Origin of the sequence: Inhella sp. (genome assembly GCF_041912635.1) — a bacterium.
In the GTDB taxonomy this organism is placed as follows: Bacteria; Pseudomonadota; Gammaproteobacteria; order Burkholderiales; family Burkholderiaceae_C; genus Inhella.
In genome coordinates this window covers 1-54,264 of sequence record NZ_JAYRMO010000033.1, presented here as the reverse complement: position 1 = coordinate 54,264, position 54,264 = coordinate 1, and the positions used below count along the sequence as shown (strand labels likewise).

The following is a 54,264-nucleotide window of genomic DNA, read 5'->3' as shown; positions in this document are numbered from 1 at the left end:
CTCGCCAGCATGCTGGAAGAGCAGGGCATCCAGTGCGCGCGCCGCACCGTGGCCAAGTACCGCGAGGGGATGAAGATCCCCACGGCTCCACTAAGAAAGCAGTAACCCCCGATGAGTGCCTACGCCCTGTTCCTGCCCTGTCCGAGCGGGGTCGAGCCGCTCTTGCTCGACGAAGTGCGCGCGCTCGGGCTCAAGGCCGACGCGGCGCGCGGTGGCGTGCGGCTGGCGCGCGCCAGCCTGGTGGACGCGATGAAGCTCAATCTGCACAGCCGCCTGGCCACGCGCGTGCTGGTGGAGCTGGCCCATGGGCCGTATCGCGACGAGGCCGATCTCTACCACCTGGCCTGGACGGTGGACTGGAGCGAGTGGCTGACCCCCGCGCACCGCTTCCGCGTGGACTGCACGGCGCGCCAGAGTCCGCTCAAGAGCCTGCACTTCGCCGCGCTGAAGGTGAAGGACGCGCTGTGCGACCAGATCCGTGACCAGCACGGCGAGCGCCCCAGCGTCGACACGCGCGACCCCGACCTGCCGGTGCTGTTGCACCTCGAAGCCGACCGCGCCACGCTCTATGCCGACAGCAGCGGCGAGCCCCTGTTCAAGCGCGGCTGGCGCTACGACAAGGGCGACGCCCCGCTGAAGGAAACCCTGGCCGCCGCCATGCTGGCCGCGGCCGGCTGGCGCGGCACGCCGGAAAGCGGCGGCGCGCTCAACGACCCCTGCTGCGGCAGCGGCACGATCGCCATCGAGGCCGCGCTGATCGCCTGTGGCATCGCCCCCGGCAGCCAGCGCGATTTCGCCTTCGCGCACCAGCCGCCCTATGCCGAGCTCTACCCCGAGTGGCAGCGCCTGCTGGCCGAGGCCAAGGCCGCCGAGCACGCCCCGGCCGTGCCCATCTTTGCCAGCGATGTCGCCTTCCGCATGGTGGACTTCGCGCGCCGCAATGCCGAGCGTGCGGGCGTGGCCGATGCCATCCGCTTCCAGGGCGGTGACGCGCTGGAGCGCCCGGCGCCCGAGCTGCCCGCCGGCATGGCGGGCACGCTGATGATGAACCCGCCGTACGGCGAACGCATCGAGGTGCGTGGCAAGGCCGGTGAACACACGGACCGTCCGGCGCGTGAGATGGCCGAAGGCAACGACTTCTTCGCCCGCCTGGCCGCCTACTGGAAGCGCCAGTACACCGGCGCCAATCCCTGGACGGCCTGGCTGCTCAGCCCGGACCGCGAGCTGCCGCGTCGCATGCGCCTGAAGGAGAGCCGCAAGGTGCCCATGTGGAACGGCCCGATCGAATGCCGGCTGTTCCGCTTCGATCTGGTGGCCGGCTCGATGCGCGAATGAGCCTGCGCCGGCGCAGCCTCTGTGTGTGGGCGGGCACCGGCCCGGCCTGGGCGCAGTCGGTGCAGCCGGCCGAGCCGCTGCGCGTGCACTGGATGTTCTCCAGCGGCATGCAGCGCGACCTCTGGGTGCGCATCGCGCGCCGCTACGAGGATTTGGGCCGGCCGCTGGAGAGCCGCGAGCGCGAGCAGACCCCGTACAAGGCCGAGTTTGATGCCTTGCTGCGCCAGCAGCCGGCCGCGGCCGACGTGGCCTTCTGGTTCGGCGGCCAGCGCCTGCGCGAGTTCGTGGAGCAGGACCTGCTGGAGCCGCTGGACGACCTGGCCCGGGGCTGGGAATCGCAGTTCCACCCCGCCATGCTGGACGCGGTGCGCGTGCAGGGCCGCATTTGGGCGCTGCCGCTGGCCACCTACCAATGGGGCTTCTATTACCGCCGCAGCGTGTTCGAGCGCCTGCGCCTGCAGCCGCCCGCCACCTGGGAGGCCTGGCTGCAGCTCAACGACCAGCTGCGCGCCGCCGGCCTGGCCCCCATCGTGATGGGCAGCCGCGAGGGCTGGCCGCTCGGCGCCTGGTTCGACTACTTCAACCTGCGCCTGCACGGCAAAGCCTTCCATGCCGAGCTGCTGAGTGGCCGCGCGAGCTGGCTGGATGCACGCGTGCGTGGTGTGTTCGAGCGCTGGCGCCAGCTGCTGCAGCGCGGCGACTTCCTGCCCGGCAGCTTCGAGCGCGACTGGCGCCAGGCCCTGCCGTACGTGACGCGCGGCCACGCCGGCATGGTGCTGATGGGCAATTTCGTCAGCCTGGCCTTTCCGGCCGCGGTGCGACCCGACCTGGGCTTCTTCCCCTTCCCCACGCTGGACGCGCGCGTGCCCTTGATCGAGGACGCGCCGCTGGATGTGCTGGTGATCCCGCGCGCCGCGCGCCAGAAGGCCGCGGCGCGCGAGTTCCTGCGCTATCTGGCGCGGCCCGAGCTGCAGGCCGAGCTGAATCAGGCCATGGGCCTGATCCCGCCGCACCGCCTGGCGGCTGTGGGCAATGACCCGCTGGCCCAGGCCGGCGCGCGCCTGTTGGCGCGGGCGGCCGGCAGCATGCAGTTCTTCGACCGCGACGCCCCGGCCGCCTTCAGCACCCCGGCGCTGGAATGGTTGGCGCGCTTCGAGCGCGAACCCGCCAATCTGGAGCCGGTGCTGCGCGGGCTGGAAGCGCTGCGCACGCAGGTCTGGCCCGCGGACAATCCGCGCCGATGAAATCCGCCTTTCGCGCTTTGCTCGGCCTGCTGGCCGGGATGATGGTGGCCGTGGCCGTCATCGCCACCATCGAGGCCATCGGCCACAAGATCTGGCCGCTGCCGGCCAGCAGCGGCAACAGCAAGGACCCCGCCGTGGTGGCGGCGCTGCTGGCCGCGGCGCCGCTCGGGGCGCTGGTTTCCGTGGTGCTGGCCTGGTGGGCCGGCGCGGCGGGCGGCGCCTGGATCGGCTACCGCTTTGCCGGCGAACCCCATGCGCGCGCCGTGGGCCTGGGCGTGGCCGGCGTGATCTGGCTGGCCACGGCGGCCAATCTGCTGCTCATCAGCCATCCGGTGTGGATGCTGGGGGCGGGTCTGGCGGGTGTGCCGCTGGCGGGTTGGCTGGCGGTGCAGGGCGCGCAGGCGCGCCAGAAACGTCAGAGCTGAGCCAGGCCCCACCAGGAGAGCAGGGCCAGCGGGGCGGTGTCGGCGCGCAGCACGCGCGGGCCCAGGCCCACGGGCTGAAAGCCTTGTGCTTGTGCCGCCGCTTCCTCGCCCGCGCTCAAGCCGCCCTCGGGGCCTGACAGGCTCCACAGCGCGCCCTGCGCCGGCCGTGCCGGCAGGCCCTGGGCCTGCGGGCTGAGCAGCCAGCGCGCTTCGCCGCCTGCGGGCGGCAGCTCGGCCAGCCACTGGGGCAGCGTGCGCACGGCCGCCACCTGGGGCACGCGCGCGCGCCCGCACTGCTCGGCCGCGGCCTGCGCCACGCCCTGCCAATGCGCCACCTTCTTGTCGGCCCGCTCGCCAGAGAGGCGCAGCACCGAGCGCTCGCTCATCAGCGGCTGGATGGCGGCCACGCCCAACTCGGTGGCCTTCTCGACCAGGAAGTCCATGCGGTCGTTGGCCGGCATCACCAGGGCCAGGCGGAAGGCTTGCGCCAGCTCGTGCTGCAGCAGGCGCGCGCTCATCAGCCGCACCCGCACCACGCTGCGCCCCATGGCCAGCACCTCGGCCTGCCATTCCTGCTGGCTGCGGCCATCGAACAGGGTCAGCACATCGCCCGGCTGGCTGCGCAGCACCTGGGCATGGCGGGTCGGACCGGGGGGCAGGTCGAGCTCCTGGCCTTCGGGGCCGAGGGGCAGGTCAACGTAGAGGCGGGCGGACATGACGTGGAAGGTTCAAGCGCCGATGGCGCTTGGACGTACAGGGCTGGCGCATCGGGCTGGCCGATGCGGTGGCGCGATGCGCCACAGGGCGGCTACGCCGGCCCCAAGCCCGAAACGGCAAAAAGGCCGGCAGAAGCCGGCCTTGGATTCTTGCTCAGCCTACTCAGCTCTTGGGCTTGTCGCGCAGCTCGCGCCGCAGGATCTTGCCCACCGGGGTCTTGGGTAGCTCGGTGCGGAACTCGACGATCTTGGGGCGCTTGTAGCCCGTCAGGTTGGCCTCGCAGTAGGCGCGCACATCGGCCTCGGTGACGTTCGGGTCCTTCTTGACGATCACCACCTTCACCGCTTCGCCGGCCTTGTCGTCGGCCACGCCGACCGCCGCGCATTCCAGGATGCCGGGCATGCTGGCCAGCACGTCCTCGACCTCGTTCGGGTACACGTTGAAGCCGCTGACGAGGATCATGTCCTTCTTGCGGTCGACGATCTTGAAGAAGCCGCGCTCGTCCACCACGCCCACGTCGCCGGTGCGGAAGAAGCCGTCAGCCGTCATGACCTTGGCGGTTTCGTCCGGGCGCTGCCAGTAGCCGGCCATCACCTGCGGGCCCTTGATGGCGATCTCGCCGGGCTGGCCGGGGGCGACCTCGTGGCCGTCATCGTCCAGCAGCTTGAACTCGGTGCTGCTGACGGGCAGGCCGATGGTGCCGGTGAAGGCGGTGCTGTCGGTGGGGTTGCAGCTGGCCACGGGCGAGGTCTCCGAGAGGCCGTAGCCCTCGCACACCGGGCAGCCGGTCTTTTCCAGCCAGAGCTTGGCGGTGGCCTGCTGCACCGCCATGCCGCCGCCCACGCTGATGACCAGATGGCTCCAGTCCACCGTGTTGAAGTCGGGGTGGTTGGCCATGGCGTTGAACAGGGTGTTCACGGCCGGGAAGCTGTGGATGGTGTGCTGGCTCAGCTCCTTGAACACGGCGGGGATGTCGCGCGGGTTCGGGATCAGGATGTTCACGCCGCCCTTGTGCATGGAGAGCATCAGGTTCGCCGTGAACCCGAAGATGTGATAAAGCGGCAGCGCGCAGACGGTGTGCACGGCCTGGCCGGCGGGCACTTTTTTCAGGGCGGGCTCGTAGAAGGCCTCGGCCTGCAGCACGTTGGCCACCAGGTTGCGGTGCAGCAGCACGGCGCCCTTGCTGACCCCTGTCGTCCCGCCGGTGTACTGCAGCAGCGCGATGTCCTCGGCCTTCATCTGGGGCCGCGTGTAGGGCAGGGCGCGGCCGCGCTTGAGGGCGTCGTTGAAGCGCACCATGCCCGGCAGCTGCAGGGGCTGGATGTTGTTCTTCTTGCGCACCACGTAATTGATGACCAGGCCCTTGAGGAAGCCGAACTGGTCGCCAATGGAGGCCAGGATCACGTGCTTGGTGGGCACCTTGTCGAACACCTCCTTCAGCGTGGGCAGGAAGTTCTCGACGATGACGATGGCCTTGGCACCGCTGTCCTTGAGCTGGTGCTCCAGCTCGCGCGGGGTGTAGAGCGGGTTGACGTTCACCGCCACGAAGCCCGCGCGCAGCACGGCGGCAATGGCCACCGGGTACTGGAAGACGTTGGGCATCATGATGGCGACGCGGTCGCCCTTGGCCAGGCCCAGGCTCTGCAGGTAGGCGGCCAGGGCGCGGGAGTCTTCGTCCACCTGCGCAAAGGTGCGGGTGGCGCCCATCATCTTGTAGGCCGGTTTGGTCGCGTGGTTCTTGAACGCGGTCTCGATCAGCTCGATGAGGTTGGCATAGCGGCCGAGGTCGATCTCGGCTGGGACGCCGGGCGAGTAATGCTTGAGCCAGATCTTGTCCACGCGGGTCTCCTTTTCTTCGCGATCGATTCTGCGAGGGGTGGGCGTGCAGGCCCCTAGGGAGTTGGCCTAGGAACGCTTGCCACAGGCCGAAGCCCGCGTTGGAATCCTGCCCAAACCCCGGGGAAAACCATGGCACTGTGGCGCGCGCTGCTGTCTCTTGTCCTGCTCTGCGGGTTCAATCTGGCCTCTGCCGCCCCGGCCGGCTTCAGTGCCTGGGCCGAGGCGGCCGGTCCGCAGCACCGCACCAGCCTGAGCGTGCAGCTGCAGGCCGGCACGGCCGACCAGGGGCGGGCGGGCCAGCTCTACATCGCCGCCAACACCCCCGACGGCCAGTGGTACAGCTTCACCCCGGCCGGCTGGCTGCATGCGCCGAACGGCGATGTGCAGCCCTACCAGGCCGTTACCTTGGGCCAGCACCGCGTGGCGTTGCTGCGCCAGATGGACCTGCGCGGCCTGGAGGGCACCGCCATCTACGCCGGCTATGGCCAGAGCGTGGCCGAGGTGCTGGCGCGCCAGAGCTACACCCGCGTCTACTACGTCGGCAGCACCCTGGCGGGCGCGCCCGATGCCGGCGACTGGCTGCAGTTCTCCATCAATGTGCAGGACTTCAGCTACCCGGAGCTGAGCGCCGCCGCCGTCACCCGCATCGTCGACCTGCACGAGCAATACCGCCTGCCGGTCGACATCTACTTCAGCGACACGATGCTGGACCTCTACCAGTCCGGCTACCCCAGCCTGCTGGAGCGCCTGCGCAGCTCGCCTTTCGTGGGCCTGAACTACCACATGCGCCCGCCCAAGCCCTACTACCTGAACTACGACTGGGCCGGGCTGGCGAACCTATCGGCCAGCGCACAGACGGCCGAGATCCAGGCCTATGAATCGGTGCGGGTCGATCTGACGACCGGCCAGAGGACCGGCACGCCCGGCGGCTATCAGCAGCTGCGCACGCTGGGCGACAACGCCCGCATCGCCATCGTGCCGGCCATGCAGGCGGACGAGAAGTTCCTCGACGCCACCGCCACGGCCTTCAAGAACCTGGGCGCCACGTGGACCCTGGCGCACACCGGCGGCGCGCTGAACCTGGGCGACAGCGCGCGCGGCCTCTACCTGAGGCCCGAACACTACGACCTCAAGCTCTTCGAGCTGACCGGCCAGACTGGCCAGGCGGTGGTGGAAGCCGCCTTCACCGCCGCCCGCGCGCTGCCCGGGGCGCGTGCGCCCTTCTTCGTCGGCGCCAAGATGCACGACAACGATTTTTTCGCGCAGAAGTCCGCCTGGAACGTCGTGTACGTCGACGGCGGCAAGCGCCCGCCCTGGAACCCGGCGCTCAAGTCCGCACTCAAGAGCAGTGCCGACCAGGCCGCGCAGTGGGCGATCTACGAATCCGCGCTGGCCTACGGCAGCAGCCAGCGCCAGCGCTTCGGCTTCGCCAATGCGCCGGGCCTGGCCCAGCTGCGCGCCACGGCGCAGGACGCCGGCGGGCCACAGTTGCACGTCAGCGGCACCATGCACATCGAGTCCGTGCCCACCAACTGGCCGAATGTGGACGACCTGATCGCCTTCTTCCGCCGCGCCGTGGTGGCCGGCAAGGTCGGCACACAGGCCACGGGCATGCGCTGGTCGATCGGCGCGGACATCGGCTGGCTCAATGGGGAAGCACGCGCCGGCGAAGTCATCCGCACCTTGCAGCCCCTGGGCGTGGAGTTTGACGTGCACGCCCACAGCGCGGCCGACCGCGCCGCCTGCGCCGAGCGCATCCGCGCGCTGGGCGGCACGCCCAACGCCGTGGCCTCGGGCCTGCTGAACACCGAGATCGACGGCCTGCGCCAGCCGCAGCGCGGCAGCACGGGTTCCAGCTGGCAGGCCGAGACGCTGTGGGGCCTTGTCACCGGCGTGGGCCATGGCACGGACAGCGACGACACCGCCGCCGGCCTGTGGCGCCCGCGCTCGGCCAGCGACTGGAAGGCGCACGACCCGGCCGGCAACCTCGCCGCCGTGGGCAATGGCGGCCGCACCCTGCAGGCCGCCGAGGCGCTGGCCAACAGCCTGCTCACGGGCAGCCATGTGATGCCGATCTACAGCGTCACGCTCAACGTCGCGCCCAAGACCTTGACCATCGTGGACACCAGCGACGGCATCGCCCAGATCGAGGCCTGGGCTGCGCGCGTGGGCCTGTTGGCGCCGGTGCGCTGGAGCAGCATCAGCGCCACGGCCGCGGCCTTCAGAGCCGCCGGCGGGCTGCCCAGCCGGGTGAACCCGGCCGCCAGCGGCACGGCCGCGCAGGCGCGCCCACGGCGCCCTTGAATGGCCCTCAGCAAATTGGGGGATTGGCGGCGGCGCGGGTCTCGCCCATAAGCTCGCCCTGGCGTGCCAGCCAGGGAGCAGAAGAATGCACGAAGCAGAGGAGGCCGAGAGCCTTCTGGACGCCGGCCTGCGGGCCTTGTTCGCGGCGGATCTGCCGGTCGGCCTGGCCCTGCTGGACCGCGAGCTGCGCTATGTGGTGCTGAACCCGGCGCTGGCGGCCTTCAACGGCGTCAGCAGCGAGCAGGCGCGTGGCCGCTCGGTGGCCGAGGTGCTGCCCGAGGCCTTTCCCACGCTGGAGCCGCGCCTGCGCGCCGTGCTGGACGAAGGGGCCGAGCTGCGCAATTTCCAGGTGCAGATCGAGGTGCCCAGCCGGCCCGGCGAGCTCTCCGAATGGGAGGCCAGCTACCTGCCCGTGCGGGGCGCCGATGGCGCGGTGCTGGGCGTGCTGGTGCAGGCCGTGAACGTGACTGCGCAGCGCCGGGCCGACCACGCCATGCGGCGCAGCGAAGCGCATCTGCGCCAGGTGCTGGACAGCCTGTTCGCCTTCGTCGGCGTGCTCGATGCCGACGGCGTGCTGGTGGAGGCGAACCGCGCGCCGCTCGAGGCCGCCGGCATCCGCGCCGAGGATGTGCTGGGCAAGCCCTTCTGGGATACCTACTGGTGGAGTCACGACGCCGAGTTGCAGGCCTGGTTGCGCGAGGCGGTGCAGCGTGCGCGCGGCGGTGAGTCGGTGCGCCGCGACCTGCTGGTGCGCATGAAGGACGACTCGCGCATGACCATCGACTTCATGCTCGCGCCCCTGCGCAACGAGGCCGGCGAGGTGGTGCAGCTGGTGCCCTCGGCGATCGACGTGTCCGACCGCGTCAGCTCCGAGGCGCGCTTCCGCTCCGTGTTCGAGACCGCCCCTGACGGGCTGGCCCTGGTGGACCCGCAAGGCCGGCTCAGCCTGGTGAACCGCAGCCTGGCGCGCCTGTTCGGCTACACCGAGGCCGAGCTGCTCGGCCGCCCGGTGGCCGACCTGGTGGGCGAAGGCGACCGCGCGCGCCACGAGGGCCTGATGCGCAGCTTCCTGCGCGCCCCCGAGGCCCGCGCCATGGCCGGCAAGCGCCATGTGGTGGGGCGGCGCGGCGACGGCAGCCCCGTGCAGATCGAGGTGGCGCTCAACCCCGTGCCCTCGGCCGAGGACCCGCTGGTGCTCATCACCGTCTCCGACATCGGCGAGCGCCTGCGCGCGCAGGCGCAGATCCAGGCCGCGCTGCACGAGAAGACCGTGCTGCTGCAGGAGGTGCATCACCGCGTCAAGAACAACCTGCAGATCATTGCCAGCCTGCTCAGCCTGCAAAGCCGCCATGCCGATGCCGGCACCCAGGCGGCGCTGCGCGACAGCCAGCGCCGTGTGATGGCGATGGCGCTCACCCACCAGCTGCTGTACGAGCTGAACGACTTTTCCGCGCTGGAACTCGGGCCCTACCTGCGCCGGCTCACACAGCTGCTGCACGATACCTTTGCGCGCCAGGGCCAATCCGTCGAGCTGCGCATCGACGCCCCAGAGCAGGGCCTGCGCATCGATCTGCAGCAGGCCGTGCCCTGCGCGCTGATGGTCAATGAGCTGCTGACCAACTGCTTCAAGCACGCCTTTCCGGACGGCCGCGGCGGCCGCGTGCACCTGCGCGCCGCCTGCACGCCGCAGCGCCGCGTGCAGCTGGAGCTGCAGGACAACGGCGTCGGCCTGCCGCCGGGCGTGCGCCCGGGCCAGGGCGGCTCGCTCGGCTTTCAGCTGCTGCCCTTGCTGGCCGACCAGCTGGAGGCCGAATTCACCTTGTTCGAAGGGCCGGGCACGCGCATCGCCTTCGAGTTCCCCCTGCCCCCGGTCGAGGAGAGTGGCCATGCTTGAAACCGAACGCCCGCGCATCCTGGTGGTGGAGGACGAACGCATCGTGGCGCAGGACCTGAAGCTCAACCTCGAAGCCCTGGGCTACGACGTGGCCGGTGTCGCCGCCTCCGAGGCCGATGCGCTGCGCAACGCCCAGACCCAGTGCCCCGACCTGGTGCTGATGGACATCAACCTCGGCCGCGGCGGCGACGGCATCCGCGCCGCCGAGTCCATCCGGCGCGAGCAGGGCGCGCCGGTCATCTACCTGACCGCCTACGCCGAGCCCGAGACCCTGCGCCGCGCCGGTGCCACCGCGCCTTACGGCTACCTGCTCAAGCCGATTGAGCTGCGCGAGCTCAACGCCACCATCCGCATGGCCCTGGCCCGCCACGCGGCCGAGCAGCGCGTGGTGCGCGCCGAGCGCCGGCTGCGACTGGCCCTGAAGGCGGCGCAGATGGGCGTGCTGGAGCTGCAGCCCGGCCAGGAGCTGGCCGTGGTGGACGGCGCCGCCCGGGGCGCCCAGGGCGAGGGCCTGCGCGGCTTCAGCCTGCAGCCGCAGGACTTCATTGCCGGCCTGCAGGCCGAGGTGCGCGAGCAGGTGCGCGGCCTGCTCGATCGCCCGCAGGCCAGCCTGCACCTGGTGACGCGCTGGGACGGCGCCACCGAGCCCGCGCTCTGGCTAGAGATTCACGCCGCCCACCTGGCCGACGAGGGCCGCGTGATCGGCGTGTTCCGCGACGTTAGCGAGCAGGTGCGCACCGAAGGCCTGCTGCGCCAGGCCGCGGTGGTGTTCGAGTCCGCCGCCGAGGCCATCCTGGTGCTGGACCGCGAGGGCCGCGTGCTCTCTGCCAACCCGGCCTTTTGCGCCCTCACCGGCTGGGCCGGCCCCGAGGTGCAGGGCCGCCACCCCGACGAGTTCCTGCACGCGCGCCGCAGCAGTGATCGCGGCCTGCTGCCCGCGGGCGGGCGCGTGGCCGAGCCCCTGCAGGCCGAGGTGGTCTGCCAGCGCCGCGATGGCACGCTCTTCCCCGCCTGGGAGCAGCTCGCGGCGGTGCGCAACCCGCTGGGCGTGCTGACGCACCGCGTGCTGAGCTTCTCCGACATCTCCGCCCTGCGCCGCGCCGAAAGCCGGGTGCACCACTTGGCCTTTCACGACCCGCTCACCGGCCTGGGTAACCGCAATCAGCTCGACGACAGCCTGCGCCAGTGGATGGAGGACGAGGGGGCCGGCTTCGCCATGCTCTTCCTGGACCTGGACGGCTTCAAGCTCATCAACGACACCCTCGGCCACGCCGCGGGCGACCAGCTGCTCATCACCATCGCCCAGCGCCTGCAGTCCTGCCTGCGCGTGGACGACGAGGCGGTGCGCCTGGGTGGGGACGAGTTCGTCATCCTGGCCCGGCTGGATCAGCCCGAGACCGCCGCGCTGCTGGCCGGCAAGCTGCTGGAGCAGGTGCGCCTGCCGGTGCCGGCGCCCAAGGGCGAGACCGTGCGCGTCTCGGCCAGCGTGGGCATTGCGCTTTACCCGGCCCATGCGGGCGATGGCGATGCGCTCATCAAGGCCGCCGACAGCGCCATGTACGCCGCCAAGGGTCGCGGCCGCAACCGCTACGCCTTCTACACGGCTGACCTGGCCGCGCGCGCGCAAAGCCGCATGCAGATCGAGCAGGGCCTGCGCACGGCCATCGCGGCGCAGGAGTTCAGCCTGGCCTGGCAGCCCCAGGTGGACCTGCGCAACGGCGCCCTGCTGGGCGCCGAGGCCTTGCTGCGCTGGCATTCGCCGCCGCTCGGCACGGTGCCGCCGGACCGCTTCATTCCCGTCGCCGAGGACAGCGGCCTGATCGGCGAGCTGGGCCAATGGGTGCTGGAGCAGGCGCTGCGCCAATGGCGCGACTGGCAGCGCCGCGGCCTGGCCGTGGGGCGCCTGGGGCTGAACGTCTCGGCCCTGCAGTTGCGCGATGAGGGCTTCATCAATCAGGTGCGGGCGGCCCTGCAACTGCATGGCCTGGCGCCCGAGCAGCTGGAGCTCGAACTGACCGAGAGCGCCCTGCAGGCCACCGAGGGCGCCCCCGAGCGCCTGCGCCTGCTGCAGACCCTGGGCGTGCGCCTGGCGCTGGACGACTTCGGCACCGGCTACTCCTCGCTGGCCACGCTCAAACTGCTGCCGCTGAACCGGCTCAAGATCGACCGCAGCTTCGTGCATGAGCTTGAAACCGAGACGCGCGACCGCGCGCTGGTGCGCGCCATCGTCGGCATGGCGGACTCGCTCGGCCTCGGGGTGATTGCCGAGGGTGTCGAGACCGAGGCGCAGCGCCAGCTGTTGATCCGCCTGGGCGTGCTGCAGGGCCAGGGCTGGCTGTACAGCAAGGCACTGCCGGCCAGCGAGTTCGAGCGCTACCTGCGCCTTCATCCTCTTGGCGGATAGGCAGGGGCGGCACAGCTTCCTACGCTGCGGCTCCCCTGTTCACCGACCGTTTCACATGAACGCACGTGAGTCCAGCAACACCCCTCTGATCGCCATCGGCGTGGCCGTCCTGGCCCTGGTGATCGCCCTTTTCGGCCTGCTGCAGGCCAACCAGGCGGTGCGCGATGCCTACCGCAACCGCTATGCCAGCTTCCTGCTCGCCGACGAGCTGCGCCAAAGCAGCGACGACCTGACCCGCCTGGCCCGCACCTACGTGGCCACCGGCGATGCCAAGTGGGAGCGCCAGTACTTCGAGATCCTCGACATCCGCAACGGCAAGCTGCCGCGCCCCAAGCATTACGAGCGCATCTACTGGGATTTCCGCGCCGCCGATCAAACCCCCGCCGGCGGCACCGAAGAGGCCGTGCCGCTGCAGGAGCTGATGAAGCGCGCCGGCTTCAGCGAGGCCGAGTTCGCCCAGCTGCGCCAGGCGCAGGCCAATTCCGATGGCCTGGTGAGCACCGAGACCATCGCGATGAACATGGTCAAGGGCCGCTTTGCCGATGGCGCCGGCGGCTTCAGCAAGACCGGCGAGCCCGACCCGGCCACGGCGCTGAAGATGATGCACGACGCGGCCTATCACTCCGAGAAGGCCAAGATCATGGGCCCGGTGGCCGAGTTCCAGCGCCTGCTGGACGAGCGCACGCAGAACGCCATCGACACCGCCAGCGCGCGCGAGCGCAACTGGCTGATCCTGCTCGTGGCCGCCATGCTGGCGCTGGGGGCGGCCATGGCCTGGTCGGTGCGGCGCGCGCACCTCACCGTCAAGCGCTTGGGCGGCAGCCCGGTGGCCGTGCTGGAGCGCGTGCAGGCCCTCACCGAAGGCGACCTGCGCAACCAGGGCGATGCCCACGACGCCCATGTGCTGGGCCATCTGGAGCTGATGGCCCAGGCCCTGCGCGAGCGCGTGCAGCAGGTGCGCGCGGCGGTCGATTCGATGGCCACCGCCACGCAGGAAATCGCCAGCGGCAACCAGGATCTTTCGCGCCGCACCGAGCTGCAGGCCAGCTCCCTGCAATGCACCGCCAGCACCATGGAACAGCTGGGCAGCACCGTGCGCACCAATGCCGAGAGTGCCGCCACCGCCAACCAGCTCGCCAGCGGCGCCAGCGATGTCGCCGCCCGCGGCGGGGCGGTCGTCAGCCAGGTGGTGGACACCATGCGCGGCATCAATGAGAGTTCGCGCAAGATCGCCGACATCACCTCGGTGATCGACGGCATCGCCTTCCAGACCAACATCCTGGCGCTGAATGCGGCGGTGGAAGCGGCGCGCGCTGGCGAGGCCGGGCGCGGCTTCGCGGTGGTGGCCAGCGAGGTGCGCGTGCTGGCCCAGCGCAGCGCTGAAGCCGCGCGCGAGATCAAGAGCCTCATCGGCGCCAATGTCGAGCGCGTGGAGCAGGGCACCGAGCTGGCCGACCGCGCCGGCCACACCATGCAGGAGATCGTTGAATCGATCCAGCGCGTCAGCGCCATCGTCGGCGAGATCTCCAACGCCAGCGCCGAGCAGAGCAGCGGCGTCAGCCAGGTGGGCCAGAGCATCGTGCAGATGGACCAGAGCACGCAGCAGAACGCGGCGCTGGTGGAGCAGAGCGCGGCGGCGGCCGAGAGCCTGCGCCAGCAGGCCCAGCAGCTGGTGACGGCGATGGCCATGTTCCGCACCTGAGTCCACAGCTGAGGGGGTGGGCGGGCAAGACCGCAGGTCCACCGCGCGCGGGCCTGCTACAAGCCTGACATGACGCCCGAACAAGCCCGCCTGGCCGTGCTGGCCTTGGCCGAACAGATCGACGCCCAGTCCGGCACGGACCGCGGCCCGCTGCAACTGGTGGAAGCGCCGCCGCTGGAACGCAGCTGGGGCTGGGCCTTCAGCCTGGAGTGGCCGCCTGGCCCCGAGCAGACCGAAGCAGCCGAAGCACCCTCAGCCGGCCCGCGCCGCGTGCATGTGCTGGTGGAGCGCGCCAGCGGGCGCATCTCGCTCGGTTCGCCCGGCCGCAGTCTTGAGGAGCACTTGGCCCGCTTCGAGGCCCAGGCGGCGCAGCTGCTGCAATTGCGCCGCGGCCCGCGCGGCGTCAGCGCGGCCGTGCTGGAGCGCGAACTGCAGGTTGTGTTCCGCTGCAGCTCGGCCGAAGCCAGCGCGCTGACCCAGCGCTGCCTGCGCGGCGAAACCTTCCCGCTGCGTCTGGGCCCCGGTGCCGACCCCGAGCGCAGCCGCCAGCGGCTTGAAAGCCTGGGGTTGGAGATCCTGCCCGCGCCCACCGATGCCTGAGATCCAGACCCAGGCCCCCGCCGTTGCCGTGGCCGACCACCTGGCGCAGCTGAAAAGCCCCGCGCGCCGCGCCGACTGCGCGACTCTGGTTTGCCTTGATGCGCGAACTCACCGGCCACGAGCCGGTGATGTGGGGCCCTAGGAGGCTGTCGGGCGTTACCGCTACCGCTACGCCCGTGGCCATGGCGGTGAGATCTTCGCCTCGCCTCGCGTTCGCCCGACATCGCCGTCTACCTGCTGCCCGAGGCCCCAGGCCAGGCCGAACTGCAGACGCGCCTGGGCAAGCACCAGATGGGCAAATCCAGCCTGTCCATCCGGCGCCTGGTCGATGTGGATCTGCAGGTGCTGCGCGAGCTGGTGGCGCAGTCCTAGGAAGCGGTCATGCGGCTCTACCCGGACGCCTGATCGCGGTTCGGCCGGCCGGCGCGGCACACTGCGCGGCCCTGAGCTTCCAGATTTCCCGCCACCCATGCTGCAGACCGAACGCTTGCTGCTGCGCCTGCCTGGCGCCGACTGCGCCGCGCTCTATGAGCGCTTTTACACCGACGCCGAGGCCTCGTGCTTCTATGGCGGCCCACTGACGCCGGCGAATGCCTGGGCGCGCCTGGCCTTTGACCGCGGCGTCTGGGAGCTGCAGGGCTTTGGCGTCTGGGTGCTGCAGCGGCGCGCGGACGCAGCCCTGCTCGGTGTCTGCGGCTTTTGGCAGGGCCTGGGTTGGCCGCGCGAGCTGACCTGGTGGCTGCTGCCCGAGGCGCGCGGCCAGGGCCTGGCCCAGGAGGCCTCGCAGGCTGCCATTGCCCATGCGCGCGAGGTCTGGGCCTGGCCCGAGGTCGAGACCTATTGCGCCGACGACAACCTGGCCGCGCGCGGCCTGATCGAGCGTCTGGGCGGCGTGAAGGTGCGCCGCCAGACCTTTCCGGACGGCTGCGAACGCGATGTCTTCCGTCTGGCCGCCGCCTGACCCTGCTATCGCAGGCCACCACCCATGCCCCAAGCCGAAGCCGTCGAAGAGTTCTATGTCGAACAGGCCTCGATGCGCGAGAACTTCGAGCCCGCGCGCCAGGGCCGTGAGCTGCTGATCGAAAGCGAGCGCCGCGCCCTGGCCGGCCGCGTTCGGTGCGATCCGAATGCGTGCACCCGGTCTTCGTCCACGCCGACCAGGTGGTGATCCGCTGGATCTTCGAGTTCGAGCAACTCGACGGCCGCCGTCAGCGCTTCGAGGAGCTGGCCTACCAGCGCTGGGAGGGCGAGCGCATCGTCGAGGAGCAGTTCTTCTACGACCCGGCGCAGTTCAAGACCAGCTGAGGTGCAGGACCATGGCCGAAGACAAGCCGGCAGACCACTTGGCGCAGGAGGTGGCGCCGACGGAGCATTGCACTCCGCTCGACTTGAGGCCCTTGTTTGGCGCCCGCCTCGAGGCCTATGCCCATCCGGAGGGCTATTGGCACCCTGAGGTCATGCTGCAGGGCGCACCGGATTCGGTCGTCGTCTTCTCTAGCGACTCGCAGTGGCCAGGCCCTCGATTCGAGGTTTTCCCGCTTCAGCTGCATTGCGCGCAGGCGCGGGAGGCCGACTGGCGCGCACTGGCGCCTCCCTTTGATGTGGTGCGAGCTGTGCCGCTCTGGCGCCACGAGTGGCTGGAGCGTGACGCCAGCGGCACCAGCCTGGGCTCGGAGACCTGCACCCACCATGCGGGGCGTGGCCCTGTGGGCCCGCAGGTCGTGTCGCACGCCCTGGTACGTGCCGGAGTCTTGTTGGAGTCGAGATTGGGTGCACTGATGCTCATCGCCGCTTCCGACTGCGCACCCTTTAATGTGGATATCTACCCGAACCACGCGGCGGCGCTGGCCGCGCTGCATGGCTTTGAAGCCCTGGAATTTGGGCCACCCGCGGCGGCCTGAGTGCCGATGCATGCAAGGCGAGATCTGCGCTGGTCGCCGAACCCTCAGGACCACCGACGATGTCCGACACGCCCCTGACCGAGCCGCTGTTCTTTGATGGTGCCGCTGCCTTTCGCGCCTGGCTGGCGCAGCATGCGGCGACTGCGCCCGAACTGCTCGTCGGCTACTGGAAGGTCGACAGCGGCCGGCCCAGCATGGGCTGGTCGGAGTCGGTCGATGAGGCGCTTTGCGTTGGTTGGATCGACGGCGTGCGCAAACGCATTGACGAACAGCGATACCAGATCCGCTTCACGCCGCGCCGCCCCGGCTCCATCTGGAGTGCCGTCAACCTGGCCAAGGTCGAGGCCCTGATCGCGGCGGGCCGCATGCAGCCCGCAGGCCTGGCCGTGTACCAGGCACGCGACCCGAGCAAGCAACGCGTCTATGCCTTCGAGCGCGAGCAGCCGGCGGAACTCAGCCTTGCCGAGCAGCGGCAATTCCGCGCGGCGCCGGCCGCCTGGGCCTACTTCGAATCCTGCCCGCCGGGGTACCGCAACCAGATGCTGCACCGCATCTGCTCGGCCAAGCGGGCCGAGACGCGGGCGCGGCGGTTGGCGCAGTTGATTGAGGTTTGCGGGCGGGGGGAGCGGATGGCTTGAGGCTGGCCTCGTGCCCCCAGTCGTGAAGCCCCGAGCGGTCTTGCTGAAGGCACCCCACGCACCACTGCGCGCCCGCAGGCACCCGCCGCGCCGAATCTCCCCGCTCACCACTTGCAGCCCTTGCCACGCAAGGCATCCGCGGCCAGCGCGGCCGCACCCAGCAGGCCCTTGTCGGCATGGGCCTTGCGGCAGTCCTCGCGATTCGCCTCGTCGATGGCCTTCTCCATCTTGCTGCGCGTGTCGGGCACGCCGGGCAGGATCTGGATCAGGCTGCTGCCCTGACGCAGCAGCGGGCCGCTGCGGCTGGGCAGGTTGAGGTTCAGCGGCGTGGGCACCGCGCTGGCCGGGGCGGACGGGGCGGTGGCCACGTCATGCCCGAGCTGCGGGCCGGCATTGGGTGAGCCAGGCGAGGCGCGCTGGCCGGGCAGGGGCTGACCCTGCGGGTCGCCGCGGCTCATCGGGCTGGCCGGTGTGCTGCTGGCCTGGGGCGCGCGCGGGTCGGCCGCGCCGGGCTCGCGGGCGGGCGGGGGGCTGTTGGGTGTGGTTGGGTTGGTTGAGCTCGGTGCGCTGGTGGCCGGCAGGCTGCTGGGTTCCGGTGCGGCCAACGGCGCGGGGCTGGCCAGCGTGGGGGTTGCGGGCAAGGCCGTGGGCGCGGGCAGGGGCGCGCTGCGTGGGCGCAGCACGGGCGCGGCGGGTTCCAGTGCGGGCGTGAGCAGGCGTTCGGGGGCGACCACCGGGGCCGCCAGCGCCTGGGCGGCCAGGGGTTCGATGGCCGCCGCGCGCGCGGCCGGGCGTGCTGGGTTCGGGCGCTCGGTGGCCAGGGTGGGCGCGGGCAGCTCCAGCGCGGGCGGGCTGGGCAAGGCAGCGGCGGCCGTGGGGCGCGCGGCTTCCAGGCGGGCGGTCGGGGTGGGCGGCACCAGGGTGGCCAGCGCGGGCAGGCCCTTGGCGACCGGCGCCACCAGCGCGGCGGGGGGGGCGCTGGCGGCCCGGGCCGCGGCAGCGGGGACCGTGAGCGGGCTGCTGCGGCGGGCCGAGAGCGCCGGGCGGGGCCCGGTCTCGCTGGGCATCTGCAGGGTGCGCAGCGCTGGCGCTACTGGCTCTGCTTCCGGTTCTGCTTCCGGCTCCGCTTCCGCTGCTGCCTTGGGCTCGGCGCTGGGCGTGGGCAGTTCCACGGCGGCGGGGCGGGCCTGCAGCTCGGCGCTGGGGCTCGGTGCCGGCGCGGCGATCCGTTCGCTCAGCGGTGCGGCGCGGCTGGCACGGGGTGCGGGCAAGGCCTCCTGCGGCAGCGCCAGCACGGGGGCCGGTGCCGGGGCCTCGGGGGGGCTGTGCGTGGGCGGTGCCGGTGCCGCGCTGGGCGCGGGTGGGGTGGGCACAGGGGGAGGCGCGGGCAGGTCGCGGTCGCCATCGCCGCGGGTGCCGGCGCTGTCGGTGTCGGGGCGGCTCGGGTCCGGCGGCAGTTCCTGCGGCTTCCAGGTGCCGAGCTGGGCCGCGCCCGGGCCGTTCGGGGTGCTGGGGTCGGGCGCGCGCAGGCGGCCGCCGTGGCGGGTGGTCTTGGCGTCGCCCGGCGGGCCGGCCTGGAGCGCAGGCGGCGCCGGCGTGGTCTGGCCGGGGCCGGGCTCGCCACGGCCCAGGGTCACCACTTCCAGGTCGCCCCAGCCGCCTTGCCCCGTTTCGTTGGGCCCGGGCTGGGTGCCGATGCTCAGCACCAGCCACAGATGCAGCAGCGCCGACAGCACCAGGAAGCGCGGCAGCTTGCCGTCATCCAGCAGGAAGGCAGAGCGATGGGGCAGGGGGGGCGACAGGGGCACGGGCGAAGCGGAGCGGCGAGGGCCCATTGTGCTCACCCCACCGCGGCTGTGCCCGCGCAGGGGCAGGGCCCGGGCGGCCCGCAAGCCCGGCCGCGGTGTGCGGTTTGGCGCAGCCGGCGCGTGCGGAGCCGCGGCGTCGCGGCCTGGCTTGGGGATGATCCGCGCCCCACCACCTCGGCGCCCCGTCGCCCGGCGTTCCACTTCCCGCCATGAAGACTTCCTACCTGCTTGCCGCCATCCTGACCCTCAGCGTCATCGCCGCCCTGATGGCCTCTCGCGCGCTGAAGACCGGTGCCCTGCTGGCGGTGGCGGCGCTCGCGCTGCTGGGCCTGTTGAACCTGCACGGGCTGCTGCGCTGAGACGCGCGGCCAAACCATGAAAAAGGGCGCCCGGGGGCGCCCTTCACGGGGTCAAGGCGGAGTGCTCACTCCACCGCCTTCACCATGTCCTCGACGACCTTCTTCGCGTCGCCGAACACCATCATGGTCTTGTCCATGTAGAAGAGTTCGTTGTCCAGGCCGGCGTAGCCGGCCGCCATCGAGCGCTTGTTGACGATGATGGTCTTGGCCTTGTAGGCCTCCAAGATGGGCATGCCGTAAATGGGCGAGCCCTTGACCATGGCGGCGGGGTTCACGACGTCGTTGGCACCCAGCACGATGGCCACGTCCACCTGGCCGAACTCGCCGTTGATGTCTTCCATCTCGAACACCTGGTCGTAGGGCACCTCGGCCTCGGCCAGCAGCACGTTCATGTGGCCGGGCATGCGGCCGGCCACCGGGTGGATGGCGTACTTGACGGTGATGCCCTTGTGCGTGAGCTTCTCGGCCAGTTCCTTCACTGCATGCTGGGCGCGCGCCACGGCCAGGCCGTAGCCGGGCACGATGACGACGGTCTCGGCATTGCCGAGGATGAAGGCGGCGTCGTCGGCGCTGCCGCTCTTCACATTGCGCTGCTGCTGCGCGCCCTGGGCCGTGGCGGTCTCGCCGCCGAAGCCACCCAGGATGACGCTGAAGAAGCTGCGGTTCATGGCCTTGCACATGATGTAGCTCAGGATCGCGCCCGAACTGCCCACCAGCGAGCCGGCAATGATCAGCATGCTGTTGCCCAAGGAGAAGCCGATGCCGGCCGCGGCCCAGCCGGAGTAGCTGTTCAGCATCGAGACCACCACCGGCATGTCGGCGCCGCCGATGGGGATGATGATCAGCACGCCCAGCACGAAGGCCAGCACGCACACGGCCATGAAGGCGTTCCAGTTCTCGCTGGCCATGAAGTAGCCGATCAGGCCCAACATGGCCAGGCCCAGCACGGCATTGAGCGCGTGCTGGCCGCTGAACTGCACCGGCGCGCCCTGGAACAGGCGGAACTTGTACTTGCCGCTGAGCTTGCCGAAGGCGATCACCGAACCGCTGAAGGTGATGGCGCCGATGGCCGCGCCCAGGCACAGCTCCAGTCGGTTGCCCATCGGGATGGCGGCACCCTTGGCCAGGCCGGGGATCAGCGCATAGGGCTCAGCCACCGCGGCCACGGCGATGGCCACCGCCGCCAGGCCGATCATGCTGTGCATGAAGGCCACCAGCTCGGGCATCTTGGTCATCTCGACCTTGTTCGCCATGTAGGCGCCCAGGCCGCCGCCAATCAGCAGGCCCACCAGCACATAGCTCAGGCCGAACCATTCATTGGCCGCGCCGAGCTGCTTGGCCAGCGTGCCGATCAGCGCGGCCGTGGTGATGCTGGCGATGGCCATGCCGACCATGCCGAACAGATTGCCGCGGATCGACGTGGTGGGGTGCGAAAGCCCCTTGAGCGCCTGGATGAAGCAGACCGAGGCGATCAGGTACATCAGGGTGACGAGGTTCATCGACATCTCAATGACCCTCCGCTTTTGCTGCCGGCTTCTTGTCCTTCTTCTTGAACATCTCCAGCATGCGGCGCGTCACCAGAAAGCCGCCGAACACGTTCACCGCCGCCAGGGCCACGGCCAGCGTGCCCATGAACTTGCCGAGGTTGGTTTCGGTCAGCGCTGCGGCCAGCATGGCGCCGACGATGACGATGGCCGAGATCGCATTGGTCACCGCCATCAGCGGCGTGTGCAGCGCGGGCGTGACGTTCCAGACCACGTGGTAGCCCACGTAGATGGCGAGCACGAAGATGATCAGGTTGATCAGGGTGGGGGATACGGCGTCCATGGCTTATTTCCTCTTGACCTCGCCGCCCTGGGCCATCAGGCAGGCGGTGACGATGTCGTCGTCCGTGGGCAGGGTGAACTTGGCTTCCTTGTCGATGACGAGCTTGAGGAAGTCCAGCACGTTGCGGGCGTAGAGCGCCGAGCTGTCGGCGGCCACGGTGGCGGGGATGTTGGTCTCGCCAATGATCGTCACGCCATGCACCTGCACGGTCTGGTTGGCGACCGTGAGCGGGCAGTTGCCGCCCACGCCACCGGGGCCGCGGCCGGCGGCGATGTCGACGATCACCGAGCCGGGCTTCATGCTCTTGACCATCTCCTCGCTCACCAGCGTGGGTGCCGGGCGGCCGGGGATCAGCGCGGTGCTGATCACCACATCGGCCGCGGCCACGCGTTTGGCCACCTCCACCGCCTGGCGCGCCAGCCAGCTCGGCGGCATGGGCTTGGCGTAGCCGCCCACGCCCTCGGCGGCTTCCTTTTCCTCGGCCGTCTCGTAAGGCACCTCGATGAACTTGGCGCCGAGCGACTCGACCTGCTCCTTCACCGAGGGCCGCACGTCCGATGCCTCGATCACCGCGCCCAGGCGTTTGGCGGTGGCGATGGCTTGCAGACCGGCCACGCCCACGCCCAGGATGACGACGCGCGCGGCCTTGATGGTGCCGGCTGCCGTCATCAGCATCGGGAACAGCTTGGGGTAATGGTTGGCCGCCATCAGCACGGCCTTGTAGCCGGCCAGGTTGGCTTGGGAACTCAGCACGTCCATGCTCTGCGCACGCGTGGTGCGCGGCGCGGCTTCGAGCGCGAAGGCGGTCAGGCCGGCCTGGGCAATGGCCTGCAGGCCTTCGGCGTCAAAGGGGTTGAGCATGCCCACCAGCACGCTGCCGCTCTTCATCAGCGCCAGCTCGCCGGCATTCGGGCGCTGCACCTTCAGCACCAGCTCGGCGCCCAGGGCGCCAGCGGCATCGGTGAGCTCGCAGCCCACGGCCTCATAGGCGGCATCGGTGCAGGCCGCGGCCAGGCCGGCGCCGCGCTCCACCCGCACCGTGTGTCCGGCAGCCTTGTACTTCTTGGCGGTTTCCGGGGTCACTGCCACCCGGGTCTCTCCCGCCGCGCTTTCACGCGGGACTCCAATCAGCATGCGCTTCTCCTCGCAAGGGGCGCCGCAGCTTACACGCGCCGTTTGACGAGTCTTCGTGGGGATTCCAGCCTGATGTCGCGTCCGTGTGCCACGGGGCCGCCCTCTGGCGCGGCCCGGGGCGGCGCGCTAGGCTGGGCCGGCGGCTTGCCGCCGCAGGGGAGACCAAGATGATCCTGAACCGCATGCGCGTGGGCCAGCGCCTCGGCCTGGGTTTCGGCTTGATGGCGCTGCTGTTGGCGCTCAGCCTCGGGGTGGCGATCCAGCGCCTGAACCGCATGGAGGCCGCCAAGCAGGAGGTGCTGGAGCTGGAGCGTCGCGCCGCCCTGGCCGAGGCCTGGATGAAGAACACCGAGCTGAACGCCAACCGCGCACTGGCGATCGCCAAGTCCGGCTATGGCGAGGCGGTCGTCCAGCATTTCGACCCGCTGGTCAAGGCCACCACGGCCACCATCAGCGAGATCCAGAAGGGCATCGAAACGGCGGTCAGCAGCGAGCGCGGCAAGGCACTGATGGCTGAGATCGCCGAGCGCCGCAAGGGCTACATCGCCAAGCGCAACCAGATCTTCGACCAGCTCAAGGGCGGCGACCTGGAGGGCGGGCAGCAGAAGATCGACACCGAGATGCTGCCGGCCGTGCAGGGCTATGTGAAGGCGCTGGAGGCCTTCGTCGCCCACCAGCGCGAACAGGCCCAGGCCGCCACCGAGCGCGCCGCCGCCGACAAGGCCTTTGCCCAGACCGTGCTGGTGCTGATGCTGGTGGTCTGCCTGGCCGTGGCCTTCGGCGCGGGCTGGCTCATCACCCGTTCCGTCACCGGCCCGCTGCAGGCCGCGCGCCGCAACACTGAAGCGATTGCCAACGGCGACCTGACGCTGGACGTGGTGGCCGAGGGCGCCGATGAACTGGCCGAGATGCTGCGCAGCCTGGAGCAGATGCAGCGCCGCCTGCGCGGCCTGGTGGGCGAGATCCGCGCCGGCACCGATGGCATCAACACCGCCTCGCACGAAATCGCCAGCGGCAGCCACGACCTGTCGCAGCGCACCGAACAGGCCGCCAGCAATCTGCAGCAGACCGCCAGCTCGCTTGAAGAGATCACCGCCACCGCCCGCCACGCGGCCGACTCCGCCGCCCAGGCCAATCAGCTCGCCGGCAGCGCCGCCCAGGTGGCGCGGCGCGGCGGCAGCGTGGTGCACCAGGTCGTCGAGACCATGGGCGCCATCAACGACAGCTCGCGCCGCATTGCCGACATCATCGGCACCATCGACGGCATCGCCTTCCAGACCAACATCCTGGCGCTGAATGCCGCGGTGGAGGCCGCGCGCGCCGGTGAGCAGGGCCGCGGCTTTGCGGTGGTGGCTGGCGAGGTGCGCCTGCTGGCCCAGCGCAGCGCCGAGGCCGCCAAGGAGATCAAGACCTTGATCGGCAGCAGCGTCGAGCGCGTGGAGGCCGGCAGCAAGCTGGTGGGCGAGGCCGGCGCCACCATGCAGGAGATCGTCGACAGCGTGCAGCGTGTCACCGACATCATTGGCGAGATCAGTGCCGCCACCAGCGAGCAGAGCTCGGGCATCGGCCATGTGAACGACGCCGTCACCCAGCTCGATCAGGTGACGCAGCAGAATGCCGCGCTGGTCGAGCAGTCGGCCGCTGCGGCCGAAAGCCTCAGCGAGCAGGCCACTCGGGTCGCCGCCTCCGTCGCCGTCTTCAGAACTTGATATGTCCGCACGCTGGAAGCCCAATGTCACCGTCGCCGCCTACATCGAACACGAGGGCAAGCTGCTCTGGGTGCGCGAACTGACTTCGCGCGACGGCATCCGCATCAACAACGCCGCCGGTCATCTGGAAGCCGATGAAGACCCGCTGCAGGCCGTCTGCCGCGAGGTGCTCGAAGAGACCGGCCGGCCCTTCCGGCCCGAGGCCATCCTGGGCTTCTACCTGAGCGACACCCGCTTCACCGACGGCGAGCCGGTGCGCTTCCTGCGCATCGCCTTCGTCGGCACCGTGGGCGCGGTGGAGCGCGAGCAGCTCGATGAACCCATCATCGAAACCCTGCTGCTCAGCGCCGCCGAGATCCGCGCCCGCCCACACGAGCTGCGCTCGCCGCTGATGCTGCGCGGGCTCGATGACTACGAAGCCGGGCGGCGCTTTCCGCTCGATCTGATTCGCGTGCAACCCGAACCCGGCCGCTCATGAGCTACGCCCTCGTCATCCTGGAAGACCATGGCCAGCGCGCCGAGCGAGGCCTGGAAGGCGGCCAGGCCGCCTATGCCGCCATGCTGGCCTTTGCGGAACAGCTGAAGGCGCGCGGCCAGCTCGTCATGACCCAGGCCCTGAGCACCGAGCAGACCCGCGTGCGCCGCCAGGGCGCCGGCGTGGAGGTGCTGGATGGCCCCTTCATCGAGGCCAAGGAACTGGTGGGCGGCATCTTCCTGCTGCAAAACGTCAGCCGCGAGCAGGCCCTGCAGATCGCCGCTGAATGCCCGGCCGCGGCCTGGGCCACGGTGGAAGTGCGGGCGCTCGGTCCCTGTTTCACCTGACGCATGTCGAAACCGGCGGGCCTGGATCGTCGTACCCGAACCGAAGCCCCGCCATGCATGTCGACACCGCCGCGTACCACGCAAGACTTCCCGAGATCCAGCGAAGGCTGTGTGAAAGCCTGGCCCTGGCGATCGACGCCCAGCTGCCCGGCGCCGAGAACAAGGTCTGGCACGGCCATCCGGTCTGGTTCCTGGCCGGCAACCCCATCGTTGGCTACAGCCTGCAGAAGCCCGGCATCCGCCTGATGTTCTGGAGCGGCGCCGATTTCGACGAGCCGGCGCTGAACGTTCTGGGGGCCAAATTCAAGGACGCCTCGGTGTTCTTCAAGGCCTGGAGCGAGGTGGACCCCGAAACGCTGCGGCGCTGGCTCGACAAGGCCGCGCGCATCCAGTGGGACTACAAGAACCTGGTGCGCCGCAAGGGCCGGCTGGAACGCCTGCCCACCCCCGAAATCCGCTGAACCCGGAGCGCCGCCATGACCCAGATCCGCGTCGATTGCTATTCCATTTCCGCCGATGGCTTCGGCGCCGGCCCGGCCCAGAGCCTGGAGCACCCGCTCGGCCGCGGCGGCGAGCAACTGGCCGCCTGGCTCTTCCCCACGCGCAGCTTCCGCAGCCGCGTGCTCGACCAGCCCGACGGCGAAACCGGCGTGGACGAAGGCTTTGCCGCGCGCGGCTTCGAGAACCTCGGCGCCTGGATCCTCGGCCGCAATATGTTCAGCCCGCTGCGCGGGCCCTGGGCGGACGAGAGCTGGCGCGGCTGGTGGGGCGACACCCCGCCCTATGGCGTGCCGGTGTTCGTGCTCACCCACCATGCGCGGCCCAGCCTGGAGATGCAGGGCGGCACCGTTTTCCACTTCGTCACCCAGGGCTTCGAGGCCGCGCTGCAGCAGGCGCGTGCGGCGGCGGCCGGGCGCGATGTGCGCATCGGCGGCGGTGCGGCCACCTTGCGCCAGTACCTGCAGGCCGGCCTGATCGACCGCCTGCACATCGCCCAATCCCCCGTGCTGCTGGGCCAGGGCGAGCCGCTGTGGGCCGGGCTCGATCTGCCGGCGCTGGGCTATCGGCTGGCCGAGGTGGTGCCCGGCGAGCGCGCCACGCATCTGCGCATCGAACGCGGCTGAAAGGTGCCGAAAGGGGCTTGACCCTCACGCGGCGTCAGGCTCCATGATCCGGGCTCGCTCACCGCCCCGCTCATGGACTACACCGTCGGCGAACTCGCCAAGAAGGCCGGACTGACCGTCCGCACCCTGCACCACTACGAACAGCTCGGCCTGCTCGTGCCCTCGGGGCGCAGCGAGGCCGGCTACCGGCTCTACAACGCCGCCGATGTGCGCCGCCTGCACCGCGTGCTGGCTTACCGCCAGTCCGGTCTGGCGCTGAAGGACATCGCCGCCCTGCTGCAGGCCGACAGCCCGCCGCTGCGCGAGGTGCTGGAGCGCCAGATCGCGCAGGTGGAGGGCGAGATCCACCGCCGCCAGCGCGTGCTGCGCGCGCTGCGCCATGTGGCCAAGCAGGCGCATGAAGACGAGGAGGGCCTGAGCGAGCACCTGCTCAGCGCCATGAGCCTGATGCGCCTGATGGAGCAGCACTTCAGCGAGGCCGAGCTGACCGTGCTGGCGCGCCGCCGCGCCCAGCTGGGCGAGCAGAAGATCGAGGCGCTGGAGGCCGAGTGGCCCGCGCTGATCCGGCGCGCCCAGGCGCTGATGGACGGCGGCACGCCGCCCAGCGACCCCGAAGTCACACGCATCGCACTGCGCTGGCGCGAGCTGGCCCAGCTCTTCATCGGCGACCAGCCCGCCTTCCGCGCCAAGGTCCAGGCCATGTACGCCCAGGACGGCGAGCTGCAACGCCAGACCGGCGTGACCCCGCAACTGCTGGCCTATCTGCGCCAGTCCCTGCCCCCCACCGCCACCCCCAGCCCATGACCCCCGAAGCCCCACGATCCGGCCCCGCGCCGGAGGCCCCGCCACGCCTGTTCGCCAACGCCAACTTCCGCTGGCTGCTCGGCGGCGGCCTGCTCTCCATGCTGGGCGACCAGTTCACCCTGATCGCCTTGCCCTGGCTGGTGCTGCGTCTGACCGGCGACCCGCTGGTGCTGGGCCTGGTGCTGGCGGTGATGGGCCTGCCGCGCGCGGCCTTCATCCTGGTGGGCGGCGCATTGGTGGACCGCCACTCGCCGCAGCGCGTGCTGCTGCTCACCAAGCTGCTCAACGCCCTGTGGGTGGGCCTGCTGGCGCTGCTGGTGCTCTGCGGGGCGCTGCAGCTGTGGATGGTCTACGCGCTGGCGCTGGCGATCGGCCTGACCACCGCCTTCAGCTACCCGGCCGCCAGCTCCATCCTGCCGCTCAGCCTGCCGGCGCCGCTGCTGCGCGCGGCCAATGGCAGCCTGATGGCACTGCGCCAGTTCAGCGTGCTCATCGGCCCGCTGCTGGCCGGCGGCCTGATCGCGCTGCTGGCAGAGCCCGGTGCTGCCGGCGTGCAGGACGCGCGCGGGCTGGGTCTGGCCTTCGGCTTCGACGCGCTGAGCTTTCTCGTCTCCAGCTGGACGCTGCGCCAGGTGCGCCTGCTCAGCCGGCCCCAGACCGGCGGCGCACCGGTGGGCGCCGCCATTGCCGAGGCCCTGCGCCACTGCTGGAACGATGTCGAGCTGCGCACGCTCTGCCTGTACTTCGCCGCCATCGGCTTCTTCGTCGGCGGCCCCATCCAGGTGGCGCTGCCGGTGCTGGCGCAGCAGCAGCTGCCGGGCGGCGCCGCGGCCCTGGGTCTGCTGCTGGCCGGCCATGGCGGTGGCGTGCTGGTGGGCATGGCGCTGTCCGGCCTGCGCCGCCGCTTTGGCCTGGGCAATCTGGGCGCCACGGTGCTGCTGATCGATGCCATCGCCGGCTGCGTGTTCCTGCCCTTCGGCCATATCCACGCCGCCTGGCAGGGCGTGCTGCTGCTGGCGCCGCTGGGGGCCCTGGCCGGCTTCGTGCAGGTGGCCGTCTACACCTGGATGCAGCAGCGTGTGCCGCCCGCCATGCTGGGCCGCGCCATGGGCCTGTTCATGTTCCTGTTCATGGGCATCGCCCCGCTGGCCGCGGCTGCCGCCGGGGCTGGCCTGGCCTTGTGGGGGCCGCAAGCGCTGTTCACCTTCAGTGGCGTGGCCCTGCTCGGCTTGGTGGCACTGGGGCTGTTCACGCCGCTGCGGCGGCTGCGCGACGCGCCGGCCGGATCCCCGGCCTGAGCGTTCTGGTGCTCAGCCCGCCGGGCCGAAGCGCGCCACCGAGCGCGCCTTGGCCTTGGCGGCCTCGACCTCGCGGTTGCGCGGCTCGGCGTTGCTGACCAGCGCCACCATCAGCTCCCGCGTGCTCGCCGCCACCTGTTCCACCGCCCGCTCGAAGGCCGCCTCGTTGGCCTTGGACGGCACGTTGAAACCGCTGAGCTTGCGCACAAATTGCAGCGCGGCATCGCGGATCTCCAGCTCGGTGGCTGGGGGTTCGAAGTTGAAGAGGGTGCGGATGTTGCGGCACATGGGGTGGCCTCGCAGGGGTGTGTAGGCATTCTGCGCAGATTGGTGAAGCCGCCGGGCCGCTCCGTCCCAGGGGATTCAGCCACTCAGGGCTTCAGTGAGACCGAGATCGCCAACCCAACTGGGGCAAGAGCGGCCAGTTAATAGATGGCTTGCCATATGGCAAACGGCAACCTATGCTGGATCGCATGACGACCAAGCAAGACCCGCCCACTCGCCCGACCGCCCGCGTCGGCTGGAACAACCGCACCCAGGTGGTCACCATGCCGCTGGAGTTCCGCTTTCCTGAGGCGGTGCGCGAGGTGTACATCCGCAAAGAAGGTGAGAGCGTCATCCTGACGCCGCGCCCCAGCGACTGGTCGGGCTTCTTTGCCGCGGGCCTTAAGGTCTCGGCCGACTTCATGGCCGAGCGCCTGCCGCTGCAGGAGCGCAAGTTTTGATGCTGCCGCTCTACATGCTCGACACCGACACCTGCATCTTCCTGCTGCGCGGCGAGTCGCCCGCACTCGCGGCCAAGGTGCAGAGCGTGCCGCTGCAGCAGCAGGTGATGTCCGCCGTGAGCTATGCGGAGCTGAGCTACGGCGTGTTGGCCTCCGCCAGTGCCAAGCGCAAACAGAACCAGCGGGTGCTGGACAGTCTGGCGCTGCATCTGGCGGTGCTGGACTGGCCCCAGGAAGCGGCGCCGCACTACGCCGAGATCCGGCTCGACCTCAAGAAGCGCGGCGCACAGCTCGGCGCGGCCGACCTGATGATCGCTGCACATGCGCGTGCGCTGGGGGCGGTGGTGGTGACGAACAACAGCAAGGACTTCGGGCGTGTAAAGGGGCTGCAGGTCGAGAACTGGATGAAATAGGGCGCGCTGATGGTGCTGGTTTATCTGTTGGGGGGGTGTCTTGGTCCTCTGTTGTGCAACATGAAAGACTTGGCCCTGGCGCCCGGCCCTGGCGCCCTGATCTTGGGCCAGCATGCCTTGCAGTTGGGCGGGTTGCCCTGGAATCAGCGAGATCCGTTTGATCGGCTGCTGGTGGCGCAGGCCATGGCTGAGCCGATGCGGCTGTTGACGGCGGATGAGCAACTATTGGCCTATGGCGGGCAGGTGGAGTTGATCTGACCGCGGGCTAAGTGCAGTGCTCCGCCCGTCCAGTAGCGTGTTTCCTAGTACGCAACAAGCTTTCGCTTTAGACCTGTGAGCCAAGTGCCATGAAGCCTTCTTCTTCCTTAATCGAATCGTTCTTTGAGGTAGTGCCAGCGCATCTGCATGGGCGTTCAGGAAAGGTCTTCTACTCTGGGCGGTCGGCCTTCGAACGACCTGCAGCTCTTTACATCGTTGGTGTGAACCCCGGAGGACATCCTGATGAGCACCAACAGGAGACTATTGGTTCCCATTCGGAACGTGTCTTTCATACCTTGCCCGCAAACTGGAGTGCCTATCGCAGTGAGTCGTGGGAAGGGCACCGGCCCGGCACATTTGGGATGGCACCTCAAGTGCTCCACATGCTTGGTCAGTTGGGATTGCCGGCTGAAGCAGTCCCCAGCAGTAATCTGGTGTTTGTTCGCTCCCGTTCTGAGGCGGACTTGGCAGAAGAATTCGACGAACTGGCGAACGAATGCTGGCCGTTCCATCACAACGTTATTTCCAAGCTGCGGCCGAGGGTCATCTTGTGCTTGGGAACGACGGCTGGGCGGTACGTGAGGAATCGCCTAGGAGCGGTGACGCAGATCGCTGAGTTTCAGGAAATCAACAGGCGCAAGTGGACTTCTCGGGTTCACGTGACGGCTGAGGGCATCAAAGTGGCGACAGTGACCCACCCAAGCCGAGCTGACTGGCGCAATCCTGCGGCGGATCCATCTGCACTGATTAAGTCAGCGATTTCTTGAGCCCGGGTGCCAAATAAAGGGCTCTCCACGGGCTCAATGCGCTGGTGGTTACATCACTGATGAGCTCGCATAAGCGAGCCGTCGAATTCACCCCACCCCATCCGTCGTACCCCACACAACTCCACGACAGGAGCCCCCCATGCCCCGCTACATGATCCAAGTCCGCGCCACCCCCAGCAGCGAGGCCGGCGAGTTCCCCGATGACCCGACGCTGGTGACGCGCATGCTGGCCTTCCACGACGAGATGGCCAAGGCCGGCGTGCTGCTGGATGGCGCCGGGCTGCAGCCCTCCAGCCAGGGCTTCCGGGTGCGCTACACGGCGCAGGGCGAGCCGACAGTGATCGACGGGCCGTTTGCCGAGGCCAAGGAGTTGATCGCGGGCTACACCCTGATTGAGGTGCGCTCGCGCGACGAGGCGCTGGCCTGGGCGCGGCGCTTCCCCTCGCCCTTTCCGGGCCAGGAGTGCGCGATCGAGGTGCGGCCGCTGTTCGGCGAAGTGATGGACTGCCCGCCCGAGGAGGCCGAGCGCCAGTTGCGTGAGCAGCTGGCCGAAATCCGTCGCGGCGGATGAGCGATGCCGCGCTGGCAGTCACGGCCGTCTGGCGCCTGGAGTCGGCCAAGATCGTCGGCGCGCTGACCCGCCTGACGCACGACCTGGCCCTGGCCGAGGACTGCGCGCAGGACGCCTTGCTGGCCGCGCTGGAGCGCTGGCCCTCAGATGGCCTGCCGCGCAACCCGGGCGCCTGGCTGATGACCACCGCCAAGCACCGCGCACTCGACCGCCTGCGCCACGGCCAGATGGCGGCGCGCGAGCAGGGCGCGCTGGGTGAGGACATGGACGCAAGGCGCGACATGCTGGCCCCCGACACGCTGGACATCCTGCTGGCCGACGAGGCCGATCCGCTCGGGGATGACGTGCTCAAGCTGCTCTTCATCGCCTGCCACCCCGGCCTGGCGCGCGAGGCGCAGTGGGCACTGACCTTGAGGTTGGTCTGTGGGCTGACGACGGCAGAGATTGGCCGCGCGCTGCGCGCCAAGGAGGCCACGGTGGCGCAGCGCATCAGCCGCGCCAAGGCCCAGCTGGAGAAGCTGGATGCGCGCTTCGAACTGCCCGATGCGGCCGAACGCGACCAGCGCCTGGCCCAGGTGCTGACCGTGCTCTACCTGATGTTCAACGAGGGCTACACCGCCACGGCCGGGCCGGACTGGATGCGCCCCGAGCTCTGCCACGAGGCCCTGCGCCTGACGCGCATGCTGGCCGCGCTCTGCCCCGATGCGGCCGAGGCCTGCGGCCTGCAGGCGCTGATGGAGATCCAGGCCTCGCGCCTGGGCGCGCGCCTGGACGGCGCTGGCAAACCGGTGCTGCTGCTGGAGCAGGACCGCCGTCGCTGGGACCCGTTGCTGATCCGCCGCGGCCTGGCTGCGCTGGCGCGTGCGCAGGGCCTGCCGGCGCCGGGTTCGTTCACGCTGCAGGCCGCCATTGCAGCCTGCCATGCGCGCGCGGCGCGGGCGGTGGACACGGACTGGGCCGCCATCGTGGCCGGCTACGACGAGTTGCTGGCCCTGCAGCCCGGCAACCCGGTGGTGGCCCTGAACCGCGCCGTGGCCGTGGGCATGGCGAGCGGACCTGGAATGGGCCCGGGCGCGGCCCTGCCCCTGGTGGAAGGTTTGGTGGGCCAGGCCGCGCTGCAGGGCTACCCCTGGCTGCCCAGCGTGCACGCGGACCTGCTGATCAAGCTGGGGCGCCCGGCCGAGGCCGCTGCCGCATTGCACCAGGCGATGGCGTGGACCGACAACGAGGCGGAGCGCCGGCTGCTGGAGGAACGCCTGCGAGCGCTGGGGGAGCATTGAGCGAAGCCCATGCCGCTGATCGGGTCGGCGCCGACCGGCTGATGTCGAAATGCCGGGTTCCCGTTCGTCGTCACCCACAAGCCCCTCAAGGAGTGAACCCATGTCCCGCGTCAGCACCTATCTGAACTACCCCGGCACCACCGAGGCCGCCTTCGCGCTCTACAAGCAGGTATTCGGCACCGAGTACGAAGTGCCGCCGGTGCGCTTCGGCAGCATGCCGGCGCAGCCGGGCCAGCCCGAGATGTCGGCCGCCGACCAGCAGAAGATCCTGCACGTGGCCCTGCCCATCCTGGGCGGCCACGTCATCATGGGCACCGATGTCATCGAAGGCCCGGGCTGTGGCAAGTACGAGCCCGGCAACCACATCACCCTGAACCTGGAGCCCGACAGCCGCGCCGAGGCCGACCGCCTGTATGCCGCGCTCAGCGAAGGCGGCAAGGCCGACTGCCCGATGGCCGACATGTTCTGGGGCGCCTATTGGGGTGTGCTGCAGGACCGCTTCGGCCTGCGCTGGATGATCAATGTGGATCACGCGAAAGATCCGGCGAATTGAAGCCCCTCAGGAGATCGTCATGGCCATGAAGCTGGACTTTTTCGTCGAGGTCCGCGCGCCGCGCGCGCGGGTGTGGGAGCAGATGCTGAGCGACGCCGGTTACCGCGACTGGACCGCGGCGTTCTGCGAGGGCTCGTACTACGAGGGGCGCTGGGAGACGGGGGCGGACATCCGCTTCCTCGGCCCCTCGGGCGAGGGCATGCGCGCGCGCATCGAAGCGGCGCGCGCGCCCGAATACGTCAGCATCGAGCACCTGGGCGAACTGGTGGGCGGCCAGCCGAAGGAGGCCTCGGATTGGCAGGGCGTGTTCGAGCGCTACCGGCTGCTGGAACAGGGCGGCGGCACGCGCCTGGAGATCGAGCTAAGCCAGGTGCCAGACGCCTACGTGGAAATGATGAACACGATGTGGCCGGCCGCGCTGCAGCGCTTGAAGCAGGCGTGCGAGCTGTGAAGCTGGAGCTGTTCGCACACCCTTTCTCCTCCTATTGCCAGAAGGTGCTGATCGCCCTGCGCGAGAAGGGACTGGATTTCGAGCTGCGCCTGCTGGGCCCCGATCAGACCGACACCGCCGCCGAGTTCGCGCGCCTGTGGCCGCTGCAGCGCATGCCGCTGCTGCGCGCGGGCGAAGCGGTGCTGATGGAATCCACCGTCATCATCGAATGGCTGGATCTGCAGCACCCCGACACGCCCCGGCTGCTGCCGGCCGACCTGCAGGCGGCCCTACAGGTGCGCCTGTTCGACCGTCTGTTCGACCAGTACGTGATGACGCCCATGCAGAAGCTGGTGCTCGATTGCCTGCGCCCGGCTGATCAGCGTGATGCCTATGGCCTGGCCGAGGCCCATGCGCTGCTGGAAAAGACCTACGCCTGGCTCGACAGCCAGCTACCTGAAGCAGGCTGGGCGGCCGGAGGCCGGTTCAGCCTGGCCGACTGTGCCGCCGCGCCTTCGCTCTTCTACGCCGACTGGGTGCACGAGATCCCCGCCGCCCACCCGAAGCTGCGCGCCTACCGCCAGCGCCTGCTGGCCCACCCGCCGGTGGCCCGCGCGGTGGACGAAGGCCGCCCTTTCCGCAGCTGGTTCCCGCCCGGCGCGCCGGATCGGGACTGATCGGCACCCATCGACTCAGCCGCGCGTGGCCGCCTGCTGGAGCGCCTGCTCGGCCAGGCGCTCCAACTCGCCGCTGCGGCGCAGCGCGGCCACGGCGCTGTTGAAGCGCTCCAGCAGCTGCGGCCCGCCCGGCTGGCCGCGTGGCACGGCCAGGTGGATGTCGTTGGCGTTGAGTCGGAAGGCAGGTGCCAGAGCCTGCAGCTCGGGGTGGCGCAGCTGCAGGTAGCGCGCGCCCAGTTCGGTGATCAGCACCGCGTCCAGTCGCTTGCGCAGCAGCATCAGCAGGTTGTTGAGGTCGCTGGTCACCTCTTCGGTGCGCAGCTCCTGCGTTTGGCGCGCCGCTTCGAAGCCGGGCCCGTAGGACCAGCCGCGAATCACCCCAATGCGGCCACGCTTCAAGGCAGCCCAATTCGGCATGCCGGGCGCCCGCTCGCCCTGGGTCAGCACCGTCAGGGCCTCGCTGAAGTAGGGGTGGCTGAAATCGGCAAAGGCCTCGCGCTCGGGCGTGCGGATTACTGCGCCGGCCAGGCTGCGGCCCTCGCGCAACTCGTTCACCAGGCGCCGGAAGGGCAGGGTGCCGGCCTGCAGGGGTTCGCCCAGGCGCGCAAAGGCCGCCGCCACCAGGGCCGGATAGATGCCGCGCGCCTGGCCCTGCTCGTCGGCATACATGGTGGGCACGCTGGCGGGGTCGAACTGCACGACCCAGGTGGTTTGGGCTGACAGGGGCAGGCCCAGGCTGGCGCTGCTGCCCAACAGCATGCGGCGGGTGATGGATGCCATCTTGTGCGCTCCCCATGCGGCCCGGGGCCGCGCCGGGTATTCAAGCGCAAGCGCGGCCGTTGTGGGGGGATGCCACCACCCGCCTTGGGGCATCCGTAAGAAGGAGCTCAGCTGTCCGCCAAGGGGCTGCCAGCCACGGGCAGGCGCGCGTGCCAAGCGCGCCGCCGCGGCGCAGAATCGATCGGGCCATGGAGTCCGCCCCCGCGCTTCCCACCGCTCCGGCCGAGCTACCGGCCTGGCTGGCCGCGCAGCGCAGCGCCTACCGGCTGGCACCGGAGCGTGCCGCCGAGCTGCTGACGGCGGCGCTGAGTCTGGCCCAGGGGGCGCTGGCCGGCCCCGCGCTGGCGGCCTGGGTTGGCACCCTGGCGCTGGAGTTGCGCAGTCCGCTGCGCGCGCAAGCCCTGCTGGTGGCAGCCCTGGCCGAGCCCGGGCTGGGCGATCAGGACCGGGCCCTGCTTGAAGCCTTGGCCGCGCGCGCCGACATTCAGGCCCAGCGCCTGGATGCCGCACGCGAGCGCCTGCAGCGCGCCCTGCTGGCCGCTGAGCCGGGCAGCCTGGCCCAGGGCCTGGCGCTGGGCGGCAGTGCCCAGCTCGCCTACCGCGAAGGCGCGGCGGCGGCGGCCGTGGTGCAGGCGCGCCAGGCCCTGGCCCTGCTGGCCGGCCTGGAATGGGAAGGGCCCTGGGTGCAGCTGCACGCCTTGCTGGCCCTGGCGCAGCGCGAGCTGGGCGATGCCGAGGGCCGGCAGGCCAGCCTGCAGCGCGGCTGCGCGCTGGCTCTGGCGCAGCAGCGCTGGGGCGAGGCCGCGCTGCTCACCACCGGCCTGTTTGACCTGGCGCTCGAACAGGGCCAGCCGCAGCAGGCCGAGCAGGCCCTGCAGCAGGCCAGTGACTACGCGGCGCGCGAGCCCGGCGGCGCCGAGGCCCCGGGCCATGCCATGGTGGTGTTCAGCCGCGCGCGCTGGCTGGCGGCCCGGGGCGATTACGCCGCCGCCTGTGCGGGCCTGCGCGAGGCCCTGAGCCAGCAGCGCCACCGCCTCGCCGCCCATGATCTGGCGGACCGGCTCAACCAACTGGCCGACTGGCTGGTGCTGGCGGAACAACCGACCGAGGCCCTGGCGGCGGCACGCGAGGCCCAGCAGCTCCAGCTCCTGCACGACGCACGCGCCGGGCGCCGGCATCTGGACCTGCTGCGCCAGCAATCGGACATCGAGCGCGCCGAGCAGGAACGCGCCGCCAGCGAGACCCGCGTGTTGGCCCTGGAGCGCCACCACGCCGATCTGGCCGCCACCCTGGCGCGCCAGCGCGCGCTGCACGACGAGCTGGTGGAGGCGCGCAAGCTGGCCGGCCTGGGCCAGCTGCTGATCGGCCTGGCGGGTCGGCTGGAGGCGCCCCTGCAGCGCGCCCGCCAGCAGCTTGAGGCCGGGCAGGCCAGCGACGAGGCGCTGCTGGACTCGGTGCGCCTGGGCGCGGGCGTCAGCCGCCGTGCCCTGCAGCAGGGCCTGCAGCAGACCCTGGCCGGCTGCCAGCGCGCGCAGCGCGAGCTTGAGCAGGCGCTGGCCGAGGTGTCCAACTACCAGAGCCTGCGCGATGAGGTCTGACGCGGCGGGTGCGCAAGCCGGCTCGGCGCCCTGGCTGGACGCCCAGCAGGAGCGCTACTACGAGGCCCCCGAGCGGGCGGGCGAGCTTTGGAACGAGCTGCTGCCGACCTTCCTGGCCCTGCCCGAGGCCCCGCCGAAGCACTGGCCGGTGGTGGCCTTTGCCCTGCTGCTCTGCCAGCTGGGCTACGAGCGGCGCCAGCTGCCCCCGCTGGAGCCCGTGCTGGCGCGCGCCCTGGCCTGGTGCGAGGCCGGGCGCGAGCCCGAGCTGCTGCCGCGCCTGCTCTGCGTCTCGGCCCGGCTGCAGGTGGTGGCGCAGGAGTTCGAACGCGCGGCCGAGCTGCTGCAGCGCGCCGGCAGCCTGCTGGCCGCGCAGACCGTGCCCGACCCGCTGAGCCAGGGCCTGCTGCTCGGCGCCCTGGGTCAGCTGACCCTGCTGCAGGGCGAGCCCGAACGCGCACTGGGCTACGCGCGCCAGGCCCTGCCTCTGTACCGCGCCATGGGCTACCGCGGGCCCTGGGTGCAGGTGTATGCGGCCCAGGCCATCGCGCTGCGCAGCTTGGGCCGGCAGGCGGAGCGGCGCGCGGTCCTGCTCGAAGGCATCACCGAATCTTGCGCGCAGCGGCGCTGGAGCGAGGCTGCCAACCTGGCCACGGGCCTCATCGACATGGCGCTCGAGCAGGGCGATCTGCCGGCGGCCTGGGCGGCGCTGGAGCAGGGCGAGGCGCTGGCGGCCCAGGCCGACCAGGACCCGGCCACGCCCTGCCACCGCATCCTGCGCTTCAGCCGGGCGCGCTGCCTGGCGCAGGCCGGCCAGGCCGAGGCCGCCTGCGCGCTGGTTGAGCCGGTGCTGGACGACGCGCTGCGCTTCGGCGGCCCGACCGAGCTGCTGCGCCGCCTGGACGATCTGGCCGATTGGCAGGCGCAGTCGGGTCGCGGCGCCGCGGCCCTGACCCACAGCCGGCGCGCGCACGCGATGCGCCTGCACATGGCGCGCGAGGCGCAGGAGCGCAGCGGCCTGGCCCTGCGCCAGCAGGTGGAGTTGGAGCACACCGAGCGCGAGCGCCAATGGCACCGCCAGCGCGCCGACGAGGCCGCGCGCCAGAGCGCCGCCCTGCAGGAAGCGCTGGACCAGCTGCAGGCCCTGCAGGAGGAATTGGCCCGCTACAGCCGCGCCGCCAGCCTGGGCCCGCTGCTGGCCGGCGTGGCCCACGAGCTCAACACCCCGCTGGGCACCGCGCTCACCGCGCTCTCGCACGCCGGCATGCTGGCGCAGGAGCTGATGGCCTGGATCGAGGCCGAGCGCCTGCAGCGGCCGCGTCTGCTGGCGCGCCTGGGCGAGCTGGCCGAGGCCCAGGCCCTGGCCCGGCGCGGCCTGGAGCGCGCGCTGGCTCTGACGGCCAGCTACCGCCCGGCCCGCCACGACGGCGCCGCCGGCGCGCCCCTGGCCGCGCTGGTGGAGCGGGCCTGGGCGCGCGCGCTCTCACCCACCAGCTGCCTGCGCCTGCAGCTGCAGGACGGCGTAGGCGCGCCGCTGTGGCCAAGCCAGGCGCTGGAGGAGGTGCTGGTGCAGCTGTTCCAGAACGTCGAGCGCCATGCCTATGCGCCGGGCGAGCCCGGCCTGGTGCGCGTGCAGGCCGCCGCCCAGCCCACCGCGCATGCCCTGCTGGCGGTCGAGGACCTGGGCTGCGGCATCGCCCCCGATCTGTTGCCTCATGTGTTCGAGCCCTACGTCAGCACCCAGTTCGGGCGCGGCCGCAGCGGCCTGGGCCTCTTCATCGCCGAAGCCGCGGTGCGCCAGCAGCTGGGCGGTCGCCTGCGCGTGCACAGCCGGCCGGGGCAGGGCACGCGCTTCGAGATCGAGTGCCCGCTCGGCGCGGCTGCGGCGGACTGATCAGGCGCTTGCCAAGGCCTTGTGCAAGGCCGCCTGGTTCAGCCAGGCGCGCAGGCGCAGGCGGATGCCTTCCTGTTCGGCGGCCAGTGCCGCATTGCGGGCCTGCAGCCAGTCGGCGCGGGCAATCGCGCCCACTTCGAAGCGCAGCTGCGCCAGCTGGGCGGTGCGGCGGGCTTCCTGCAGGCGCGCGGCATTGGCCTGTTCCTGGGCCTGCAGCTCGCGCTCCTCGGCAGCCAGGCCTTCCACCTCCACCAGGGCCTTGTGCAGGCTGTCGCGCAGGGCCAGGGCGCTGCTTTCCACCTCGGTCAGCGCGCCCTGGCGCTGCAGTTCCAGGCGGCGCCAGTCCACCAGGGGCACCACCAGGTTCGCGGCCAGGCTGGCCAGCGGGTTGCGCAGCCAGTCGCCGGCGTCGCTGCCGCCGGTGCCCAGGCCCAGGGTGAAGCTCAGGCGTGGGTAGCGCGCGGCCTCGCTACTGCGCTGGCGCGCCAGCGCGGCGTCCACGGCCAGGCGGGCGCGCTGCACGTCGGGGCGGCGGGCCAGGGCCTGTTCGGGGGCCGGCGGCAGCCAGCGCGGAGGGGCGGCGTCGGGCAGGCGGGCGGTGGCGGGCAGGGCGGGCTCGGTCTGATCAAGCAGCAGGCCCAGGGCCAGGCGGTGCTGGCTGCGTTCGCGCTCCAACTGGGCCTGGCGCGAGCGCAGGGCCTGCAGGGTGGCGGCGTTCTTGTCCACCTCGATGGGCAGCAGCTTTCCTTCGCGCACGCGCTGGCGCGTCAGCTCCACCACCTGCTCGGCGCCCTGCAGTTGCTCGGCAATCAGGGGCTCTTCGAGTGCCAGCGCGGCCAGGCTCCAGTAGCGCTCGGCCACCTGGGCGCGGATCAGCAGCTTGGCGGCGGCGATGTCGGTGCGCGCGCTTTCAGCCTCGGCCAGTTGGGCCCGCTCGGCCTGGGCCAGGCGCTGCCACAGATCCAGCTCGTAGCCCAGGCCGGCGCTCAGGCCGTAGCTGCGCGAAGTCGGGCCGTGCTCGATCAGGCGCGAGCGCGAGGCGTCCAGGCTCAGGCTGGGCGTGGGCTGGCGATCCAGCGCGGCGCCTTGGGTCTGCAGCTCGGCGCGGCGCCAGCGCAGCACGGCCTGGGCGATGTCGCGGTTGGCGGCCAGAGCCTGCGCCTGCAGCTGCGTCAGCGCGGGGTCGATCAGGCCGGCCCAGTCCGCCGGGGCCGCCTGACCTTCGAACTGCTGCCATTGCGCCGGCATGGCGGTGCTGGCCTGCGGGGCGGCGGGCGGGGTGATGCTGCAGGCGCTGAGAGCCAGCGCCGCAGCCGCGGCGATCAAGTGCTTGTTCATGTTCTTACTCCCGGGCCAGGGCATCGACAGGGCTGAGTGCCGCTGCACGTCTTGCCGGCAAGGTGCCAAAGATCAGGCCAACCAGGCTGGAGACCGCGAAGGCCACGCCCAGCGCCGCCCAGCTCACCTCCACCTTCAGGTCGCTCTGCGCGGCGTTGATGCCCTGCGCGCCCAGCCAGCTCAGCAGCACGCCCACCAGGCCGCCCAGGCAGCACAGCAGCACGGCCTCGACGAGGAACTGCAGGCGCACATCGCGCTGGCGTGCGCCCACGGCCATGCGGATGCCGATCTCGCGGGTGCGCTCGCTCACCGACACCAGCATGATGTTCATCACGCCCACGCCACCCACCAGCAGGGAGATGGCGCCCACGCCGGCAAACAGCAGCGCCATCGCGCCGGTGACCTGCTGGAACTTCTGGAACTCCTCTTCCGCGCTCCAGGTGCCGAAGTCTTGGGCGCCGTGCAGCGCGCGCATGCGGTACTCGATGTGGCGCAGCACCTCGGCCGGCGGCACCGTGAAGTCGAGCAGCACGTTGAACTGGTCGGCGTCGGTGCGCAGGTCCAGCTTGCGGGCAAAGGCGGTGTGCGGCACGAACACCTGGCCGAGCCAGGAGCCGAAGTTCACCAGGCCGCCGGTGTCGGGTTTGACGACGCCAATGATGGTGACGGGCAGGGCCACGCCCACGGGTGGTGGTGTCATCGGCCCGCCCTGGGCCACCGCGGCCATCGGGTCGCCGCCCATGCCGGCCATGGGGTTGATGAGCAGGGTGCGGCCCACCGGGTTCTCGCCCGGCTTGAAGAGGTTGTTGCGCGCCTTCTCGTCGATCAGCGCCACCTGGGCCGCGCTGTTGAAGTCGTGCGGCTGGAAGACGCGGCCGGCGTCGAGCTTGAGCTTGCGCATCGCCAGGGTGTCGGCCTCGGCGCCGAGCACGGTGACCATGCTGTCGCGCGCGCCGTGGCGCGCCGTCATCTGCGCCTCGCGTTCGGTGGTGACGGCCTTGACGCCGTTGAGCGCCCGGATGGAGGCCATGTCCGACGCCGTGAAGGCCTTGGCCTGCTGGCCCGGCGGCAGATTGGGGTTGCCGCGCCAGACCATGATGCGGCCGGACATGAAGCCGCTGACGTCCTTTTCGATGCTGCCGCGCGCCGCGGTGGTCAGCGCCAGGATGGACACCACGGCGGCGATGCCGATGCTGATGCCCAGCATGGAGAGCGCGGTGCGCAGGCGGTTGCCCTTGAGCGACTGCACGCCCGAGGCGAAGGCCTCGCGCCACTGCGCCTGCAGGCGCCGCCACCACGAGGCCGGCGGCAGCGGCTGGCTGTCCTCGGTCTGTGGCGGCTGGTGCGTGGCGGGGGTGCCGTTGTCGCGGATCACCTTGCCGTCCTTCAGCTCGATGACGCGGCGCGCATGCGCGGCGACCTGATGGTCGTGCGTGACGAGGATGATGGTGTGGCCGCGCTCGTTCAGCTCGCGCAGCAGCTTGAGCATCTCGGCGCCGGAGGCGGAGTCGAGCGCGCCGGTGGGTTCGTCGGCCAGGATGATCTGGCCGCCATTCATCAGCGAGCGGGCGATGGAGACGCGCTGCTGCTGCCCGCCTGACAGCTCGTTGGGCTTGTGGTGCAGACGCTCGCCCAGGCCCAGGCGTTCCAGCAGGGCCTGCGCGCGGCTGCTGCGCTCGGCCTGGCTGGCGCCGGCATACACGGCGGGCAGGGCAGCGTTGGCGCGGGCATCCAGATGCGGCAGCAGGTGGTAGCGCTGGAAGATGAAGCCGAAGCGCTCTCGCCGCAGCGCGGCCAGCTCATCGGGGCCGAAGTGGCTGGCGTCCTGACCGTCGATGAGGAACTGGCCCTCGGTCGGGTTGTCCAGGCAGCCCAGCACGTTCATCAGCGTGCTCTTGCCCGAGCCGGATTGGCCGATCACGGCCACGAACTCGCCCGCTTCGATGGCCAGGGTCACGCCGTCGAGCGCGCGCACCTCGATGTCGCCGAGCTTGTAGTGGCGGCCGATGGCGCGCAGCTCGATCAGCGGCGGGGCCGTGCGGCGGCCGTGCTCCGGCGCGTGCGCGGCGGAGGGCACCAGAAGATCGCGTGCCATGTCAGCTCTTCGCGGCGGCACTGGCAGCGGCGCTGGCGGCCGATTCCGGCGGCGGCGGGGCCAGCAGCACCTTCTCGCCCACCTTCAGGCCGTCGAGCACCTGCACGCGGCCACCGTCCTGCAGACCGGTGCGGATCTTGCGCTCCTTGTGCTGAGGGGTCTTCTTGGCGTCCTTGCCGTCCTTGGCCGGGGCTTCCAGCACCTGCACGGCGAAGCGGCCTTCGTCGTCGCGGGCGCCCAGCGCCACCACGGGAATGGCCAGCACCTGCTTGGCGCTGCCGGTCTCGATGTTGACCTGCACCGTCATGTCGGACAGCAGCTTGCGCTCCTTGTTCGGCACCTCGAACAGCACGTTGTAGAAGACCGCGTTGCCGGCGCGCTCGGGCACCGGCTGGATGACGCGCACCGTGCCTTCGAAGCGCTGCGCCTCGCCGGACAAGGTGACGAAGCGCGCCTTCTGGCCCACCTTGACGCTCCCAATGTCGGCCTCGGGCACGCGGGTGCGCACGGTGATCTCGTCCATGTTCGCCAGCGTCACCATCACCGGGGTGATCTGGATGGCGATGACGGTCTGGCCTTCCTGCACCGGCAGGTTCACCACCGTGCCATCCATCGGCGCGGTGATGGAGGTGTGACCCAGCGAGAGCCGGCGCTTGTCCAGTTCCGCCTGCAGGCGTTTGAGGCTGGCGGTTTGGCCGCGCAGGTCGGCCTCGAGCTTGGTCAGCTCCACCTCGGCGCGCTCGGCCTCGGTGGCGGCGGTGGCCTCGCCCTTGAGCAGGCGGCGCTGGCGCTCCACTTCGGCGCGGGTCAGCTTCAGCTCGGCCTGACGCGCCTCGATCAACGCGGCCTGCTGGGCCACCGCCGCTTCGGCCTGCGCCACCTCGCTGCGCGCCAGCTCGGGGTCCAGGCTGACCAGCAGCTCGCCCTTCTTCACCTGCTGGCCCAGCTGCACATGGATCTTCTGCACCTGGCCGCTGACCTGCGCGCCCACATCCACCTTGACGCGCGGCTGCAGCACACCGGCGGCCTGCACGGTCTGGGTGATGTCGGCCAGCGCGGCCGCACCGCTGGGCGGCGGCTCGGGTGGCGCGGGCGGGTTCAGCGTGCGGTAGCCGGCGTAGGCACCGCCGGCCATCAGCACCAGGGCGATGCGCATGGGCCAGGTCTTGAGGGAGAGGCGCTGGCGCCAGGTCTTGTTCTGAGTGGCCATGGGTGGGAGCAGAAGGAGTGATGGACAGCGGGGGCGGAATGTAGCGAGCCGCCCAGCCTGAGCAGCTCCTTCTTGCGACGGGCTGCAGCCCTGCACGACCGAATGCGCGCCGCGAGCCGACAGGCCGATGCATCGGGGCTCAGGGGCTCAGCAACTCCACCAACCTTTGCGCCGCCCGCCCTAGCGGCTTGTCCAGCCGCTGCACCAGCCAGGGTGTGAAGCGGTAGCGCGAGCCGCCCTCGTAGGGCAGCTCGGCGAGTTCACCGCGCGCCAGCTGCTCGTCCACCAGGTAGCGCGGCATCCAGCCAAAGCCCATGCCCATCAGCAGGGCCTGGCGCTTGGCCACGAAGCCGGAGAGAAAGAACACGCGCTCGCCGCCGAACATCTGGCGGTCTTCGTTGCCGGCGCCGCTGTTCTTGTCCGAGCTGCGCACGGTGAGCTCCACATGGGCGTGCAGATCGGCCAGCCGGGCCGGGCGCCCCAGCTGCAACAGCGGGTGCTGCGGGGCCACGCAGAGCAGGCATTCCAGCTCGGGCAAGGCCAGTGCGCGGCACTGTGCGTGGGGGCGGTAGTCCTTGGCGATCATCAGGTCCGCGCCTTCCTGCTCGAAGCAGCGCTGCACGCCGCCCAGGAACTCGATCTTGAGCTGCACGCGTGTCGGCACGCCTTCATCAGCCAAGGTCTTCAGTGCTTGCAGGCTGTCCGCCAGGGGCAGGATGCCGTCCACCACCAGCAGCAGGCGTGCCTCCCAGCCACTGGCCAGCTGCTGGGCCAGGGCGTCGAGCTGGTGGGCCTGCTGCAGCAGGCGGCGGCCTTCCGCCAGCACGGCCTCGCCTTCGGGCGTCAGGCGCAGGCGGTAGCCGCTGCGGTCGATCAGGCTCAGGCCCAGCTGCTCCTCCAGGCGCTTGACCTGGTAGCTCACCGCCGAGCTGACCTTGTGCAAGGCCTGCGCCGCGCCGGCCACGCTGCCGGTTCGCACCAGGGCGTCCAGCGCCGCCAAACCCTCCAAATCCCACCGCATGTTCTAAATTTCGGAAATTGATTCGCAAAGAAATTCGCTTTTCCAGAATTTAAGGCCTTAGAAGAATCAGGGTCATTCGCTTCTTCCCTGGGTCTTGCGATGAGCACCTTCAACCCCTGCGGCCTGCGCGGCATCGAGTTCACCGAGTTCTGCGGTCCGGATCTGGACCACCTCGAATCCCTGTTCTGGGCCTTCGGCTTTTCCAAGCTGCGTCGCCACCCGGAAAAGGCGATCCACTACTTCCGCCAGAACGACATCCACTTCCTGCTCAATGGCGAGCGCGGCGGCCACTCGGCCGAGTTCGCCAAGCGCCACGGCCCGTCCATCAGCGCCATGGGCTGGCGCTGTGACGACGCCCAAGCCGCGCTGCAGGCGGCGGTGGCGCGCGGTGCGGTGGCCGTGCCGGCCGAGATGAAGGACCACCCTTGGCCCGCGGTGTGGGGCATTGGCGAGAGCCTGATCTATTTCATCGAGACCCCAAGCACAGGCCAGCCCTCGGTCTACGAGCGTGAGTTCGTGGCGCTGGACCAGCCGCTGATCCAGGTCGACAAGGGCTTCAAGGTGGTGGACCACCTGACCAACAACGTGCCCCCGGGCGAGCAGCAGCGCTGGGCCGAGTTTTACAAGGGCATCTTCGGCTTCACCGAGGTGCGCTACTTCGACATCCAGGGCGTCAAGACCGGCCTGACCAGCTACGCGCTGCGCTCGCCGGACGGCAGCTTCTGCATCCCCATCAACCAGCCCAAGGACGACAAGGACCAGATCGCCGAGTACCTGCGCGAATACCGGGGCCCGGGCGTGCAGCACCTGGCCTTCCTGACGGACGACATCCTGGCCTCGCTGGATGCCCTGGAGGGCAGCCCGATCGAAACGCTCGACATCGACCCCGACTACTACCGCGAGGTGTTCGAGCGCGTGCCCGGCGTGCGCGAGGACCACGCCCGCATCCAGCAGCACCAGGTGCTGGTGGATGGCGACGAGGGCGGCTACCTGCTGCAGATCTTCACCAAGAACCTGATCGGGCCGATCTTCATCGAGATCATCCAGCGCGCCGACCACCTGGGCTTTGGCGAGGGCAACTTCGGCGCGCTGTTCCGATCTTTGGAGAAGGATCAGGAAAAGCGAGGAGTTCTGTGATGTTGCAAGGCATTCACCACGCCGCCTACCGCTGCCGCGACGCGCAGGAAACCGTGGCCTTCTACAAGCAGGCGCTAGACATGGACCTGCTGCTGGCGATTTCCGAAGACCGCGTGCCCAGCACCAAGGCGCCGGACCCCTATATGCACATCTTTCTGGACGCCGGCCGCGGCAATGTGCTGGCCTTCTTCGAGTTGCCCAACAGCCCGGCCATGGGGCGTGACGAAGCCACGCCGGCCTGGGTGCAGCACATCGCCTTCCAGGTGGCGGACCTGGACGCGCTGGCCCAGGCCAAGACGAAGCTGGAGGCGATGGGCCTGGACGTGGTGGGCCCTACCAACCACGCCATCTTTCAGTCCATCTACTTCCACGACCCCAACGGCCACCGCATCGAACTGGCGGCCAATACCGTCAAGCCGGGCGATCTGGAGCGCCTGCGCGAGGTGGCGCCAGCCATGATGGAGGAGTGGGGGCGGACCAAGCGCACGGTGAAGCAGGCGGCCTGGCTGCACGAGCAGGAGTTCGCTCAGGCGAAGTGAGCGGGCGTGAGTGCCTCCTGGTCCAGAAAGCGGCCACAGCGGCGCAACAAGGGCAGCAGCTCCGTGTCGGCCAGCGCGCAGCCGGTGGTGCCCGGGTCGGCCTGCTGCTGCTTGTCGGCCCATTCCGGCGCATGTCCGTCGCCGGCCTCCAGCAAGTCGGCCAGGGCGCGGTAGCCGGGGACCCAGGCCTGCGCCTGTGGGAACAGCTCGCGCAGCCGGCGCAGGATGTCCAACCCGGCGTAGTCCAAATCACCGAAAAAGCACACCGGCAGCTCCGCCCGCTCGAACAGCCAGCGCTGCACCAGGCCCAGCTGCGGCGCCGTGCTGCCGGCGCGCAGATAGAGCCGGCAGCCGGCCGGCTCGCGCAAGCGCCGGGCGCTGCCCTTGAAGCCGGCGGCGTAGAGCAGCAGGGCGTGCTGCCAGGCCGCACCGCGCGCATCGGCCAGGGCCTCGAAGCTGGTCAGGTTCTCAACGAACAGCGCGTACTCGACGCGCGCCGGGCAGTCGATCAGCAGCTGGATTGGCGCCTCGCTGAACTGGCCGGGCTGGGCGCCGAGCAGAAGCAGCAGTTCCTCGCGCGCGTCCAGCAGCTTGGAGCGCCCCTGGAACACGCGTGCGGACAGTTCGCGCAAGGGCATGCGCTGGGCACTCTGGCAGATTTGCGCCAGCTGCTGCAAGCTGTCCCAGGCGTGTTCGGGAGGCAGTGGCTGCAGCGCCGCCAGCGGATTGCGTGCCAGGTACTGGCGCAGGGCCTCGGGCGCGCCGCGTTCCTGCAGCAGGGCCTGCCAGCGCGCTGCCCAGCGGCTGGCCTGGGGCTGGTAGCCCGCCCAGGCGGCCAGGGCGTCGAAATCTTGCAGCGCCAGCTGCGGCTTGCGCTCGGCCAGGTCGGCAAATTCGCGCGCTGGCGCGAGCTGCAGCCGCCACCAGCCGCGTCGCTCCAGTTCCTGCAGCTGCAGCCACCAGCGCGCGCGCTCCTCGGCATCGGTATGGCCGTGCAGCTCCGGCGCCATGCGGGCGTCGAGCCGCAGGCGCGCCGCCGGCTTGCCCTCGGCCTTGGCCAGCAGCGCCAACGCAATGCGGCGCTGGAAGGGGCTGGGGGTCTCAGTCATTGGCGGCCTCGAAGGCCGCCCGGGCGGCGCTGCGGGCCTGCTCGGCATGCTGTTCCCACAGCGCCGCCAGGGCCTGGCGGTGCAGGGTCTTCTCCTGCGCCTCGCTGACGAACAGGGTCTGACCCTCGCGTTCGGCGCGCAGTTTGGAGAACGTGTACTCCTGGTCGAACTCGGGCTTGACGGCGCCGGACTTGGCGGTGGGCATGGCCACGATGAGCTGCAGGCCCAGGGTCTGCGAAAGAAAGCGCAGCACGGCGCGTGAGCGCGCCTCGTCCATCTTCGAAAAGGCTTCGTCGCTGAGCATCAGGCGCAGTGCCGGGGCCTCGCGGCGTTCGCGCCCGAAGTGCCCCAGCGCATGCGCCAGCACGGCGGCGCGCACCACGTAGAAGGGCGTTTCCAGCTCGCCGCCCGAGCCGGTGCCCCAGGTGGAAAGCCGCGTGCTGCCCACCGCGTTGCTGCGCACGATGTCGTAGCGGCGGTAGTTGCGGAAGTCGGCCAGCTCCTTGAGCGAGCGTTCGCTGGCGCCCTGGTCGTTGGCCAGCAGCAGGCGCCGCAGTTCGGCGGCGGTGGCGCGTTGCTCATCCGTCAGCTGCTCGGCCTCGAAGATCGAGCTGCGCCCGTGTTCCAGCCCATCCACGCAGGCCTCGACGGCCTCGAAGAACTCGTACACCTTTTGCAGCCGCGGCACCCAGTCCCATTCGAGCTTGAAGCGGTCGGTGCCGAACTGGATCTCGCTTAGGTGCCGGTTCAGGCGCTGCAGGGTGGCCGCGCCCTGGCGCACGTCGTCGCGCAGCTTGAAGCAGAAATTGCTGGTGAACACATGGTTGAACTGCTGCTCTGCATCGCGCAGCTGGCGGGTGTTGTCGGCCAGGCCCAGGCCGCGCTGACGCTCGATCTGCTGCGCGCAGGCGCGCAGCGCCAGGAACACCGGCGGCAGCAGTTCTTCCAGGCGTTCGTAGCTGCGCGGCGGGTCGCTCCAGGCAAAGCGCTCGGTATCGTCACGCGCGCCGCTCAGGTAGGCGCCGACCGCCTGGGCCAGCGCCACCATCTGCGGGCGCAGCCGGCCCTGCAGCACATTGATGCGCTCGCGCAGCGCGGCCGCGCTGGCTTCCAGCGCCAGGGCCTGGGCTTCAGCCAACAGCTGCGCGCCGCTGGCCAGCTCGGGCAGGGCGGCGGCATAGCGCTCGATCCAGCGCTGGGCGCTGGCGGCATCGGCCTCGCGCTGCGGCAGCTCGGCGCCCAGGCGTTCGGCGCGTTCGCGCTGCGTGGCCAGTTCGCTGTGCAAGGCGCCTTGCTCGCGCAGGGCCCCCTCTAACTCAGCGCGCAGCTGCTGCTGGGCCTGCTTCTGCAAGGCCTGCTGATCGAGCAGGGCTTGCACATCGCTCAGGTCCAGGGTGCGCAGGGCCTGGCTGGCATGGGCGTGCTGCAGCTGGCTTTCCAGCACCGCCAGTAGCAGGGGCGTGAGCGGCGTGAAGACAGCGCCGGCAAACATCTGCGCCACGGCGCGCAGCGACTGGGCCAGCGCGCGGTCGGCCCGCAGGGCGGCGTCCAGGCGCTCCAGTTCGGCCTCGCACCAGGCACGGCGGCGCTGGCGGGCCGCCGCGCCAAAGGCCAGCTCGGTGTCGGGCAGCTGGCAGCTGAACATGCCGTAGCCGCGGCTGCCCAGGCCGGCCTTCATCAGGCCTTGGGGCGTGCGGGCCAGTTCGTCCTCGCTCTCGACCTTGCGCACCCGGCCGTACTGCGCCAGCAGGAAGGCGTTAGCCACCGGGTGGCTGCACTGCAGCTCGTGCAGCACGGCGCGGGCTTCCAGGCTGCGGCCCTCGGTGTCTTCCAGCGCCTTGCGGCCCTGCACCACCTTGGGCGAGCGCTGCGGAAAGGCCTGCTTGACGAGACGCGCGGCGCGCGCCTCACAGCCGGCCTCGACGATCAGCGCAAAGCGGTCGCCGCCCATATAGGCCTCGATGGGCCCCTGCCACTCGCTGCCGGGCCGGGGCTGCACCAGCTGCGCCAGCAGATGCGGGTGTGCCTGCGGCAGCGCCTGTTCGATCAAGGCCAGCGCCTGGTGCGCTTCGCGCGGCCCGGGCGCGCGGCCGGCCTGCAGCTGGCTCAGTTCCTGGGCGCGCTGTTCGCGTTCGACGGTGTGAAGCTGCACACGCTGCGCCACGGCGGCCTGGGTCTGTACCAGGCCGTCCTGCAGCGCGACGCGAATGCCGGCTTCCAGCTCCGCCAGCGCCTGGTCAAAGTCCTCCAGCTCGAAGGCCGGCAGCTCTTGGTCCAGCTGGGCGGGGCGGCGGTAGGCCTGGCGCAGCGCCGCCCAGGGCTTCAGCACCGCTTGGGCGGCGGGGCGCAGCGCCTGAACGGCGGCCTGCAGCTCGGGCACCGAGCCCAGCTCCAGCGCCAGCAATTGCTGCAGCTGCGCCACCATGCCCTCCAGCCCATGGACGGCGGCCTGCACATGCGACCAATGCAGACGAAAGGCGTCGGCCTGCACCTCGATCTGGTGCTCCAGGCGCTGCTTCTCGCGCGCCACCTCGTGGCCGGCCAGCTGGGTCTGCAGCAGCAGGGCCTGCTGCTGCAGCTGCTCCTCGCGGGCGCGCAGCGAATCGAGCTGCCGGGCCAATTGCCCATCGCCCCGGCTCAGGCGTTCGACGTGGCGCTGCGCCACGCCCAACTCGTCCGCGCAGTCCTGCCGCGCACGCAGGGCCTGGGCCAGCTGGCTCAGCACAAAGCGGCGCGCCTCGTCCAGCAGCTCCTGGGCGCATTCCTGAGCGTGTTCCAGGCGTTCCAGGTTCAGGGCCAGGCGCTCGGCCTCGGCCTTCAGGCCGGCGATGGCGCGCATCAGCTCGCGCATGCGGTCGAGGTCGCGGCTGAAATCGTGCGGCTCCAGGATTTCGTCGCGCACCAGCTCGTTGACGTTGCCCAGTTCCTTGTAGGCCATGGCCTTGACCAGGGACTTGGCGGCGCGCGTGGCTTCCATCTCGCCCACGGCGGTCTTGCCCATCAGCGCGCCGTACAGATGCTGCAAATAGCTGTCCTTGGCCTCGAAGCGCTGCACGCCCTGCGGCCCCAACTGCAGGCGGTGCTGCAATTGCACATACAGCTCTTTCAGCGGCAGCGGCGCCACGGCCTCGGCCTGCGCCGGGTCTTGCGCAAGATGGGCCAGCGCCAGCGGCCTGCGCAGCAGGAAGAACAGCGGGCTGCGCAGCAGCTTGGCGGCGCGGCCCTCTGCCTCGGCCTCCACCCCCACCAGGGCGCTGAAGGGTTCCGCCTTTTCCTCGCCCTGCGGCTCGAACACCAGCGCGCAGTAGCTGGTGCTGCGGCGGCGCAGGAACACGCCATCGGCCTGCTGGCCCAGCGCATAGGCGGCCAAGGTGCGCGGCTCCTTGCCACCGCGCCGGCCCTGGGTCGATTCGTCCTGGCCGACGTTGAACTGCACCAGATGCTGGTGGGCGGCGGTCAGCAGGGTCTGGATGGCGTCCAGCAGGGTGGACTTGCCCGAGCCGGACTCACCGGTCAGCAGCACGCGCTCGGCCAGCGGCCATTCGCGGTCCTCCAGCCCGCCCCAGTGCCAGGTGATGAGCTTGGCAATCCTCATCGGGCCACCTGGCGCAAGGCGTCTTCCAGCGCCTCGTCGCTGACAAAGCTCAGCACCGGGCGCAGCACCGCCAGGCCCATCTCCATCTGGCCGGCGCTCTCGTCCTCTACGAAGTGCAGCAGGCGCTGCTTGCGCAGTTCGCGCAGCAGGTTCAGGCGTTCGGTCGCCGAGCTGGGCAGGCGGTGCGCCAGCAGGGTCACCAGGGTCTGTGAGAGCTCTTCCAAGCTCAGCGCCAGGCGCTCATCCACCAGAGCGCGGCGGCCGGTCAGGGCCTCGGTGTACAGAAAGCGCAGGGCCAGCGCGCTGGCCACGAAGTCGCGCGAGAGGCGGGCGCGCAATCGCTTGACGCCGTCCTCCTCGTCGGCCCCGCCGGCCTCGCCCGGCGGGTAGAGGCGGAACAGGCGCGCGTCCAGGTCATGGATCAGCACAAAGCCCATGCAGGCAAACCATTCGCGCAGCAGGGCTTCGACGCGCACCAGCTCGTCATACAGCGCGGCCTCGGGGCGCGAGTGCTCCCGCCAGACCACGCCGGCCGCGAGCAGGCGCCCGCACAGCTCAGCAAAGCGGCCGGGCTGCAGTGCGCCGCCGCTCTCGTCGGCCAGGCGTTGTTCCAGCCAGTGGTGCAGGGATTGCAGCTGCATGGGTCGTGGATCAGGGGGGCTTCAGGCTCAACAGGTAGTCGTCGGCGTCGAAGTAGGGCGTCTGCAGGCGGGTGCCGCTGCGCCGGGCGTCCAGCAGCTCGCGCCCCTCGGCCGAGCGCGCCGCGCCCACGGCGTGCAGCAGCTGCAAGGCATCGCCCGCATGGCGCAGCGGCAGCTCGGACAGGCGCAGCGTTCCGTTCAGCGCCAGCAGCTGCGGCAGCATGGTGCTCAGCAGGGCCTGGTCGCTGAGCGCGAAGGCTTCCGACTCGGCGCGGCGCAGCAGAGCGTCGAGCCGGCTGGCCGAGTCGACCCGGGCCGGCGGCAGGGCCGCGGCGGCCTCGGGTTCGCGCGGGCTCCAGCGCAGCGTGCCGCCCAGCAGGCGCAGCTCGCTCGGCGCAAGGCGCCGCGCCAAGGCGTCCAGCAGGGCCTGGCGCTGCGGCTCCTCGCGCTCCTTCAGCCAGGCCAGGCTGCGGCCGAGCGCCGAATCGGCACCGTAGTCCAGCGAGAGCGCCTGGCGCAGCAGGCTGGTGAAGCGGCGCACGTAGTTGTGCATCTCGGCGCGCAGCATCGGCAGCTTCAGGTTGCAGGCCGCTTCGACCATGGCCTCGATGCGGTCGGCCAGCCAGAGCAGCGCGCTGCGGCCCTGCAGCTCGGCCTCCAGCCAGGGGGCACGCTGCAGCAGATAGGCGTCCGTCTGCTGCCGCTCGGCGAGGGAGAGCTCACGCAGGGCCTGCACGGCCTCGGCAATGGCGCCGCGATGGCGCTCGGCCGAATCGGCCACCAGGCGCACCGCGTACTCGCGTGCGAAACGGGTCTCGATGAATTCGTTGAACTCGCTCCAGGCCAGCTTCTGCTCCAGGGCCTCGCGGGTCAGGTGCTGGATCAGCGATCGGAAGTACTCGATGTCGTCCTGCAGGTCCTGCACCACGCGGGCGGCGAACTCATGCGCGTCGAGCAGTTCATCGACATCGCGCGTGGCCTGAAAGGCCGCCAGGGCCTTGCGTGCCGAGCGCATATTGCGCTGTCGCGTCTTGGCACGCGAATCGTCCAGCTGCGCCAGGGTTTCGCTGAAGGCGCGGCCGGCGCGCGTCAGCTTCAGCGTCGGCTGCAGGTCAATCGGGTCGCGATAGTCCTCCAGCCAGCCATGGTCTTTGAGCTTGCGCAGCAGCTCGCTGGCGTAGCTGCGCTCCTCCTGCGCCGGTACGGCGGCACCCGGTTCGAAGGCCAGCGCGCGCAGCTCGGGCTGGGCCAGGCATTGCTGGATCAGCTCCAGCACCCGCTCGCGCGTCAGCACCTGGGCGTAGTCGGCCTGGGCGCCGTGCACGGACTCATGCAGACGCCGCAGCACGGCGGCACAAAGTTCGCGGTTGTCGTGCGTGAGCGGGCGAAAGAACTGTTCGCGCGGGGGGATGAAGAACTGCATCGCCGCGCTCGGTCGAACGGAGTCAGGCGACCAGCTGTCGCAGGCCATCGCGCAGCCGGCAGAAGCTGGGGGACTGGTTGCGCTCGACATCCATCAGCGGCCCGATGGCGGCGGCCCAATCGTGTTTCAGCTGTCCGGGCAAGGGCCAGCCCGCCTTCTTGAGCGCAACGGATCCTGCAGGATGGATGGCGTCGGCCAGGCGTTCCCAGGTGCCGCAGACACCGTCCTGATCATAGGCAGCCAGGATCTTTCGCTTGGCGCGTGGGAAGGCGCTCAGCAGCGCTGTTCGGTCACCGAAGTACCAAGCCTCGACTTCTTCAACCGCAAGCCGGACCAGTACGGTCGGCGTGGCGCCGCAGGCCTTGGCCACCACCTCCAGCTCCGTTTGGAACTCGCGCCAGGGGCGCTGGTCGCTGTCCAACACGACCAGGACGGCGTCAACGCCTGAGTTCGGCTTGCCGTAGGCCCGCAGGAGGGCCGGCAGCTTGTCCAGCAGGCAGGCCGTGCCGGGGTCTGGCCGCGACTTGAGATTCGGCGGCAGACGACCGATGCCGCGATGGTCGTGAACGCGCCAGCGATGCGGGGCGTCGAACTCGCCGATGAGCTTGGGCAGCAGGATCTCCAGCAGCCTTGCCCCGGAGCTGTCCTCCACCAACACCTCAATGTGCATGGCTCAGTTGGTTTCGAGGTAGTTGCTGTACCAGAGACTGCCCAGCGGCAGGCCTTCGTCGACCAGGTTCTGCACCAGGGCCAGGTCGGAAGCGCGACGGATGGTCGAGAAGCCATCCGCTCCCTTGCCCAGGATCCAGACTTCCTTAGGCGACAGGGCGTCGACGAAGTAGGGCTGGTGCGTGGTGACGAAGATCTGCGGGGTTTGGACCTGGCCGGTGGCATGGCCGCGTAGTTCGCGCGCCAGCGAATCGAGCAGGCCGTGATACAGCCCGTTCTCAGGCTCTTCGATGCAGATGAAGGGTGGCGGCTCCGGGTCTTCCATCAGCAGCAGGTAGGCAAACATCTTCAGCGTGCCGTCCGACATCTGCCCTGCGTAGAAAGGGTCGGCGAAGGCGCCATCGTTGAACTGCAGCAGCACGCGTTTGTCCGGACTCTCGATGTGCCGAATGCTGTGCACGCCGGGGATTTTTTCGGCAATGCGTTTCAAGATCGAGTCGAAGCGTGCGCGGTGTTCGCGCTCCATGTACTGGACCACGTTGCCGATGTTGTCGCCATGGCTGTTGAGGTGCCGCTGCGCCCCGGCCGACGGAATGACCCGCGCCATGTCGGGATTGAAGTACGAGAGGTACCAGCCCTTCAGGAAGTCGCGGAAGCGACGGATGCGCGGGTGCTCTTTCAGTGTGCCCAGTGTGGCAATGCCCAAACGGCGCAGATCGGTGAGATCAACATCTTCCTGGGCGCGATCTTCCTCACCGGTGGCGCCCTCGACCGCCTCTTCGCCTGCCCAAACCGTTCCCTTGCCTTGGTCCAGGCGCAGGAAGGGGAAGGGCCGGCCATGCTTCGAGTTCTTGCGGCGCTGCTTAAGAACCTCGGACTGCACATAGGGCCGTCCGCTGCCATCGACATTGATCGCCAGTTCGTAGGTGATCGGCCGCTCGCCCTTGGCCTCGCGGTAGTAGATCTCGAACTGGATGGGTTCGTCCGTCCCCTGCGAGCGCATGCGCTCAAAGCCGCCGCGCTGCTTCATGTCGCAGGCGGCCTCCACATCGTGGGTCAGGCAGTCGGAGACGAAGCCAAAGGCGTCAAACAGGGTGCTCTTGCCGGCGCCGTTCTTGCCAATCACCACGGTAAACGGGGTCAGGGGCTCGCTGTTCTGCTGGGTCGAGAGCTTGCCCAGCGTCACGTCGCGCAGCGCGCGGTAATTGCGAACCCGAAAACCTTCGATCAGAGCCATGGTGTTCCGCCGTGGGGGATGGGCTGGAGCGTCAGACGTTAAAGTGAAAGATGGCCTTGGAAGTGCCATTGTTACTGGGTCTCGGCGCGGCTTTGCTCATTCCGTAGTCACTTTCGTATACATTTTTCGCGGACATCCCCATTCGGGTGGCCTTACCCGTGTTCACTTGGTCTGCTCCGCCAAGAGACCAAGCACGTCGGTCTCCAGGATCACGCCCAGCTTGCACAGGACCAGCAGGGACGGGTTGCCCACAGCGCGCTCGATCTGACTCACGTAGGTGCGATCCACATCGGCGCTCAGGGCGAGCGCCTCCTGCGACAAGCCACGCTTGCCCCGGAAGTCTTTCATGTTGCGCGCCAAGTCCTGACGCACTTGCTCGTAGTCTCGTCCCATCAACGCCGAGCATGGGCGTCATGAGA

54 protein-coding genes (1 of these 54 only partly in view) are annotated in these 54,264 nt (G+C 70.3%); 35 read left to right on the top strand and 19 right to left on the bottom strand.

Annotated elements, in window-relative coordinates; genetic code table 11:
- The 4 genes in view from ACE3QP_RS17585 to ACE3QP_RS17570 are tightly spaced (at most 6 nt apart) and all read left to right on the top strand, a layout consistent with a single transcriptional unit that may run on beyond the window.
- Positions 1-105: the 3' end of an RNA polymerase factor sigma-54 gene (locus tag ACE3QP_RS17585; RefSeq protein ID WP_374437790.1), read on the top strand. It extends 1,401 nt beyond the left edge of the window; 105 of the gene's 1,506 nt are visible here — the last part of the coding sequence; the start codon falls outside the window, past its left edge; it ends in the stop codon at positions 103-105.
- A gap of 6 nt (positions 106-111) precedes the next feature.
- Complete coding sequence (locus tag ACE3QP_RS17580; RefSeq protein WP_374437789.1) at positions 112-1,335, top strand: class I SAM-dependent RNA methyltransferase; 1,224 nt, start codon at positions 112-114, stop codon at positions 1,333-1,335.
- Positions 1,332-2,579, top strand: a complete 1,248-nt coding sequence (locus tag ACE3QP_RS17575; protein WP_374437788.1) for an ABC transporter substrate-binding protein — start codon at positions 1,332-1,334, stop codon at positions 2,577-2,579. Before ACE3QP_RS17580 ends, ACE3QP_RS17575 begins: the two co-directional genes overlap by 4 nt.
- Positions 2,576-3,004 (top strand): hypothetical protein, encoded by a 429-nt coding sequence (locus ACE3QP_RS17570; protein WP_374437787.1) that lies wholly within the window; start codon positions 2,576-2,578, stop codon positions 3,002-3,004. The genes ACE3QP_RS17575 and ACE3QP_RS17570 overlap by 4 nt, the downstream gene beginning before the upstream one ends.
- Here the strand turns inward: ACE3QP_RS17570 and ACE3QP_RS17565 are convergent.
- On the bottom strand, positions 2,995-3,720 hold the full coding sequence (locus ACE3QP_RS17565; protein WP_374437786.1) for a 16S rRNA (uracil(1498)-N(3))-methyltransferase: 726 nt from the start codon (positions 3,718-3,720) through the stop codon (positions 2,995-2,997). The two genes, ACE3QP_RS17570 and ACE3QP_RS17565, sit on opposite strands and share 10 nt — an antisense overlap.
- A 163-nt stretch (positions 3,721-3,883) precedes the next feature.
- Positions 3,884-5,560, bottom strand: coding sequence for a long-chain-fatty-acid--CoA ligase (locus tag ACE3QP_RS17560; RefSeq protein WP_374437785.1), 1,677 nt, complete (start codon positions 5,558-5,560; stop codon positions 3,884-3,886).
- Between the two features lie 129 nt (positions 5,561-5,689).
- On the opposite strand from ACE3QP_RS17560, the gene ACE3QP_RS17555 reads away from it, so the two are divergent.
- The 10 genes from ACE3QP_RS17555 to ACE3QP_RS17510 all read left to right on the top strand — a co-directional run bounded on the left by ACE3QP_RS17555 (position 5,690) and on the right by ACE3QP_RS17510 (position 17,003).
- Positions 5,690-7,864 (top strand): hypothetical protein, encoded by a 2,175-nt coding sequence (locus ACE3QP_RS17555; RefSeq protein WP_374437784.1) that lies wholly within the window; start codon positions 5,690-5,692, stop codon positions 7,862-7,864.
- An 85-nt stretch (positions 7,865-7,949) separates the two neighbouring features.
- The gene (locus ACE3QP_RS17550) at positions 7,950-9,758 is read left to right on the top strand and encodes a PAS domain S-box protein (RefSeq protein ID WP_374437783.1); all 1,809 of its coding nucleotides are present in this window, start codon (positions 7,950-7,952) and stop codon (positions 9,756-9,758) included.
- A complete protein-coding gene (locus ACE3QP_RS17545; RefSeq protein ID WP_374437782.1) occupies positions 9,751-12,162 on the top strand; it encodes an EAL domain-containing protein in 2,412 nt (803 codons plus the stop codon). The genes ACE3QP_RS17550 and ACE3QP_RS17545 overlap by 8 nt, the downstream gene beginning before the upstream one ends.
- 55 nt (positions 12,163-12,217) lie before the next feature.
- A complete protein-coding gene (locus ACE3QP_RS17540) occupies positions 12,218-13,864 on the top strand; it encodes a methyl-accepting chemotaxis protein (protein ID WP_374437781.1) in 1,647 nt (548 codons plus the stop codon).
- Positions 13,865-13,933: 69 nt separating this feature from the next.
- Entirely contained in the window at positions 13,934-14,464 is a 531-nt protein-coding gene (locus ACE3QP_RS17535) for a hypothetical protein (RefSeq protein WP_374437780.1), read from the top strand.
- A gap of 469 nt (positions 14,465-14,933) precedes the next feature.
- Positions 14,934-15,425 (top strand): GNAT family N-acetyltransferase, encoded by a 492-nt coding sequence (locus tag ACE3QP_RS17530; protein ID WP_374437779.1) that lies wholly within the window; start codon positions 14,934-14,936, stop codon positions 15,423-15,425.
- Between the two features lie 24 nt (positions 15,426-15,449).
- Positions 15,450-15,632: a hypothetical protein gene (locus tag ACE3QP_RS17525; protein ID WP_374437778.1), complete on the top strand. Its 183-nt coding sequence runs from the start codon at positions 15,450-15,452 to the stop codon at positions 15,630-15,632.
- A complete protein-coding gene (locus ACE3QP_RS17520) occupies positions 15,581-15,769 on the top strand; it encodes a hypothetical protein (protein ID WP_374437777.1) in 189 nt (62 codons plus the stop codon). The genes ACE3QP_RS17525 and ACE3QP_RS17520 overlap by 52 nt, the downstream gene beginning before the upstream one ends.
- Positions 15,770-15,780: 11 nt before the next feature.
- Positions 15,781-16,365 carry a hypothetical protein gene (locus ACE3QP_RS17515; RefSeq protein ID WP_374437776.1) on the top strand — a complete coding sequence of 195 codons (585 nt, stop codon included), beginning with the start codon at positions 15,781-15,783 and terminating at the stop codon, positions 16,363-16,365.
- Between the two features lie 59 nt (positions 16,366-16,424).
- Entirely contained in the window at positions 16,425-17,003 is a 579-nt protein-coding gene (locus ACE3QP_RS17510) for a YdeI family protein (RefSeq protein ID WP_374437775.1), read from the top strand.
- A 104-nt stretch (positions 17,004-17,107) separates the two neighbouring features.
- On the opposite strand, the gene ACE3QP_RS17505 is transcribed toward ACE3QP_RS17510, so the two are convergent.
- Positions 17,108-18,811 carry a hypothetical protein gene (locus ACE3QP_RS17505; protein ID WP_374437774.1) on the bottom strand — a complete coding sequence of 568 codons (1,704 nt, stop codon included), beginning with the start codon at positions 18,809-18,811 and terminating at the stop codon, positions 17,108-17,110.
- Positions 18,812-19,020: 209 nt separating this feature from the next.
- Between ACE3QP_RS17505 and ACE3QP_RS17500 the strand changes: the two genes are divergently transcribed.
- Complete coding sequence (locus ACE3QP_RS17500) at positions 19,021-19,170, top strand: hypothetical protein (RefSeq protein WP_198113138.1); 150 nt, start codon at positions 19,021-19,023, stop codon at positions 19,168-19,170.
- Positions 19,171-19,235: 65 nt separating this feature from the next.
- On the opposite strand, the gene ACE3QP_RS17495 is transcribed toward ACE3QP_RS17500, so the two are convergent.
- From ACE3QP_RS17495 to ACE3QP_RS17485, 3 genes are read right to left on the bottom strand one after another with little or no spacing between them, the layout of a single operon-like run.
- Entirely contained in the window at positions 19,236-20,675 is a 1,440-nt protein-coding gene (locus ACE3QP_RS17495; protein WP_374437773.1) for an NAD(P)(+) transhydrogenase (Re/Si-specific) subunit beta, read from the bottom strand.
- Position 20,676: 1 nt separating this feature from the next.
- Positions 20,677-20,997 (bottom strand): NAD(P) transhydrogenase subunit alpha, encoded by a 321-nt coding sequence (locus ACE3QP_RS17490; RefSeq protein ID WP_374437772.1) that lies wholly within the window; start codon positions 20,995-20,997, stop codon positions 20,677-20,679.
- A gap of 3 nt (positions 20,998-21,000) precedes the next feature.
- Positions 21,001-22,131, bottom strand: coding sequence for an NAD(P) transhydrogenase subunit alpha (locus tag ACE3QP_RS17485; RefSeq protein WP_374437771.1), 1,131 nt, complete (start codon positions 22,129-22,131; stop codon positions 21,001-21,003).
- Between the two features lie 167 nt (positions 22,132-22,298).
- Here ACE3QP_RS17485 and ACE3QP_RS17480 point away from each other — a divergent pair, with 167 nt between their 5' ends.
- The 7 genes from ACE3QP_RS17480 to ACE3QP_RS17450 all read left to right on the top strand — a co-directional run bounded on the left by ACE3QP_RS17480 (position 22,299) and on the right by ACE3QP_RS17450 (position 27,888).
- Positions 22,299-23,840: a methyl-accepting chemotaxis protein gene (locus tag ACE3QP_RS17480; protein WP_374437770.1), complete on the top strand. Its 1,542-nt coding sequence runs from the start codon at positions 22,299-22,301 to the stop codon at positions 23,838-23,840.
- A 1-nt stretch (position 23,841) separates the two neighbouring features.
- On the top strand, positions 23,842-24,318 hold the full coding sequence (locus ACE3QP_RS17475) for an NUDIX domain-containing protein (RefSeq protein WP_374437769.1): 477 nt from the start codon (positions 23,842-23,844) through the stop codon (positions 24,316-24,318).
- A complete protein-coding gene (locus ACE3QP_RS17470; protein WP_374437768.1) occupies positions 24,315-24,662 on the top strand; it encodes a YciI family protein in 348 nt (115 codons plus the stop codon). Before ACE3QP_RS17475 ends, ACE3QP_RS17470 begins: the two co-directional genes overlap by 4 nt.
- 53 nt (positions 24,663-24,715) lie before the next feature.
- Positions 24,716-25,123 (top strand): DUF1801 domain-containing protein, encoded by a 408-nt coding sequence (locus tag ACE3QP_RS17465; RefSeq protein WP_374437767.1) that lies wholly within the window; start codon positions 24,716-24,718, stop codon positions 25,121-25,123.
- A 15-nt stretch (positions 25,124-25,138) separates the two neighbouring features.
- A complete protein-coding gene (locus tag ACE3QP_RS17460) occupies positions 25,139-25,786 on the top strand; it encodes a dihydrofolate reductase family protein (protein ID WP_374437766.1) in 648 nt (215 codons plus the stop codon).
- 72 nt (positions 25,787-25,858) lie between these two features.
- Positions 25,859-26,590, top strand: coding sequence for a MerR family transcriptional regulator (locus tag ACE3QP_RS17455; protein ID WP_374437765.1), 732 nt, complete (start codon positions 25,859-25,861; stop codon positions 26,588-26,590).
- Positions 26,587-27,888: an MFS transporter gene (locus tag ACE3QP_RS17450; RefSeq protein ID WP_374437764.1), complete on the top strand. Its 1,302-nt coding sequence runs from the start codon at positions 26,587-26,589 to the stop codon at positions 27,886-27,888. Before ACE3QP_RS17455 ends, ACE3QP_RS17450 begins: the two co-directional genes overlap by 4 nt.
- Before the next feature lie 12 nt (positions 27,889-27,900).
- Here ACE3QP_RS17450 and ACE3QP_RS17445 read toward each other — a convergent pair whose 3' ends face one another.
- The gene (locus ACE3QP_RS17445) at positions 27,901-28,176 is read right to left on the bottom strand and encodes a DUF2277 domain-containing protein (RefSeq protein ID WP_374437763.1); all 276 of its coding nucleotides are present in this window, start codon (positions 28,174-28,176) and stop codon (positions 27,901-27,903) included.
- A 185-nt stretch (positions 28,177-28,361) separates the two neighbouring features.
- Between ACE3QP_RS17445 and vapB the strand changes: the two genes are divergently transcribed.
- From vapB to ACE3QP_RS17400, 9 genes are all read left to right on the top strand, one after another.
- A complete protein-coding gene (gene vapB, locus ACE3QP_RS17440; protein WP_374437762.1) occupies positions 28,362-28,613 on the top strand; it encodes a type II toxin-antitoxin system VapB family antitoxin in 252 nt (83 codons plus the stop codon).
- Positions 28,613-29,026: a type II toxin-antitoxin system VapC family toxin gene (locus ACE3QP_RS17435; RefSeq protein WP_374437761.1), complete on the top strand. Its 414-nt coding sequence runs from the start codon at positions 28,613-28,615 to the stop codon at positions 29,024-29,026. Before vapB ends, ACE3QP_RS17435 begins: the two co-directional genes overlap by 1 nt.
- A 9-nt stretch (positions 29,027-29,035) precedes the next feature.
- On the top strand, positions 29,036-29,284 hold the full coding sequence (locus ACE3QP_RS17430; protein WP_374437760.1) for a hypothetical protein: 249 nt from the start codon (positions 29,036-29,038) through the stop codon (positions 29,282-29,284).
- 89 nt (positions 29,285-29,373) lie between these two features.
- Positions 29,374-30,051, top strand: a complete 678-nt coding sequence (locus ACE3QP_RS17425) for a uracil-DNA glycosylase family protein (RefSeq protein WP_374437759.1) — start codon at positions 29,374-29,376, stop codon at positions 30,049-30,051.
- A 139-nt stretch (positions 30,052-30,190) separates the two neighbouring features.
- Positions 30,191-30,622, top strand: a complete 432-nt coding sequence (locus ACE3QP_RS17420) for a YciI family protein (RefSeq protein ID WP_374437758.1) — start codon at positions 30,191-30,193, stop codon at positions 30,620-30,622.
- The gene (locus ACE3QP_RS17415; RefSeq protein ID WP_374437757.1) at positions 30,619-31,902 is read left to right on the top strand and encodes an RNA polymerase sigma factor; all 1,284 of its coding nucleotides are present in this window, start codon (positions 30,619-30,621) and stop codon (positions 31,900-31,902) included. The genes ACE3QP_RS17420 and ACE3QP_RS17415 overlap by 4 nt, the downstream gene beginning before the upstream one ends.
- A gap of 100 nt (positions 31,903-32,002) precedes the next feature.
- Positions 32,003-32,455 carry a VOC family protein gene (locus ACE3QP_RS17410; RefSeq protein WP_374437756.1) on the top strand — a complete coding sequence of 151 codons (453 nt, stop codon included), beginning with the start codon at positions 32,003-32,005 and terminating at the stop codon, positions 32,453-32,455.
- A 19-nt stretch (positions 32,456-32,474) separates the two neighbouring features.
- Entirely contained in the window at positions 32,475-32,906 is a 432-nt protein-coding gene (locus ACE3QP_RS17405; RefSeq protein ID WP_374437755.1) for an SRPBCC domain-containing protein, read from the top strand.
- Positions 32,903-33,562, top strand: a complete 660-nt coding sequence (locus ACE3QP_RS17400; RefSeq protein ID WP_374437791.1) for a glutathione S-transferase family protein — start codon at positions 32,903-32,905, stop codon at positions 33,560-33,562. Before ACE3QP_RS17405 ends, ACE3QP_RS17400 begins: the two co-directional genes overlap by 4 nt.
- A 15-nt stretch (positions 33,563-33,577) precedes the next feature.
- Here ACE3QP_RS17400 and ACE3QP_RS17395 read toward each other — a convergent pair whose 3' ends face one another.
- The gene (locus ACE3QP_RS17395; protein WP_374437754.1) at positions 33,578-34,342 is read right to left on the bottom strand and encodes a substrate-binding periplasmic protein; all 765 of its coding nucleotides are present in this window, start codon (positions 34,340-34,342) and stop codon (positions 33,578-33,580) included.
- Positions 34,343-34,530: 188 nt separating this feature from the next.
- Here ACE3QP_RS17395 and ACE3QP_RS17390 point away from each other — a divergent pair, with 188 nt between their 5' ends.
- Positions 34,531-35,940, top strand: a complete 1,410-nt coding sequence (locus tag ACE3QP_RS17390) for a hypothetical protein (protein ID WP_374437753.1) — start codon at positions 34,531-34,533, stop codon at positions 35,938-35,940.
- Positions 35,930-37,831 (top strand): sensor histidine kinase, encoded by a 1,902-nt coding sequence (locus tag ACE3QP_RS17385; RefSeq protein ID WP_374437752.1) that lies wholly within the window; start codon positions 35,930-35,932, stop codon positions 37,829-37,831. Before ACE3QP_RS17390 ends, ACE3QP_RS17385 begins: the two co-directional genes overlap by 11 nt.
- Here the strand turns inward: ACE3QP_RS17385 and ACE3QP_RS17380 are convergent, their stop codons facing one another.
- The 4 genes from ACE3QP_RS17380 to ACE3QP_RS17365 all read right to left on the bottom strand — a co-directional run bounded on the left by ACE3QP_RS17380 (position 37,832) and on the right by ACE3QP_RS17365 (position 43,495).
- Positions 37,832-39,169, bottom strand: coding sequence for a TolC family protein (locus ACE3QP_RS17380; RefSeq protein WP_374437751.1), 1,338 nt, complete (start codon positions 39,167-39,169; stop codon positions 37,832-37,834).
- Between the two features lie 4 nt (positions 39,170-39,173).
- The gene (locus ACE3QP_RS17375) at positions 39,174-41,264 is read right to left on the bottom strand and encodes an ATP-binding cassette domain-containing protein (protein WP_374437750.1); all 2,091 of its coding nucleotides are present in this window, start codon (positions 41,262-41,264) and stop codon (positions 39,174-39,176) included.
- 1 nt (position 41,265) lies between these two features.
- Positions 41,266-42,474, bottom strand: a complete 1,209-nt coding sequence (locus ACE3QP_RS17370) for an efflux RND transporter periplasmic adaptor subunit (RefSeq protein ID WP_374437749.1) — start codon at positions 42,472-42,474, stop codon at positions 41,266-41,268.
- A 139-nt stretch (positions 42,475-42,613) separates the two neighbouring features.
- Entirely contained in the window at positions 42,614-43,495 is an 882-nt protein-coding gene (locus ACE3QP_RS17365; protein WP_374437748.1) for a LysR family transcriptional regulator, read from the bottom strand.
- A 99-nt stretch (positions 43,496-43,594) separates the two neighbouring features.
- Between ACE3QP_RS17365 and hppD the strand changes: the two genes are divergently transcribed.
- Positions 43,595-44,632, top strand: coding sequence for a 4-hydroxyphenylpyruvate dioxygenase (hppD, locus tag ACE3QP_RS17360; RefSeq protein ID WP_374437747.1), 1,038 nt, complete (start codon positions 43,595-43,597; stop codon positions 44,630-44,632).
- A complete protein-coding gene (locus ACE3QP_RS17355; protein ID WP_374437746.1) occupies positions 44,629-45,171 on the top strand; it encodes a VOC family protein in 543 nt (180 codons plus the stop codon). The genes hppD and ACE3QP_RS17355 overlap by 4 nt, the downstream gene beginning before the upstream one ends.
- On the opposite strand, the gene ACE3QP_RS17350 is transcribed toward ACE3QP_RS17355, so the two are convergent.
- The 7 genes from ACE3QP_RS17350 to ACE3QP_RS17320 form a co-directional block, all read right to left on the bottom strand.
- Positions 45,159-46,280 (bottom strand): Wadjet anti-phage system protein JetD domain-containing protein, encoded by a 1,122-nt coding sequence (locus ACE3QP_RS17350; RefSeq protein WP_374437745.1) that lies wholly within the window; start codon positions 46,278-46,280, stop codon positions 45,159-45,161. The genes ACE3QP_RS17355 and ACE3QP_RS17350 overlap by 13 nt on opposite strands.
- Positions 46,273-49,875 (bottom strand): SbcC/MukB-like Walker B domain-containing protein, encoded by a 3,603-nt coding sequence (locus tag ACE3QP_RS17345; RefSeq protein WP_374437744.1) that lies wholly within the window; start codon positions 49,873-49,875, stop codon positions 46,273-46,275. The genes ACE3QP_RS17350 and ACE3QP_RS17345 overlap by 8 nt, the downstream gene beginning before the upstream one ends.
- Positions 49,872-50,516, bottom strand: coding sequence for a DUF4194 domain-containing protein (locus tag ACE3QP_RS17340; protein WP_374437743.1), 645 nt, complete (start codon positions 50,514-50,516; stop codon positions 49,872-49,874). Before ACE3QP_RS17340 ends, ACE3QP_RS17345 begins: the two co-directional genes overlap by 4 nt.
- Positions 50,517-50,526: 10 nt before the next feature.
- Positions 50,527-51,939, bottom strand: a complete 1,413-nt coding sequence (locus tag ACE3QP_RS17335) for a Wadjet anti-phage system protein JetA family protein (protein ID WP_374437742.1) — start codon at positions 51,937-51,939, stop codon at positions 50,527-50,529.
- A gap of 22 nt (positions 51,940-51,961) precedes the next feature.
- Positions 51,962-52,609, bottom strand: a complete 648-nt coding sequence (locus ACE3QP_RS17330) for a DUF4276 family protein (RefSeq protein ID WP_374437741.1) — start codon at positions 52,607-52,609, stop codon at positions 51,962-51,964.
- A 3-nt stretch (positions 52,610-52,612) separates the two neighbouring features.
- Positions 52,613-53,845: an AAA family ATPase gene (locus tag ACE3QP_RS17325; RefSeq protein ID WP_374437740.1), complete on the bottom strand. Its 1,233-nt coding sequence runs from the start codon at positions 53,843-53,845 to the stop codon at positions 52,613-52,615.
- A 162-nt stretch (positions 53,846-54,007) separates the two neighbouring features.
- Positions 54,008-54,238: a helix-turn-helix domain-containing protein gene (locus ACE3QP_RS17320; protein ID WP_374437739.1), complete on the bottom strand. Its 231-nt coding sequence runs from the start codon at positions 54,236-54,238 to the stop codon at positions 54,008-54,010.
- Between the last annotated feature and the right edge of the window lie 26 nt (positions 54,239-54,264).

Bases quoted from the DNA above. Each gene is read 5' to 3' on its own strand.
- ACE3QP_RS17580 (WP_374437789.1), top strand. From the start codon at position 112: ATGAGTGCCTACGCCCTGTTCCTGCCCTGTCCGAGCGGGGTCGAGCCG.
- ACE3QP_RS17575 (WP_374437788.1), top strand. From the start codon at position 1,332: ATGAGCCTGCGCCGGCGCAGCCTCTGTGTGTGGGCGGGCACCGGCCCG.
- ACE3QP_RS17570 (WP_374437787.1), top strand. From the start codon at position 2,576: ATGAAATCCGCCTTTCGCGCTTTGCTCGGCCTGCTGGCCGGGATGATG.
- ACE3QP_RS17565 (WP_374437786.1), bottom strand. From the start codon at position 3,720: ATGTCCGCCCGCCTCTACGTTGACCTGCCCCTCGGCCCCGAAGGCCAG.
- ACE3QP_RS17555 (WP_374437784.1), top strand. From the start codon at position 5,690: ATGGCACTGTGGCGCGCGCTGCTGTCTCTTGTCCTGCTCTGCGGGTTC.
- ACE3QP_RS17550 (WP_374437783.1), top strand. From the start codon at position 7,950: ATGCACGAAGCAGAGGAGGCCGAGAGCCTTCTGGACGCCGGCCTGCGG.
- ACE3QP_RS17545 (WP_374437782.1), top strand. From the start codon at position 9,751: ATGCTTGAAACCGAACGCCCGCGCATCCTGGTGGTGGAGGACGAACGC.
- ACE3QP_RS17540 (WP_374437781.1), top strand. From the start codon at position 12,218: ATGAACGCACGTGAGTCCAGCAACACCCCTCTGATCGCCATCGGCGTG.
- ACE3QP_RS17535 (WP_374437780.1), top strand. From the start codon at position 13,934: ATGACGCCCGAACAAGCCCGCCTGGCCGTGCTGGCCTTGGCCGAACAG.
- ACE3QP_RS17530 (WP_374437779.1), top strand. From the start codon at position 14,934: ATGCTGCAGACCGAACGCTTGCTGCTGCGCCTGCCTGGCGCCGACTGC.
- ACE3QP_RS17525 (WP_374437778.1), top strand. From the start codon at position 15,450: ATGCCCCAAGCCGAAGCCGTCGAAGAGTTCTATGTCGAACAGGCCTCG.
- ACE3QP_RS17515 (WP_374437776.1), top strand. From the start codon at position 15,781: ATGGCCGAAGACAAGCCGGCAGACCACTTGGCGCAGGAGGTGGCGCCG.
- ACE3QP_RS17510 (WP_374437775.1), top strand. From the start codon at position 16,425: ATGTCCGACACGCCCCTGACCGAGCCGCTGTTCTTTGATGGTGCCGCT.
- ACE3QP_RS17500 (WP_198113138.1), top strand. From the start codon at position 19,021: ATGAAGACTTCCTACCTGCTTGCCGCCATCCTGACCCTCAGCGTCATC.
- ACE3QP_RS17495 (WP_374437773.1), bottom strand. From the start codon at position 20,675: ATGTCGATGAACCTCGTCACCCTGATGTACCTGATCGCCTCGGTCTGC.
- ACE3QP_RS17490 (WP_374437772.1), bottom strand. From the start codon at position 20,997: ATGGACGCCGTATCCCCCACCCTGATCAACCTGATCATCTTCGTGCTC.
- ACE3QP_RS17485 (WP_374437771.1), bottom strand. From the start codon at position 22,131: ATGCTGATTGGAGTCCCGCGTGAAAGCGCGGCGGGAGAGACCCGGGTG.
- ACE3QP_RS17480 (WP_374437770.1), top strand. From the start codon at position 22,299: ATGATCCTGAACCGCATGCGCGTGGGCCAGCGCCTCGGCCTGGGTTTC.
- ACE3QP_RS17475 (WP_374437769.1), top strand. From the start codon at position 23,842: ATGTCCGCACGCTGGAAGCCCAATGTCACCGTCGCCGCCTACATCGAA.
- ACE3QP_RS17470 (WP_374437768.1), top strand. From the start codon at position 24,315: ATGAGCTACGCCCTCGTCATCCTGGAAGACCATGGCCAGCGCGCCGAG.
- ACE3QP_RS17465 (WP_374437767.1), top strand. From the start codon at position 24,716: ATGCATGTCGACACCGCCGCGTACCACGCAAGACTTCCCGAGATCCAG.
- ACE3QP_RS17460 (WP_374437766.1), top strand. From the start codon at position 25,139: ATGACCCAGATCCGCGTCGATTGCTATTCCATTTCCGCCGATGGCTTC.
- ACE3QP_RS17455 (WP_374437765.1), top strand. From the start codon at position 25,859: ATGGACTACACCGTCGGCGAACTCGCCAAGAAGGCCGGACTGACCGTC.
- ACE3QP_RS17450 (WP_374437764.1), top strand. From the start codon at position 26,587: ATGACCCCCGAAGCCCCACGATCCGGCCCCGCGCCGGAGGCCCCGCCA.
- ACE3QP_RS17445 (WP_374437763.1), bottom strand. From the start codon at position 28,176: ATGTGCCGCAACATCCGCACCCTCTTCAACTTCGAACCCCCAGCCACC.
- vapB (WP_374437762.1), top strand. From the start codon at position 28,362: ATGACGACCAAGCAAGACCCGCCCACTCGCCCGACCGCCCGCGTCGGC.
- ACE3QP_RS17435 (WP_374437761.1), top strand. From the start codon at position 28,613: ATGCTGCCGCTCTACATGCTCGACACCGACACCTGCATCTTCCTGCTG.
- ACE3QP_RS17430 (WP_374437760.1), top strand. From the start codon at position 29,036: ATGGTGCTGGTTTATCTGTTGGGGGGGTGTCTTGGTCCTCTGTTGTGC.
- ACE3QP_RS17425 (WP_374437759.1), top strand. From the start codon at position 29,374: ATGAAGCCTTCTTCTTCCTTAATCGAATCGTTCTTTGAGGTAGTGCCA.
- ACE3QP_RS17420 (WP_374437758.1), top strand. From the start codon at position 30,191: ATGCCCCGCTACATGATCCAAGTCCGCGCCACCCCCAGCAGCGAGGCC.
- ACE3QP_RS17415 (WP_374437757.1), top strand. From the start codon at position 30,619: ATGAGCGATGCCGCGCTGGCAGTCACGGCCGTCTGGCGCCTGGAGTCG.
- ACE3QP_RS17410 (WP_374437756.1), top strand. From the start codon at position 32,003: ATGTCCCGCGTCAGCACCTATCTGAACTACCCCGGCACCACCGAGGCC.
- ACE3QP_RS17405 (WP_374437755.1), top strand. From the start codon at position 32,475: ATGGCCATGAAGCTGGACTTTTTCGTCGAGGTCCGCGCGCCGCGCGCG.
- ACE3QP_RS17395 (WP_374437754.1), bottom strand. From the start codon at position 34,342: ATGGCATCCATCACCCGCCGCATGCTGTTGGGCAGCAGCGCCAGCCTG.
- ACE3QP_RS17390 (WP_374437753.1), top strand. From the start codon at position 34,531: ATGGAGTCCGCCCCCGCGCTTCCCACCGCTCCGGCCGAGCTACCGGCC.
- ACE3QP_RS17385 (WP_374437752.1), top strand. From the start codon at position 35,930: ATGAGGTCTGACGCGGCGGGTGCGCAAGCCGGCTCGGCGCCCTGGCTG.
- ACE3QP_RS17380 (WP_374437751.1), bottom strand. From the start codon at position 39,169: ATGAACAAGCACTTGATCGCCGCGGCTGCGGCGCTGGCTCTCAGCGCC.
- ACE3QP_RS17375 (WP_374437750.1), bottom strand. From the start codon at position 41,264: ATGGCACGCGATCTTCTGGTGCCCTCCGCCGCGCACGCGCCGGAGCAC.
- ACE3QP_RS17370 (WP_374437749.1), bottom strand. From the start codon at position 42,474: ATGGCCACTCAGAACAAGACCTGGCGCCAGCGCCTCTCCCTCAAGACC.
- ACE3QP_RS17365 (WP_374437748.1), bottom strand. From the start codon at position 43,495: ATGCGGTGGGATTTGGAGGGTTTGGCGGCGCTGGACGCCCTGGTGCGA.
- hppD (WP_374437747.1), top strand. From the start codon at position 43,595: ATGAGCACCTTCAACCCCTGCGGCCTGCGCGGCATCGAGTTCACCGAG.
- ACE3QP_RS17350 (WP_374437745.1), bottom strand. From the start codon at position 46,280: ATGACTGAGACCCCCAGCCCCTTCCAGCGCCGCATTGCGTTGGCGCTG.
- ACE3QP_RS17345 (WP_374437744.1), bottom strand. From the start codon at position 49,875: ATGAGGATTGCCAAGCTCATCACCTGGCACTGGGGCGGGCTGGAGGAC.
- ACE3QP_RS17340 (WP_374437743.1), bottom strand. From the start codon at position 50,516: ATGCAGCTGCAATCCCTGCACCACTGGCTGGAACAACGCCTGGCCGAC.
- ACE3QP_RS17335 (WP_374437742.1), bottom strand. From the start codon at position 51,939: ATGCAGTTCTTCATCCCCCCGCGCGAACAGTTCTTTCGCCCGCTCACG.
- ACE3QP_RS17330 (WP_374437741.1), bottom strand. From the start codon at position 52,609: ATGCACATTGAGGTGTTGGTGGAGGACAGCTCCGGGGCAAGGCTGCTG.
- ACE3QP_RS17325 (WP_374437740.1), bottom strand. From the start codon at position 53,845: ATGGCTCTGATCGAAGGTTTTCGGGTTCGCAATTACCGCGCGCTGCGC.
- ACE3QP_RS17320 (WP_374437739.1), bottom strand. From the start codon at position 54,238: ATGGGACGAGACTACGAGCAAGTGCGTCAGGACTTGGCGCGCAACATG.